The organism is Euryhalocaulis sp., assembly GCF_013911995.1.
Taxonomy (GTDB): Bacteria; Pseudomonadota; Alphaproteobacteria; order Caulobacterales; family Maricaulaceae; genus Euryhalocaulis; species Euryhalocaulis caribicus.
The window spans coordinates 1-44,636 of record NZ_JACESD010000023.1 but is presented as its reverse complement, the minus strand read 5'-3'; the positions used below and the strand labels follow the sequence as shown (position 1 = coordinate 44,636).

The window sequence follows — 44,636 nt, the reverse complement described above, 5'->3', positions numbered from 1 at the left end:
GGGTGTTCCTGCTTGGGGCGGGGGATTTCAAGCCGCGCTGGTTCTATTCGGTGATCGCGCCGTTGCCGCTGGTCCTGATGCTGTCCGCGCGGCTGGGCGGCGCGGCCTCGGCCAACCGGGACGCGGCGCTGGCCGTGCTCGCCGCGGTCTCGGTGGCCGGGATCATGATCTATCGCGTTGCGCTGGATATCGGCCAGCCGATGGCCTGCCAGCCGGAATGCCGCACCGAACAGCCCGTCGCCGCCTGGGCGCAGGATTTGAGGGAAGCCGGGTTCGCCGGCGGCACGATCCTGACCAATGATTATCACCTGGCCGGAAACCTGCGCGCCGCCATGCCGGAAGCGCGCCTGATCTCCAGCCAGTTCCCGCGCCGCGCCTACGCCCGGCCGGCGGGCGAGGGGCAGTGCCTGATCGTCTGGAACACGCTGAACCTGCACCTGAAGGACGCGATGTTCGATTATGCCGAGAGCCAGCTGGGCGCCGGCCCGGCCAGCCGCGAACCCGAAGGGACGTTCATTCACCCGATCGCCGGCAATGAGGCCTACCTGATGGCCCTCAACTACCGCTTCGCCGAACCGGCGGAGCAGTGCCGCTAGGCGTCAGCTGTTCCAGAGCACGTTATAGCCGTAACGCTCCCAGCTGCCCTCGCCATTCTTCCGCATGTAATAGACGCCGCCATAGGCGCACATGATGCCGCAACTGGATTCGGCGTAGACCATCGCGAATTCGCGCTTCCGATCGAGCCCAACCCGCGAAAAGCCGTAGGTTCGCGGCCGGTTTATGAGGTCGTCTTCCGACACGGCGTGTTCGCCCAGCTCCCGCTTGAAATAATCCAGCGTCAGCTCGCCCTTCCTCCGCCGCAACTCGCGGACATAGGGTGATATACCGGCAAGATGATCGCAGGCGAGGGGGCTGGAAGCCCCGAAACCGCTCTGAAGGGCGCTGAAGTCGATGACCGCTTCAGGCCCCGAAAAACTCCGGCTGGTTCGGTACATATAGCCGCGCTGCCGATAGCTCCGTCCTTCGACCTTCCTCGAAAAGGAATCCGGCGAGAGCGTTGCATCGACGAAGATATAGGCGTCCAGCTGTTCGGCTGGCGGTATGCCAGCCCGCTTTGCGGCGACGGCGTCCAGCAGGAAAGCCTCGATCACCGCGCATTCTGTGCGCTTGCGTTCGTTGAATTCGCCGGAAAGCGCGAACCCGTAAACAAGGCCCGCCGCCGCCAGCAGCGCGCCGAGTTTCAGCCAGTTATTCTTCCGGAACCATCCCATCAGGCGGATCAATATAGACAACGCCTTCGTCCAGATCGACGGTGGGGGCGTATTCCTTCGTGAAGGGCAGGAACCAGCTCGGCCCCGTCCCCTTGATCTCCAGCAGGTCGCCGCCGCCGAAATCGGCGACGCGCTTGATCACGCCCATCTCGCGCCCGTCGGCATGGCGCACGGTCAGGCCCTCAAGTTCGCTGAGATAGAACTCGTCCTCCTCCGTCTCGGGCATCGCGTCCCGCGGGACGTGGAGGAGCGTCCCCTTCATCGCCTCGGCCTCTTCGCGCGTGGCGACTTCCTCGGCCTTCGCCGCCCAGCCCTTCTTCATCGGCCGGTGGCTGGTGACCGTCAGAATCGTACGGCCCGCCTCATCCAGAAGCGGGCCGTAGGCGAAACAGTCCTCGGAGTCCCCGGTGAAGGACTCGATGCGGATTTCCCCGCGCACGCCGAAAGCGCCGCGGATCGCGGCGACGCAGACCATGCGCGTATCGTCGGGCGCGGACACGGGGAAAAGCCGCCCGCCCCCTTGCAGAGGGCGGGCATGGGGCCGTGACTAGCCGGCCTGCTTTTCTTCTTCGCCGGCCGCGCCCTCGACGGGGGCTTCACCGGTTTCAGAGGTTTCCTCGACGGGCTCGTCCGTCTTGCCGTCCGTATCGGCTTCGGCGTCGGCATCCACGTCTTTCGGCGCTTCGGCGTCTTCAGACGGGGCTTCAGCCTCTTCCGCCGGGGCGTTCTTGGCTTCTTCCTCGGCGGCCTTGCGGGCCTCTTCCTTGTCGGCGCGCTCCTGGGCGCGTTCCTGCGCCTTGGCGCCCGGCTTGCCCTTGTTCGGGTTGTCGCCGTGCTTCCACTCGATCACGCCGGCGGCGCCCAGGAAGCGGGCGACGCGGTCGGTCGGCTGCGCGCCCTTCTTCATCCACTCGCCGACCTTTTCCAGGTCCATGGTGACGCGGGTCTCGTCGTCCTTGGCGCGCAGCGGGTCATAGCGGCCCACCTGCTCGATGAAGCGGCCGTCGCGCGGCATGCGGCTGTCGGCGACAACGATCTTGTAATAGGGGCGTTTCTTGGCGCCCGCGCGGGCGAGCCTGATTTTCAGAGCCATTTTTGTTTTCCTTTCAGGGGTAAGTCTTGGTTTAGCTAACGGGCCGGCTCTCACAGGGAACCGGGGTCGGGTATTCGGGAAGGGTCTCTTTCGAGTCACCATTCATGTGGAAGGTGAATCGCGCGGTATTCCGAGGGAACGGGGTGTCTTCCGGCGCATAACGCCACTGGTTGACGGCCATGACGCCGGACTGGACGAACAGCTCGGCGATCTGGTCCGCGGCCGGGCCTTCGGCCGGCGCGGTCGTGGCGCATACGCCGCAGATATTCTCGGTTCCGCCGTCCTCGGTGACATCAAAAGTCATGGAGCACCGCGCGTTCACGCCGAAAAATTCGGCAGCCGCCGGGAAGACCGGCGAAACAGGATCAATCGCGTGCGGGTGGTTGTCATCGCCCGGGTGGGCGATGGCGGAGCCCGCCAGCAGGAGAAACGGGATAATTGCGGCGCTTCGCACGATCACGAGATTTCTCCCGCGTTGCAGACCGGCGGGGCGGGTTTTTCGAGTTTCGCGCTGACCGATCCATCCTCCTCGGCCAACTGATAGGTCAGGGTCGTCCGGACGCCCTTCGTCGGCGCGCCTCTCGTGTATTCCCAGCTCTTGATCGTTGAGACGGACTGATTGACGAAAATATTGGCGATGGCCTGGGCGATCTCCCCGCGCGCCGGCGCATCGGTATTGCAGACGCCGCAAATGTTCTCGGTCGCGCCCTCGCCGTTGACGTCAAACGTCATCGCGCAGCGCGCCGACACGCCGAACTGCGCCGCCATCGGCGGATAGCTGACGGCCTGACGCTTCACAGGCATCGCTTCCTTCGCTTGCGCGGCGGTGGGGACCAGAACGGCGAGTATGAGGAGGGCGCGGATCAAGCTTCGTCCCTCAATCGCAAACCGGCGCGTCCGGCGTCTCGAGAGAGGCCAACAGATCCGGATTCAGGTGTTCAAGATTGAAATCGAAGTTGCGGCTGTAACCGGTGAAACCGTTCTCGCTTGGCGCAAAACGCCACTCGCGAACCACGCCCAGAACTTCGCGGACATAGGTCTTCTCAAAGCGTTCGGCTTTCACGAAGTCATGCGGAGAGGCGACATTGCAGTCGCCGCACATATTGGTCGGCGACCCGTTCGGCCGGACGTCCATCGTCACGCTGCAACGCGCGACGATATCCTTATCGAAAGCCACGAGCGGAAACTGCATCGCGGTGCGCTCAAGCTCCGGCTCCTCCGCCGGCACAGCGTCCGCCGCCTGAAGGCCCAGCGCGGCGAGCATCGGGATGAGAATCAGCGCCATCATTTCTTGCCGTCCTTCGGCATGCCGATGGGCAGGCCGTCGGGGCCGAGCGGCATGCCGCCCAGGCCCGGCATCTGGCCGCCCTCGCCAGGCAGTCCGGGCAGGCCCTCGCCCTTGGCGGCCTTGCCGGCGCCCAGGGCTTTCAGCTTGTTCGGGTCCATGCCGCCGGGCATTCCGCCGCCCATGCCGCCCATGGCGTTCATCATGCCCTTCATGCCGCCCTTGCCGGCCTTCTTCATCATGTCGGCCATCTGGCGGTGCATCTTGATCAGCTTGTTGACCTCGGGCACGGCGACGCCGGAGCCCGCCGCGATGCGCTTCTTGCGGGAGGCCTTGATGATGATCGGTTTGGCGCGTTCTTCCCGCGTCATGGAGGAGATGATCGCCTCCTGACGCTTCAGGATGGAATCGTCCATTTCCATCCCGGCCATCTGTTTCTTCATTTTGCCCATGCCGGGCAGCAGACCCATGACGCCGCCAAGTCCGCCCATCTTCTGAAGCTGGCGCAGCTGATTGGCCAGATCGTCCATGTCGAACTGGCCTTTCTTCATCTTTTTGGCGAGTTTTTCGGCCTCTTCCTGATCGACCTGCTCGGAGGCTTTCTCGACCAGCTCGACCACGTCGCCCTGGCCCAGAATCCGGCCCGCGAGACGGCGCGCGTCGAAGGCCTGCAGCGCGTCCAGCTTCTCGCCCGCGCCCAGGAACTTGATCGGCAGGCCGGTGACGGAGCGCATGGAGAGCGCCGCGCCGCCGCGGCTGTCGCCGTCGATCCGGGTCAGGACCAGGCCGGTCAGCGGCAGGCTTTCATTGAAGCGCTTGGCGGTTTCCACCGCGTCCTGACCGGTCAGGGCGTCAGCGACCAGCAGCGTCTCGGCCGGGTTGGCGATGCGGGCGATCTCCGCCGCTTCGCCCATCAGGTCTTCATCGACCGTGGTGCGGCCCGCCGTGTCCAGGATCACCACGTCATGGCCGCCCAGCTTGCCGGCGTTCATGGCGCGCTTGGCGATTTCCGTCGCGGACTGGCCCTGCACGATGGGCAGGAAGGCGACGCCCGCGCGTTCGGCCAGCTGCTGCAGCTGCTCCATGGCGGCGGGGCGGCGGGTGTCCAGCGAGGCGAGAAGGACTTTCTTCTTGTCCTTCTCCTTCAGGCGCAGGGCGATCTTGCCCGCCGTCGTGGTTTTGCCCGAGCCCTGCAGGCCGGCCATCATGATGGCGACCGGCGGCGTGGCGCGCAGGTTCAGCTCCGGCGCGGGGTCATCGCCGGCCAGAACTTCGGTCAGCGCGTCATGGACAATCTTGACGACCTGCTGACCGGGCGAGACGGAGCGGATGACATCTTCGCCAACCGCTTTCTCCCGCACGCGGGCCACGAAGTCCTTGACCACGGGCAGCGCGACATCCGCCTCCAGCAGGGCGACGCGCACCTCGCGCAGGGCCGCGTCCACGTCCTTTTCAGACAGGGAGCCCTTGCCGGTGAGGGAGTCGAATACGCCCTGGAGCCGATCGCTTAATGCATCAAACATGCTTGCCCGTTACGCCGCTTCATTTCGCAACGATGGCCCAAACCGGTAGCGCCCCGCTGAGCGAACCTTCGCCGAGCGGGGGGCCTCGCCGGCGTCCAGCGCCGGTCAAGACGAAGGTTTGGAGCCTTCGTGATTACGGGCGCAAATAAGCGCCTGTGGAGAAAGAGTCAATCAGACGGCGCGGCTGCCCTAGATGAAGGCGCTTGCCCCGTGCCCGGCCACGAACAGGCCGACGCCGATGACCACGGCGGAGAAAATCCGCTTCAGCGTCTCCTTGCCCTGGCCCAGCCGCCGCGCCAGCAAGGCCCCGCCAAGGCCGCCAATCATGCCGCCCAGAACGAACAGCCCGGCGATGCGCCAGTCCACCAGCCCGTCCAGCGCATAATTCGCCGCCGTGGTGGAGCCGAACGCGGTGACCGAGACCAGCGACGAGCCGACCGCGTTGAGGATCGGCATGGCGGTGGAGGCGACCAGCCCCGGCACCACCAGGAATCCGCCGCCAATCCCGAAGAAACCCGACAGCGCCCCGACCAGAAGGCCCGAGGCGATCAGCCGGGGCAGCAGCCGTCCCGCCGTATCGCGGCACAGATACACGCCCGCATCCTCGCCGCCCTTGCGCTTGCGCAGCATGGCCAGCCCCACGGCGATCATGGCGACCCCGAACAGGGAAAGCAGCGCCTCCCCGTCCGTCATCTTGCCCAGAGTCGACCCGCCCATGGCCCCCGCCACGCCGGACGCGGCGAATGCCAGCGCGCACCCCCATTTCACCGTGCCCAGCCGCCAGTGATGGATCATGTTGGCGAAGGCGGTCGCGCCCACCGCCGCCGCGCTGGTGCCTATGGCGACGTGCGGATCGTCCACGCCGACGACATAGACCATCAGCGGCACGGCCAGGATCGACCCGCCCCCGCCGATCAGGCCAAGGACCAGACCGACCAGCGCGCCGGAGCCTAGGGAGAGAAGATCAGAAAATTCCACGCTTTGTCGTTCTCAGGCGAGATTTGCGCGCCGGTTCCACGGCATGACGGAAAGAATTTGCGCCATCATGCACGTTCCCGAAAGTCCCGCAAACATAAGCCCGGCCCCGACAAAGGCCGACAGCGCGTAAAAGCCCGGATGAACCGCAACGCCCAGCGCCGCGCCCAGCAGGACCAGTCCACCAGCAGTGATCTGTACCTGCCGCATGATCTCAATCGGCGCTTTCGCGTCTGTCTTCACGGGCAGCCCGGCCTTTTTCCAGGCCTCGATCCCGCCTTCCAGGATATAGGCCTCGCACTGGCTGGCGTTGCCGAGCGCCGCGGCGTTGGACTGGGTTCTCATGCCCGACCGGCAATGGAAGATGACGGCTTTGGCATCGCTGCGCGCCGGGCCGGCTGCCTCCAATTTGCTCAACGGGTGATGCGCAGCGTCGGGGATGAATTCGCGGGCGCGTTCATCAGTCTCGCGCACATCCACCAGAATCGCGCCGTCCTTGATCAGTTTCGCCGCGTCCTGCGGGGAAATCGTTTTCATGCTGATGCTCCTTTGCAGCCCGGTCCTATCAGGGGTCACGGACAATAGATGTCCTTGAGGACGCCGAGGACGCGCGCGGCCTTTTCGTCGGCGATGCGGTAGAAGATGGTCTGTGCTTCCCGCCGCACCGCGACCAGGCCGTCGCCACGCAGCTTCGCCAGATGCTGGCTCAGTGCCGACTGGGACAGGCCCACCCGCTCGCCCAGCTGCCCGGCCGAAAGTTCGCCTTCCCCGATCAGGTGGCAGAGCACCAAAAGCCGGCCTTCATGGGCCAGCAGCTTCATCAATTGCGCCGCCTCGCCCGCGCTCTCGCGCAGGGCCTTCATTTCCGGGGACAGGGCCGGTGCGTCCATGCGTCACTCCTTAAGGTGTTTCTAAATTAGAAGTCACTAATATATAAGTCAACACAATGAACACGAAGGAGGGTCCGATGATTGCTTCCAAACCCGATATCCGCGCCTTTTTCGACGAAGGCACGAACACCATCACCTATCTCGTCTCCGACCCGGCCACGAAAAAGGCCGCGGTGATCGATCCGGTGCTTGCGTTCGACCACCGCACAGGCAAAGCGTCATCGGCCCCGGCCCGGCGCGTGCTGGATGCTGCGGGCGAAGCAGGCCTGGACATAGAATGGGTGCTAGAGACCCACGCCCACGCCGATCACCTGACTGCCGCGCCTTTCATCAAAGCGGAAACCGGCGCGAAGGTCGGCATCGGCGAGCACATAACCGAAGTGCAGGCGATTTTCCGGCCTGTCTTCAACGCAGAGGACGTCTCATGCGACGGCGCGGAGTTCGATCATCTCTTCGCCGACGGCGAGGCGTTCCGCATCGGCGATCTGGAGGTCTCCGTCCTCCACGTTCCGGGCCATACGCCGGCCGACATCGCTTATCGCATCGGCGATGCGGTCTTTGTCGGCGATACTCTGTTCATGCCGGACTATGGCACGGCTCGCGCTGACTTCCCGGGCGGCGACGCGCGCCAGCTCTACCGTTCAATCCGCAAGCTGTTCAGTCTGCCGGACGTAACACGGCTTTTCATGTGCCATGATTACCTGCCGGAAGGCCGGGAGGATTATGTGTGGGAGACTACAGTGGGCGAGCAGAAACGCTCCAATGTCCACGTGCATGAGTGCGTCAGCGAGGACGACTTCGTAGCGATGCGCACAGAACGTGACAGCGGCCTGGCCGCGCCGCTCCTTCTGTTGCCCTCAATTCAGGCCAATATCCGCGCTGGGGCCTTTCCGCCGGCTGAGGATAACGGCGTCGCCTACCTGAAAATTCCCGTCAAGCTGGACGCCGCTTGAAGCTTGCGGCCAGCTCTGGCCAGCGCCAGGCAAACCATAACGCCGTAACCACGTTCCCAAGCAATAATATCGCCACGGCCAGCACGACGCCCGGCACATTCCGCTCGAACGCGATGACCAGCGCGCCGGACAGGATGAAGCCGATATAGAGGTCGGCCGTGGTCACGCGGCCCCACGGCGTGGCGGTAAGGAAATTGATCGCCGCGCCGCCGTCGCCGCCCGGCAAGGCGATGAGGATCAGCCCGGCAAGGCCGAGCGCAAGAATGGCGAAAGCGATGCGTAAGGCGGCGGACATGGACGGGGTCTCCCTCTGGCCGGACTGGGGCGGGACAGGATCTAGTTCGCGTTGCGCTTCCGGCCAGATTGCGGAAGTCTCTGATTCATGACGCAGAAGAATTCCAAAATCGCCATCGCAGGGGCCGGCGCCATCGGGCTTTATATCGGCGGGCGCCTGGCGGCCGCGGGACATGAGGTCAGTTTTCTGGCGCGCTCCCGCATTGTTCAGGCGCTCTGGAAAGACGGGCTGATGGTCAGCGATGCGGACGGTTTTGAACAACATGTCTCCCCGGACGACTTCGAGGCGACGTCTGATCTGGACGCCGCCTTCGCGGGGGCGGACCTGATCCTGGTGACGGTGAAGAGCAAGGACACCGCCGACATGGCCGCGCAAATCGCCCATCGCGCGCCCAATGCCCGCGCCGTGGTCAGTTTCCAGAATGGCGTGCGCAACGCCGCGCGGCTCCGTGAGGCGCTGCCCGGTCTCGATGTCCGCGCGGGCATGGTGCCCTATAATGTGGTGCTGGACGCGGATGCGCCGGTGACCGCCATCCGCACCACGCAGGGCCCGCTGATCATGCAGGCCGCGCCGGGCGATGCGCTGGCCGCGCGCCTGACCGCGCCGGGGCTTCCCGTCCAGACGCGGTCCGAAATGGACAAGATCCAGTTCTCCAAGCTGCTGATCAATCTGAACAACGCCATCAATGCCCTGTCCGGCCTGCCTCTGGCCGTGCAGATGGCCGACTGGCGCTGGCGCGCCCTGTCGGCGGCGTGCATGGCGGAGGCGATAGAGGTCGCCCGCGCATCCAAGCGCCCCTTCGGAAAGGTCGGCCCGCTCAATCCGCTTCTCATGCCGGTCCTGCTCAGCCAGCCGAACTGGATTTTCATTCCGCTGATACGCCGCATGAACCGGATCGACCCGAAAGCCACGTCCTCCATGCAGGACGATCTGCGCCGCGGACGGGAGACCGAGATCGAGGACCTTCAGGGCGAGATTGCCCGCATGGCGGAGGCCGCGGGCCGCCGCGCCCCGATCAACGCGGCCATCGCCGCTCTGGTGCATGAGGCGGAGGCCCTGAATATCGGCCCGCCGATGATGGCGCCGGAAATCGTCGCCCGCCGCTGCGGCATCCAGATCTAGCCGGTCGGCGGCGGTCTAGACGACCGTCACCTTCCGGAAGATTTCCTCGTCCATTTCGTCTTCGCTCTTGGCGACCGCTGTCGCCACGGCGGCGTCGCCGGTGACGTTGGTGAGCGTACGCATCATGTCCAGCGGCCGGTCAAAGGGCAGCAGGAAGCCGACCATCAGGGCGGTCTGTTCCGGCGTCGCCCCGATGGCGCCAAGCACGGTGGCCAGCAGGAAAAGCGAGGCGGACGGGATGCCCGCCGTGCCGATGGAGGTCAGCGTCGCGGTCAGGGCGATGATGAAATAATCCGCCATGGACAGGTCGATGCCGAAAGCCTGCGCCGCGAACAGCGCCAGCACGCCCAGATAGAGCGAGGTGCCGTCCATGTTCACCGTCGCGCCCAGCGGCAGGACGGAGCCGGCGACCGCCGGATCGATGCCCAGATTCTTGCGGGCGTTGGAAATGGTGACCGGCAGCGTGGCGGAGGAGGAGGACGTGGAATAGGCCACGGCCTGCGCGTCGAAGATGCCGCGGAAAAAGCGCACCGCCGGCAGGCCCAGCACGAAGCGCACCAGCCCGCCATAGACCAGCACGATGTGCAGGATGCAGCCCAGATAGACCGCCGCCGCCAGCAGCGCGACGGAGGTGAAGGTCGCCAGCCCCTTGTCGGCGGTGACCCAGGTGATCAGGGCGAACACGCCAATCGGCGCCAGTTCCATCACCCAGCCGGTGATCGCCATCATGATGTCGGCGCCGCCCTGGATGACGTCGCCCACGGCCTTGCCCTTGTCGCGCAACATCAGGATGGCGACGCCCACCAGGATGGCGAAGAAGATCACGGCCAATATGTCGCCGCTGGCCAGCGCGTTGAACGGGTTGGCCGGGACAATGGCGATCAGGCGTTCGACCATGGTCGGCGCGTCGGTCGCGATTTCATTGGGCGTGACGCCGGTGAAATCGACGCCCGCGCCGGGGCGGAAGATCGCGCCCATGAAAATGCCGATGGTCACCGCGAACAGCGTGGTGATCATGTAGAGTCCGATAGCCTTCGCGCCGATGGAGCCGAGCTTGGACGGATGGCCTATGGCCATGACGCCGGCGGCCAGCGTGGTGAAGATCAGCGGCACAATCAGCATCCGGATCAGCTGGATGAACAGATCGCCGAACGGCTTGATCCAGGTGGTGGCGAAGGCCGAGGCCGCATCCGGCCCGAAGGCGGCGCGCAGGATCAGGCCCGCCGCAACGCCCAGCACCAGGCCGATCAGGACGCGCTTCCACAGCGTCATCTGGAAATAGCCGCGGAGAAATCCGCCTTTCTTGTCAGCCGCTTCGCCGCCGTCTTGCTGGTCGCTCATGTCCCCGCGCTCCCCCGGATATGATTTGTCTTTTCGGGACGGAGACTTACCCGCAAGCGGCGCGGCGTCAATTGGCGCGGCGCGCGCAAAAAAATGGCGCGCTCTCCGGGGGGAAGAGCGCGCCGGGTTTAATGACGCCGCCGCAGCCGGCGTCCGTGCAGGTGCTGTGAGAGGGCTCTAGCGGCCTTCTTCGGCCTGCATGACCTTGGAGACGGCGTTGACCACGGAGGCGATGCGGACCGCGGCCTGGATCTGCTCGGTCGTGACGCCGGCCTTTTTCAGCTCCGCCTCGTGCGAGTCGACGCACATGCCGCAGCCATTGATGGCGCTGACGGCCAGCGACCACAGTTCGAAATCGGCCTTTTCGACGCCCGGCTTGCCGATGATGTTCATCCGCAGCTTGGCCGGCAGGTTCCGGTAATCCTTGTTCGAGGCCAGGTGCGTGAAGCGGTAATAGACATTGTTCATGCCCATGATCGCCGCTGCGGCCCGGGCGGCTTCGGCCGCTTCCTCGGACAGCTTGTCGGCCACTTCCGACTCGATCGCCTTGACGACCGCCGGGTTGGCGGCGCCGTGAGCGGAGGCGAGATACGCGCCCCATTTCTTCTGGTCGTCGAGGACCGTCTCATTGGCGAGAGATCCCAGGTTCAGTTTCAGGTCTTTCGCATAGGCGGGCAGTTCGCCACGCAAGTCTTCGAGGGACATCGCGGTCTCCTTGGGGAAATTTATTTTTTGAAATGAAAAGCTTGAAGGCGGGCCCCGTCCCGTTCCGTGGGGGGAAATCGGCGGGGGAGGGATGCCGCGGGACTGTAAGGACCCGCCTCCAATTCAGGTCAGCCTGTGAAGGCTTAAGCCGCCAGCGTGTCGCCGCCGACTTCACGGTTGCAGGGGCACAGCTCGTCCGTCTGCAGGGCGTCCAGAACACGCAGCGTGTCCTGCGGGTTCCGGCCGACGTTCAGGTTGTTCACATAGACGTGCTGAACGACGTTGTGCGGGTCGACGACATAGGTCGCGCGCAGCGGAACGCCTTCTTCGGAACGGATGCCCAGCGCATCGATCAGCGAACCCGTCGTATCGGCGAAGGACCAGGCCGGATGCTCGTTCAGATCCGAATGGTCGCGGCGCCAGGCCAGCTTGACGAATTCGTTGTCGGCCGAGCCGCCCATGACGACCGCGTCGCGGTCTTCGAATTCACCGGCCAGACGGCCAAATTCGGCGATCTCGGTCGGGCACACGAAGGTGAAATCCTTCGGATAGAAGAAGATGATCTTCCATTTGCCTTCGAAGCTCTTTTCGGTGATCGGCTCGAACGCCGACTCGCCGTTTTCCTCGTGCTTCATGAATTTCGGCTTCACGCCGACAACTTCAAATTCGGGGAGCTTCTCTCCAACACCCAACATAAATCGTTCCTCTCGGTCATAGATGAAAACTCGTGGCCGCAACGCTCTGCGCCGCGACGCACCACCTATATGGGTGCAACGCACAAAATTCCAAATCGATCTCCATAGTGACTGCGATAAATTTTTCTTATGGATTTCGGCAAAAAAAGAGGCCCGCTTTAACGGGCCTCTCTGAGCGTCGGGGAAGAGGCTCAGTTGATGTCGAAACGGTCGGCGTTCATCACCTTGTTCCAGGCTTTCACGAAGTCCGTCACGAACTTCTCTTTAGAGTCGTCCTGGGCATAGACCTCCGAAAGCGCGCGGAGCTGGGAGTTGGAGCCGAACACCAGATCGGCGCGGCTGGCGGTCCATTTCTTCTGCTCGCTCGCGCGGTCCGTGCCTATGAACAGATGCTCGTTGTCCGCGTCGGCTTTCCACGCCGTGCCCATGTCGATCAGATTGACGAAGAAGTCATTGGTCAGGGTTCCGGGGCGGTCCGTGAAGACGCCGTGCTTCTCGCCGTCCGCATTGGTTCCCAGAACGCGCATTCCGCCGACCAGTACCGTCATCTCCGGCGCGGTGAGGGTGAGGAGCTGCGCCCGGTCGAGAAGAATCTGCTCGGCCGGGACCGTGATGTCGCCATGGACATAGTTGCGGAAACCGTCCGCCTTGGGCTCCAGCGGCTCGAACGCCTCGATGTCGGTCTGCTCCTGCGAGGAGTCGGTGCGGCCCAGCGTGACCGGAACCTCGACATCATGGCCGCCATCCCTTGCGGCTTTCTCGACCGCCGCGGCGCCGCCAATGACGATCATGTCGGCCATGGAGACCTTCTTGCCGTCCGAGAGCGAACCGTTGAAGTCCGCGCGGACGGATTCGAGCTTGTCGAGGACTTTCGCGAGCTGATCGGGGCGGTTCACCTCCCAGTCCTTCTGCGGGGCGAGGCGAACGCGGGCGCCATTGGCGCCGCCGCGCTTGTCCGATCCGCGGAAGGTGGAGGCGGAGGCCCAGGCGGTGGAGACCAGTTCTGAAACCGACAGACCGGAGTCCAGAATCTTGCCTTTCAGCGCCTTGAGGTCCTGCGCGTCGATCAGTTCATAATCGCGGGCCGGGACGGGATCCTGCCAGAGCAGTTCCTCCTGCGGCACTTCCTCGCCCAGATAGCGGACGACCGGGCCCATGTCGCGATGGGTCAGCTTGTACCAGGCGCGCGCAAAGGCGTCGGCAAGCTGGTCCGGGTTCTCATAGAAGCGGCGCGAGATTTTCTCGTAGTCCGGGTCGATCTTCAGCGCCAGATCGGTGGTGAGCATCATGGTCGGGACAGTCTTGTCCGTCTCATGCGCGTTCGGGGCGTGGTCTTCCGGCTTCTCGCCCTTGGGCGCCCATTGATACGCGCCGGCCGGGCTCTTGGTCAGCTCGTAATCATAGTCGAACAGCAGGCGGAAAAAGTCGTTGTTCCAGCGCGTGGGCGTGTTGGTCCACGGGCCTTCAATGCCGCTGGTTATGGTGTGGCCGCCCTTGCCGCTCTCATGCTTGCTGGTCCAGCCCAGCCCCTGTTCGGCGATGTCGGCGCCTTCCGGCTCCGCGCCCACCAGCGAGGCGTCGCCCGCGCCGTGGCATTTGCCAAATTCGTGGCCGCCGGCGATCAGCGCGACGGTTTCCTCGTCATTCATGGCCATGCGCTTGAAGGTCTCGCGGATATCGTGCGCGGCCTTCTGCGGGTCCGGTTCGCCGTCCGGGCCTTCCGGATTGACGTAGATCAGGCCCATCTGCACCGCGGCCAGCGGGTTTTCCAGAACGCGCTCGCCGGAATAGCGGCTGCCCGGCTTGTCGGACGTGGCCAGCCATTCCTCTTCCGTGCCCCAGTAGATTTCCTGCTCGGGCTCCCACACGTCCTCGCGGCCGCCGCCGAAGCCGAACGTCTTGAAGCCCATCGACTCCAGCGCGCAATTGCCGGTCAGGATCATCAGGTCGGCCCAGGAAATCTTGTTGCCGTATTTCTTCTTAACCGGCCACAGCAGGCGGCGCGCCTTGTCCAGATTGGCGTTGTCCGGCCAGGAATTGAGCGGGGCGAAACGCTGCGAGCCGGAGGACGAGCCGCCGCGGCCGTCGCCGATGCGATAGGTGCCGGCGCTGTGCCAGGCCATGCGGATCATGAAGGGGCCATAATGGCCGTAATCGGCCGGCCACCATTCCTGGGAGTCGGTCAGCACGTTGAAGATGTCCTGCTTGACCGCTTGCAGGTCCAGCGACTTGAAGGCTTCCGCATAGTTGAAGGATTCGTCCATCGGATCGCCGAGCGGCGAATTCTGATGCAGGATGCTGAGATCCAGCTGGTCCGGCCACCAGTGGCGATTGGAAGGTCCACCGCCCGAATTGGTGTGCATTACCGGGCAGCGGGCGATTTTATCGTCGACCTTCGCGTCCATGTTTAAAGCTCCCTGATCCAGTTTTATTTTTTTGAACGCTCTCAAATTACCACGCGGCCGGGCATCCAGATAATTTATAATATTGATCCGCCGGGTAAGCTGGCCTTATGCGGCGGCGCAGCATCGGGTGAGCGATTGGATTGATAGAGGTCAGAATTTTGATAATCTGAGCTTATGTCTGTCATCCATCCGCCCACCCTGCGGCAGTTGAGTTTTTTCGTTGCGCTGGCCGAGACCGGCTCGTTCCGCGAGGCGGCGGAGCGTTCCGGCGTCACCCAGCCCGCGCTTTCGGCCGCGATCAAGGAGTTGGAGAACCTGACCGGCGCGGTGTTGTTCGAGCGCGGCCCCCGGGGCGCCACGCTGACCCCGGCGGGGGAGTCCGCCCTGGACCGCGCGCGCCGCATCCTGGCCGACGCCGAGGACCTGGTCCTGTCGGCGCGGGAGAGCGGGGAGCCGATGACCGGGCCGCTGCGTCTGGGCGTCATCCCGTCCATTGCGCCATACCTGCTGCCGCGCGCCCTGCCGGAACTGAAGACGCGCTTTCCGGAGCTGGAGCTGCGCCTGAAGGAAGACATCACCACGCGCCTTCTGGACGGCCTCGCCGACCGGCGGCTGGACCTGGCGATCATCGCGCTGCCCTTCGAGACGCCGGGCCTGAAGACGCTGGCCGCCTTCGATGACGAATTCCTGCTGGTCGCGCCGTGCGGCCACAAGCTGCTGGACCGCAAGACGCTGAAACCCTCCGACGTGCCCACTGGGGAGCTGCTGTTGCTGGAGGACGGGCACTGCCTGCGGGAGCACGCGCTGGCCGCCTGCAAGACCCCGGACGCGGCCAAGTCGCGGGAGTTCGGGGCGACCAGCCTGCAGACCCTCTTGGAGATGGTCGCCGCGGGATACGGCGTGACGCTGGCCCCCCGCCTGATGATGGATGCCGGCGCCATCGCCCATGACCGCGTCGCCTGCCGCGGCTTCGACGCCCCCCTGATGGGGCGGCAGGTGGGCGTGGTCTGGCGCGGCGGCTCCGTCTGGGACGCCGACGCCGAGGCGCTGGCGGCGACATTGCGGGACATCCTAAAGCCGGAGGCGGGGTAGTTCCTGTCTTCTCTCGCCCCCTGAAGGGGGAGAGGGTTTTCTCTTTCACTCTCCACCTCTCTCTCGTCATCCTCCGGCTTGACCGGAGGACCCAGGGGTCGTGGGGCGGGGAGATTTCAACTGGGTCATCCGATCTCCCCCCGGCTCAAGGCCGGGGTCCGTCGGAGGATGACGTTCTTTTATTGCCTTCTCTCTTTCAGCTCCCGGAAATGGCGCAGCCATTGTCCGGGATCCAGTTTGCAGCGGGGCCGCCGACTCTGGACCCCGGATAATCGCTTTGCGATTTCCGGGGACTCGTTGGGGGAAGCGCCACCGCCTCCACGGCATATCCGCCGCAGAGTTATCCGAGAAAACACGAGGGTGGCGCGGCGCGTCTTTCGGGACGCCGGTTACCGTGTGTTTGTATGTTTCGCGTCCTTGAGACGCGCCGCGCGGTTCTTTTGCGGAGGGCGGGAGTCGCCTCGACCGGCCTCTCCATCCGCTGCCGCCAGAGTCTTAATAGCCAGGGCATTTCAGCCTCAGACTGGCGCCTGGCGGTGCGCCGGGACGCGCACGGTCTGGTCAGACCCTGCCGTATCCCGGGAACCGCGTTCAACTCCGTCCCTCGGGCGACCGGATCCGAAGCCCCTCGCATGACGGCGAACGGGGACGAGCTTACGCCGTCCCGGGACCCGGTCTGATATTTTGGGGTTCGTCCCTGTTTTCAGAGCCCTTCGAGACGCCGCGCCTTTGGCGCGGCTCCTCAGGGGAAGGGTGATAGGAAAGGGTGGAGAAACAGAGGTTTCCAACCCTCAGCCCTTAGCCTGAGGAGCCCGGGAGGGCGTCTCGAAGGCGGGGTCCAGAAGGCGGGACTTTCCCGGGAAATTCGGCGGAGTTTCCACGGTGCAACCGGGTCCTCCGCTCGAGCCGGAGAATGACAGGGAAAAGAAAAAAGCCCCTCCCGTTTGGCGGGAGGGGCTTTTTCTTATTGGGCGGCTTGCGCTTCGGCTTCCGCAGGTTTCCAGCGGAGGACGGGCTGCCTTGCGGCTTGCGTTTCGTCAAGGCGGCGCAGCGGGGCGTGGACCGGGGCCTGTTTGAAGCGTTCGGTCTCGCCCGCCTTGGCGGCTTCGGCCAGGGCCAGAAGCGTGTCGGCGAAGCGGTCCAGCGAGGTTTTCGACTCCGACTCCGTCGGCTCGATCAGCAGGGCGCCGTGCACGACCAGCGGGAAATACATGGTCATGGGGTGGTAGCCCTCATCAATCATCGCCTTGGCGAAGTCGAGCGTTTCCACGCCGGTGTCTTTCAGGAAATTATCGTTGAACAACGCCTCGTGCATGCAATAGCCGTCGAAGGCGCGGGTCATCGGACCGTCCAGCAGGGCCAGCAGGTAGTTGGCGTTAAGGACCGCGTCCTCGCTGGCCTGTTTCAGGCCGTCGGCGCCGTGGCTCATCATGTAGGACAGCGCGCGGACGAACATGCCCATCTGGCCGTGGAAGGCGGACATGCGGCCGAAGGGCTGGCCTTCGGCGTCTTCGTTGCGTTCGACCAGTTTCCATTTCTCGCCGTCCTTCACGACGTAAGGCACAGGCGCGTAAGGCGCCAGCGCGTCGGAGAACACGGTCGGGCCGGCGCCGGGGCCGCCGCCGCCATGCGGGGTGGAGAAGGTCTTGTGCAGATTAATGTGCATGGCGTCGACGCCGAGATCGCCCGGACGGACCCGGCCGACAATGGCGTTGAAATTGGCGCCGTCGCAGTAGAAATAGCCCCCCGCCTCGTGAATCAGGTCGGCGATGGTGCGGATATCGCGTTCGAACAGGCCGCACGTATTGGGGTTGGTCAGCATGATGCCGGCGACGTCGTCGCCCAGCTTGCCCTTCAGCGCCTCCAGATCGACGCGCCCCGAGGAGTCGCTGGGGATCTCGTCGACGGTGAAGCCGCACTGCACGGCGGTGGCCGGGTTGGTGCCGTGGGCGGAGTCCGGGACCAGCACGCGGCGGCGCTGGGTCTGGCCGTCGGCGTCCAGCTTGGCGCGGATCGCCAGCATGCCGCAAAGCTCGCCATGGGCGCCGGCCTTGGGGCTGAGCGCAACGGCGGGCATGCCGGTAAGCGTGGTGAGCCAGTGGCTGAGCTGGTCCATCAGGGCCAGCGCGCCCTGAACGGTGGATTCCGGCTGCAGCGGGTGCAGATCGCCAAAGCCCGGCAGGCGCGCCATCTTCTCGTTCAGGCGCGGATTGTGCTTCATCGTGCAGGAGCCGAGCGGATAGACGCCCAGATCAATGGCGTAATTCTTCTGGCTGAGACGCACGTAATGGCGCATCGCCTCGGGTTCGGTCAGGCCGGGCAGGCCGATGGCGTCCTTGCGGGCGAGATCGCCCAGATCGTCGTCCATCTCCGGCGTGTCAGGCAGGTCCACGCCGGTGCGTTCATTGTCGCCGCGGTCGAACAGCAGAAGCTCTGTCTGCTGCAGCGCCTTGGAGCCGGAAAAGGTCTCGAACTGGCCTTCATTCTCGGCCTGCGCGACGGCGGGGCGGGACGGGCGTCCTTGCTTGTTGAGGCTCATCTTACAGCGCTCCCTTCAGGGCGTTTTCCAGCGCGTCGAAATCATCGTCCGTGACGGTCTCGGTGACCGCGACCAGCAGGATGTCGTCCAGGCCCGCGTTGGGGTCCAGGCGGCTGAACGGCACGCCGGCGAGGACGTTCTGGCCGGCCAGCGTTTCCACCACCCCGGCGGCGGGCTTGGGCAGCCGCAGCGCGAATTCATTGAAGAAGCGCGGCGTGACCACTTCGACACCGTCCAGCTTGCCGAGACGTTCGGCGAGCTGTCGGGCGCGGCGGTGGTTGAGCGTCGCCAGCTCCCTCAGCCCCTTCTCGCCCAGCAGGGTCATGTGGATGGTCCAGGCCAGCGCGCAGAGGCCGGCGTTCGTGCAGATATTGGAGGTGGCGCGGCCGCGGCGGATATGCTGCTCCCGCGTCGAAAGGGTCAGCACGAAGCCGCGATTGCCGTCGGCGTCCACCGTCTCGCCGGCCAGGCGCCCCGGCATCTGGCGGACGAATTTCTCGCGGCAAGCGAAGAGGCCCACATACGGGCCGCCGAAGGTGAGCGGATTGCCAATCGACTGGCCTTCCGCGGTGACAATGTCCGCGCCCATCTCGCCCGGCGATTTCACCGCGCCGAGGCTGACCACTTCGGTCACCACGGCGATGACCAGCGCGCCCTTTTCGTGCGCGGCTTTGGCGATAGGCTCAAGGTCCACCAGCGTGCCGAAAACGTTGGGCGTCTGCACGACCACGCAGGCGGTCTCGTCGTCGATCTGATCGATGACTTGCGCGTCGGCGTCGATGGCGGACGGGATCTCGGTGATGTCGATATCGGTGGTGCGGGCCAGCATCTGGGTGGCCTCGGCGTAATGGGGGTGCAGGCCCGGCGCGAAGACGCACTTGTTGCGGCGCGTGACGCGGGCGGCCATCAGCACGGCTTCGGCCGTGGAAGTGGAGCCGTCATACATGGAGGCGTTGGCGACCTCCATGCCGGTCAGGAGCGCGACCTGGGTCTGGAATTCGAACAGGGTCTGCAGCGTGCCCTGGCTAATTTCCGGCTGGTACGGCGTGTAGGCGGTGAGAAACTCCGACCGCTGGATGATGTGATCGACGCTGGCCGGGACATGATGGCGATAGGCGCCCGCGCCGCAGAAAAACGGCGCCTCGCCCGCGCTGAGCGACATGTTCGAGAGCTTCTTGAGGGCGCGCTCGACCTCCATCTCGGATTTCTGGCGCGGCAGATCAATCAGCCCGTCCAGGCGGGCCGATTCCGGAACATCGGAGAAGATTTCGTCGATCGAGGACACCCCGATCGTCTTCATCATCTCGCCGCGTTCAGCGTCGGATAGGGGGAGATATCTCATTCGTCTTCGTTCCGTTTATCGTCGGATTTGTCTTTGCCGCGGCGGCCAAAGCCGGCCCCGAAGGCCGCGCCGAGCGCCACGCCCAGAGCGGCGCCGAGCGCGATTTCATCCATGGCCGCGCCAATCGCCACGCCGATGGCAACGCCAATGGCGATGCCGGTTCCCGCGTTCATCGTGCGTTTTTCGGCCAAATCAGCCCTCGCTGGCGGCGAATTCCTTGTAGGCGCCCTCGTCCATCAGGCCGTCCAGCTCGCCCGCATCGGAGAGCTTGAGCTTGATGAACCAGCCGGCGCCGTCAGCGGCTTCGTTCACGGTTCCGGGATTGTCGGCGATGGCGGAGTTCACCTCGACGACCTCGCCGGAAACCGGGGCGTAGACCTCGCTGGCGGCCTTGACCGATTCCACGACCGCGGCCTCGTCGCCCTTTTTCAGATTGGCGCCGACATCGGGCAGCTCGACGAACACCACGTCGCCCAGCTGTTCGGCGGCATGCGGGGTGATGCCCACCGTGCCGACTTCGCCTTCAACGCGGATCCATTCATGGTCTTTGGTGTATTTGGTGGTCACGAGCGGGGTCTCCTCAACCGCGATAATAATTCTGGGGGACGAAGGGGGTCTTCACGACCTCGGCGGCGCGCGCCTTGCCGCGCACCAGGATGTCCAGTTCCGTTCTGGCCTTCGCGAAATCGGGCGTCACATAGGCCATGGCGATGGGCTCGCCCAGCGTCGGGGCGAGGCTGCCGGAGGTGACGACGCCAATGACGTTTCCGTCTTTGTCGGCCACGTCCGCGCCTTCGCGCGCCGGGGCGCGGTCGGCCAGTTTCAGGCCGACGCGCTTGCGCGCCGGACCGTCGGCGATCTCCTTCAGGATGCGTTCGGCGCCCGGAAAATCGCCGCGCTCGCGCCGCACTTTGGGTAGCGCCCAGAGCAGCGAGGCCTCGACAGGGGAGGTCGTGTTGTCGATGTCGTGGCCATAGAGGCAGAGACCGGCTTCCAGGCGCAGCGAGTCCCGCGCGCCAAGGCCGATGGGCTCGACATCGTCGAAGGACAGGAATTTCTCGGCCACTTCCACGGCCTTGTCGGCGGGCACGGAAATCTCGAACCCGTCCTCGCCGGTATAGCCGGAGCGTGAGACGATGGCGTTGACGTCGAAAATGTCGGCGCGGGCGGCCTGCATGAAGGTCAGTTCAGCCGCTTTCGGGGCGACGGCCTGCATCACGCGCATGGCGGCCGGGCCCTGAAGCGCCAGCAGCGCGCGGTTGTCGAGACGGTCCAGCTTGGCGCGGCCTTCCAGCGTCTTCGCGATATAGTCGAAATCGCCGTCCTTGGTGTCGGCGTTGACGACCAGGAACAGGCCGTTCTCGTCGGGCCGCGAGACCATCAGGTCGTCCATGATGCCGCCGTCCCCGTTCAGCAGCAGCGTATATTTCTGCTGGCCGTGTTCGAGGCTTTGCAGATCGCCGCTGGAAACGCTTTCCAGCGCGGCCGCGGCGTCATCGCCGGTCAGGCGGGCCTGACCCATATGGGAGACGTCGAACAGGCCCGCGCGTTCACGCACCTGCTGGTGTTCCTTCAGGATGCCCATGGGGTACTGGACCGGCATTTCATAGCCGGCAAACGGCACCATGCGCGCGCCAAGGGCGACGTGGAGGTCATATAGGGGGGTGCGCTTCAACGCTTGATCGCTCATTTTGCCTCGACAGCTTGACCGGGCCTCATCGCCCGGCAATCCGCCCCCGCTGTCGTGGCGCCTGAGAGATTCGCGGGAGAATATGCTCTCCGCTTGCTCCTTCGGCGGGCGTCGGCGGAAAAAATGCCGCGCCGCTTTCCAGCGTGTTGTCAGTCGCGGTCCCTTGCACCTGAGCGTTTCCGGGGCGGTTGCGCCTTCGGCGCCGGACGAATCCGGTCTCTCCCACGACTGGGCCAGAACCTAATCAGCGCCGCGCGGGAGTCAATCTTGGCGGGCGGTTCGGGTGGCCCGCTACATCCGGTCCGGGGCCTCGAGGCCGATGAGGCCGAGGACGAGATTGAGCTGGGTCAGGGTGAGCTGCGCCAGCGCCAGGCGGGAGGCGCGGGTTTCCGCGTCTTCGGCGGTGACGATGGGGCAGGCCGAGTAGAAGCCGGAGAAGGCCTGGGCCAGCGTGTAGGCGTGATCGCACAGGAAGTTCGGGGCGCGCTTTTCATAGGCGGTGGCCGAGGCGCGGTCGAAGGCGTCCAGCGCGTAGAGAAGATCGGCTTCCGCCTTTTCCTTGATGCGGATTTCGCCGGGCTCGACGCCAGCGTCTGCGGCCTTGCGCATCAGGGATTTCACCCGGACGGCGGCGTAGAGAAGATAGGGACCGGTCTTGCCCTCGAACGTCATGAAGCGGTCGAGGTCGAATATGTAGTCGGTCGCGCGGTCATGGCTGAGATCGGCGAACTTGATGGCGGCCAGCGCCACCTTGTCGGCCACGGCCTCGTATTCGGCCTTTTCCATGTTCGAGGCGATGCCCGCCTCCTCCATCCGCGCAACGGCGCGGCGGTGGGCGCGGTCCAGAAGATCGGCCAGCTTCAGCACGCCGCCCGCGCGGGTCTTGAAGGGCTTGCCGTCCGGACCGTTCATTGTGCCGTAGGCGAGGTGTTCAAACGAAATGCCCTCCGCAAAGCCCGATTTCTGGGCGGCGCGGAAGACCTGTTCGAAATGCAACGACTGGCGCTTGTCCACGACATAGAGGATGAGGTCGGGATCCAGCGTCTCCGACCGGTCGAGGATCGTGGCGAGGTCGGTGGTGGTGTAGAGGGCCGCGCCGTCCGATTTCAGCAGGATGAAGGGCGGCAGCTCCTTCTTGTCGTCCTCGCGCGCCACCGGGATGACGATCGCGCCCTTGTCCTCGGTCGCGATGTCGCGCTCCACGAGGTCCGCCACCATGGGGCGGATGCGGTCCTGAACGTCGGACTCGCCCTTCCAGAGGTCGAAATGCACGTCCAGCGCGGCGAAATCGCGCTTCAGGGCCGCCCTGGAGACTTCCAGAAAATGCCGCCAGAGGGCGATATAGCCGGGGCGGCCTTCCTGCAGCGCCTGGGTGGCCATGCGGGCCTCGTCCATGCGCGCTTCATTGGCCTTGCAGGCCTGCGAGGCGCGCGGATAGATGGTCTCCAGCTCCTCGATCGTGACGGGAGACTCGTCCGGGTACGGGCCCTCGAAGTCCTTGTCGAAATAGGGAAGGTCCGGCTTTTCGCGCGCCAGTTCTGTAATGATCTGGCCCATCTGCAGGCCCCAGTCGCCCAGATGCACGTCGCCGATCACCTTGTCGCCGCAGAAGCGGAACAGGCGCTGCAGCGAGTCGCCGATGATGGAGGAGCGCAAATGGCCGACATGCATCGGCTTGGCGACGTTGGGACCGCCGAAATCGATGACAACGGTGCGGGCCTCATCCACGATGCGCGCGCCGGCGCGGTCATCTTCGGCCAGCGCATTGGCGCGGTCCTCCAGCGCCTTGGCGCTGGGGGTCAGGTTGATGAAGCCGGGACCCGCGATCTCCACCGACTCGATCAGCGGGTCGCCGGATACGGCGTCGGCCACGGTCTGCGCGATCTCGCGCGGCGGCTTGCCGGCCTGTTTGGCGGCGGCCATGGCGCCGTTGCACTGATACGGGGCGAGGTCGGGCCGCGTGGAGCGGGCCGTCGCGCCCAGAGTCGCGGGAAGGCCCTGCGCCTCGAACGCCTTTCCCAGGCGCTCGCCGAGCGCGGTCTCTATCGGAATTTGCATGCCGGTGTCGCCTATTCGGACGGGGCCTGGATGATGCCTTCGCGGAATCGCTTGCCGAGACGGTTATATTCGAGCTGCTGCTCGTTCACCTCGAACCCGACAATGATCTCGAAATTGGTGCCGGACGTGGTCTCGCTGGCGCGCGGGATCACGATATTATCGATCGTTTCGGTCTTGTAGACGCGGTCGCGGCCATTGAAGTCCACGCGGATCGGGAAGACCTGCTTTTCGATCACGGCCAGATCCTTGCGGGTCACCGCGACGAAATAATTATAGACGTGCTCGTCCCCGCGGGCGTTGGGGCCGCGGCCGAAACCGAAATCGATCTCCAGCTCCGCGCGGATCGGCTGCTCGCCGTAATAGCGGCAGAAGCTGCGCACGCCGTTGATTTCGCCCGTGAAACCGACATTGGCCATGGTTTCCGCGCCATCGATCTTGACGATGCGCGCGGCGTCGAACAGCGCCTGCGCGTTCGGGCACGGCCCCGGATTGGGGTTCTTGGCGTCGCCGAAACGGAAGACTTCCTTGGTGGACTGACATCCGGCAAGGGCAAGGGCCGAAACGGCGAGAGCGAGGATCAGGCGGACATTATGCGTCATTGAGCTTATCAGAGATCTTTCTGCGCTGAGGCCGTCGCCCCGCGCCTATAGACTTGCTAGACCATGGGCCTCATATCGTTTCACTCGATGAACCGCAACGCGAAGCGTGCGTAAAACCATGCCCGACGCCGCACAACCTACCAAACAGCCCATCACGCTGCTGCTGGCCGCGCCGCGCGGATTCTGCGCCGGCGTCGACCGCGCCATCCAGATTGTCGAGCGGGCGCTCGATAAATGGGGGCCGCCCGTCTATGTGCGGCACGAGATCGTGCATAACCGCCATGTCGTGAACCGGCTGGAGGAAATGGGCGCGGTGTTCGTGGAGGAGCTGGACGAATGCCCGGAAGACCGCCCGGTGGTGTTTTCCGCCCACGGCGTGCCCAAGGCGGTGCCCGAGCGCGCCGAGCGCCGCAACATGATCTATGTCGACGCCACCTGCCCGCTTGTGTCCAAGGTGCATGTGGAGGCCGAGCGCCATCACCGCGCCGGGCTGGAGATCGTGCTGATCGGCCATGCCGGCCACCCGGAAGTGATCGGCACGATGGGCCAGTTGCCGGACGGCGCGATGCACCTGGTCGAGACGGTGGACGATGTCGAAAAGCTGAACCCGCGCGATGCGGACAAGCTGGCCTTCGTGACGCAGACCACGCTGTCGGTCGATGACACCGCCGATATTGTCGCCGCGCTGAAAGCCCGCTTCCCGGCGATCACCGGGCCGCACAAGGAAGATATCTGCTACGCCACAACCAACCGCCAGGCGGCGGTGAAGGCGATGGCGGCGCGCGCGGATCTGGTTCTTGTGATCGGGTCGGAAACCTCCTCCAACTCCCAGCGGCTGGTGGAGGTGGCGCTGAAGGCCGGGGCGCGGGATGCGCGGCTGGTGGAGAACGCCAGCCGGGTGGACTGGGAGGCGGTCGCCAGGGCCCGCACCGTGGGCCTGACCGCCGGGGCCTCCGCCCCGGAAGTGCTGACTGACGAATTGATCGCCGCGGTGCGCGAGCGCTTTGACCTGTCGGTCGAGGAATTGCGCGTGACCGACGAGAATGTCGTCTTCAAGCTGCCCAAGGCCGTGGCGTGAGTTCCGCTGAAAACAAGACCAGGCCGACCGGCGCGGACGTGAGCGCGTTTCTGGACGGCGTGGAGCCGGCGCGGCGGCGCGAGGATGCGTTCGCCGTGCTGGATATGATGCGGCGGATCACCGGCGAGGAGCCCCGGCTCTGGGGCCCGTCCATCATCGGGTTTGGCGAGTATCACTACAAATACGAGTCAGGCCGCGAGGGCGACTTCATGCGGGTGGGGTTTTCGCCCCGCAAGGCCAATCTGGTGCTCTACATCATGCCCGGCTTCGCGCGCCATGACGCGCTTCTGGACCGGCTCGGCAAGCACAAGACCGGGAAATCCTGCCTGTACATCAACAAGCTGGACGATGTGGACCGGGACGTTCTGGAAACGCTGATCGCGGAATCCTGGGCGGCCATGGCCAAAAAGTACGGCGCGTGAGCGAAGCCGCGTCCGATACGTCCCGCAAGCGCCTCAATATCGTCGCGCTGGCCCTGGCCCTGCCGTTCGCGGGATTTGCCACTTTCCTGCTGCATGAGGGCGGGCACTGGGCGGCGGGGGAGCTGCTGGGCCATGACATGGCGCTGGGCCTGAACCGGGCCGCGCCGGTGGACGCCGAACCCGGGCCGACACAGGCGGCGCTGCTGATCATGATCGCGGGCGGCGTCGGGGTGACGCTGGTTCAGGGGCTGATCGGCCTGCTGATCCTGCGCTGGTCGGCGGCGATTGGTTATGCGGTGGTGTTCTTCGCCTTCTTCATGCGGCTGATGGCGCTGGGGATCACCGTGGCGGTCAACCCGAACGACGAGGCGCAGATCGGCCTGATGCTGGGCGTCGGGCCTTATATTCCGCACATCGTGGTGGTTCTGGCCCTGCTGGGGGTGACGATCGTGGCGGCGCGGCGCGCGGGCGCGGGATGGGCGGCCAATGTGCTGGCCTATCTGGTCGGCTCGGCCACCATCACCGCGATCGTTTATCTGGATACGGTCATCGGACGGATTTTGTGAGCGGCAAGACAGTCATCATTCACACGGACGGCGCGTGCAGCGGCAATCCCGGCCCCGGCGGCTGGGGAGCGTTGCTGGAATGGAACGGGCACGAAAAGACGCTGAAGGGCGGCGAGGCGGAAACCACCAATAACCGCATGGAGCTGCGCGCCGCCATCGAGGCGCTGAATGCATTGAAGCGGTCCTCGCAGGTCGAACTGCATACCGATTCGACCTATGTCATGAAGGGCATCACGGAGTGGCTGCCCGGCTGGAAAAAGCGTGGCTGGAAGACCGCCGCGAAGAAGCCGGTGAAGAACGCCGATCTGTGGCAGGCGCTGGATGAAGCCGCCGCGCGCCACACAATCGACTGGCGCTGGGTGAAGGGCCATTCCGGGCACGAGAAGAATGACCGCGCGGACGAGCTGGCCCGCGCCGGGATAGACGAGGTTCGCTGAACGCTATGAGCCGCCGCTACCTGACCGTCGATGTGTTCACGGACCGCCGGTTCGGCGGCAATCCGCTGGGCGTGGTGTTCGACGCGGACGGTCTGGACACCGACCAGATGCAGGCCATCGCCCGCGAGTTCAATTATTCCGAGACGACCTTCCTGCTGCCGCCGCGCGATGGCGGCCACACCGCGACATTGCGCATTTTCACCCCGGCCCGCGAAGTGCCCTTTGCCGGCCATCCCAATATCGGCGCGGCGCTGGCCGTGGCCTGGGAGGGGGAATTGTTCGGCCGGGAAATCGGCGACGAGATCGTGTTCGACGAGAAAGCGGGGCTGGTGCGCATCGCCATCACGCGGGAAAACGGACAGGCCGTTTCCGCCGAGCTGACCGCGCCCGAGCCCTACCGGACGGGCGGGGAGATCGGCCGGGACTTCGTGGCGCGCTGCGCCGGGCTGTCGCCGGACGATATCGCTGTGGACCGGCACAAGCCGGTCGTCGCCTCGGTCGGCCTGCCCTTCACGTTCGCGGAGCTGAGAGACTCGTCGGCGCTGGAGCGCGCGAAGATCGGCCCCGTCGAGACGTTCAAGGCCCTGCCCGCCAACGCGCATGACCTGATGATCTATGTCCGCACGGGCGAGGGACATGTGCGCGCCCGCATGTTCGGGCCGCTGGACGCGGTGCCGGAAGACCCGGCGACGGGAAGCGCCTGCGCCGCCTTGATGGGCCTGACCGCGCATCTGGACCCGGCGGAGAATGGCGAGGTGACGCTTTCCATCCGCCAGGGCGTGGAGATGGGCCGCCCCAGCCGGATCGAGGCGCGGGCGGAGAAAAAGGACGGCGCGGTGACGGCGGTGCGCGTGGCCGGCGGCGCGGTGGCGGTGATGGAAGGCCGCCTGCTGGACTGAATAAGCCGGGACGCGCTTTGTCCCGTCACGCTTTGCCGGTAACCTTCCCTTGAAACGGCTTCAACGGGGAGAAAGTCATGATCCGCTTCATTGCCACGCTGGCCGCCGCGCTGATCGCGCTGCCGGCCTTTGCCGGGACGGTGTTCGACGTGGAGCACCGCAACGCCGCCGGGGCGGTCGACCATACCAGCCAGATCAAGGTGGATGGCGGAAAGCTGGCCATGGAGATGATGTCCGCCGGCGAAGAGGCCCCGGAAGGGCGTATGATCTTCCGCGGCGACCGGACGCCCCAGGAAATGATCGTCATGAACGATCAGGAGCGCAGCTACATGGTGTTCACCGCCGAGGGCATGGGATCCATGCAATCGCAGATGAACAGCGTGATGGAACAGGCGCTGGCGAACCTGCCGCCCGAACAGCGCGCCGCGGCCGAGGCCGCCATGTCCGGTCAGGGCATGGGCGCGATGATGGGACAGGCCCCGGCGAGCGATTGGCGGTTCCGCGCCACCGGCAAGAGCCGCGACGTCGATGGCCGCCAGACCACGGGCTATGAATTGCTGAAGGACGGCGTGCGCCAGATGGTGTTCTGGACGGTTCCGGCGAGCAGCTTCAATGGCGGCGGCGATCTGGGCCGCACCTTCGACAGCCTGAACGATTTCTTCGAGGCCCTGCCGATGATCGGCGACGCGGCCGGGCCGATGTACGACCTGGACGCGATGGATGGCCGCGTGCCGGTGCAGATCGAGGAGATCGGCGCGGACGGCGCCGTGGAGGCGACCACCACGATCAGCGAAGGGCGGAGCATGGATATCGCCGCCTCCGTGTTCGAGCCGGACCCCGGCTATACCCGTCAGGAAATGCCGGGCATGGCGCAGTAGCGCCTAGCCCGCGGCGCGCGGGATTACCCGCACCAGCGAGGATTCCACCGATGTGACGGTCAGGCTGGTCCCGGCCGCGACATCGGACGCGCCGTCCAGCTCCGCCGTCCATTCCACGTCGCCGATCTTCACCCGGCCGAGGCCGTCGCGGAAATCGTTCAGCGCGATGGCGCGGGCGCCGACCATCTGCTCCCGCGGGCGGTTGAGATTGGGGGCGCTGGACTTGAACAGGTTCGGCCGGACAAAGCGGTCGCCCAGCACGGTCAGGGCGATGGTCAGGCCGGCGAAGATCAGCCACTGGAACTGCCAGGGCAGGTCTATGCCGAACACGATCACGCCCGTGGCAAAGGCTGCGGCGGCGGGCCAGAGCAGGTAGGTGGTGCCCGTCAGCAGCTCGGCGATCAGGAGGACGGCGCCGAGGATGCCCCAGCGCCAGATCGTCATTCCCTCCAGAAATTCGACCACAGCATTCATGACCTAGCCCTCCTCTCTTGTTTCGGCGGACTTGGCGAATTTCGCCAGTTCGCCGATGCCCGAGACGGTGGAGGCGAGGCTGGAAAGCTCGGCCGGCAGGATCAGCGTTCTCTGCTGTTCGCTGGTGGCCAGCTTCTCGAACGCTGCGACGTATTTCTGCGCCACGAAATAGTTGAGCGCAGCGACGTCGCCCTTGGCGATGGCCTCCGAGACGGACTCGGTGGCCTTGGCTTCGGCCTCGGCGGAGCGTTCGCGCGCCTCGGCGTCGCGGAAGGCGGCCTCGCGGCGGCCCTCGGCCTCCAGGATCTGGGACTGTTTCTCGCCCTCGGCGCGCAGGATGGCGGACTGCTTGTCGCCTTCGGCCTCCAGAATTTCGGCGCGCTTGATGCGCTCGGCCTTCATCTGGCGGGCCATTGCCTCGGTTGTGTCGGGCGGCGGGGTGAGGTCGCGGATCTCGATCCTTGTGACCTTTACGCCCCAGGGATTGGTGGCGGCGTCGATCACGCCCAGCAGGCGGGCGTTTATGTCGTCCCGGCGGGAGAGCACCTCGTCCAGATCCATCGAGCCGACCACGGTGCGGATATTGGTCATCGAGAGATTGACCACCGCGAAATCCAGATTATCGACGGCGTAGGCCGCCTGCGCGGCGTCCATCACCTGCACGAACACCACCGCGTCGACCGAAACCATGGCGTTGTCGCGGGTGATGACTTCCTGATTGGGGACGTCAACGACGCGCTCGCGCATTGAGATCTTGAAGCCGACGGCGTCGATGAAGGGGGTTATGAAGTGCAAGCCGGGTGTGAGCGTGCGCGTATAGCGCCCGAAACGCTGCACCGTGTATTCCATGCTCTGCGGCACGACCTTGATCGTGCCGGTCACCAGGATCAGCGCCAGCACAACGGCGGCGATCACAAGTCCGGTAAAGGCGAAGTCCATTTGCGTCCCTCCAACAGGCAGAATCCTCTGCCGCTAGAATGGCCGATATGGACAGGGAAGTAAGGGGAAATCGCCCCGGGCGATTCCCCTCTTGTTGCTTCCTAGAGCTGTTCCAGCATGTGTTCGGCGCTGGAAACCTGGAAATCGCCGGGGGCTTCGACGTTCAGCTTTTTCACCACGCCGTCCTCGACCAGCATGGAGAAACGCTGGGCGCGGGTGCCCATGCCGAATTTGGAGCCGTCCATCTCAAGGCCCAGTTTCTGCGCGAAATCGGCATTGCCGTCGGCCAGCATCTGGACGTCGCCGCCCGCGTTCTGGTCCTTGCCCCAGGCGTCCATCACGAAAACATCGTTCACCGACATGCAGGCGATGGAATCAACGCCTTTCGCTTTCAGGTCGCCGGCTTTCTGGACGAAGCCCGGAAGGTGCTTGGCCGAGCAGGTGGGCGTGAAGGCGCCGGGAACGGAGAAGAACGCCACGGTCTTGCCGCCGAACACGTCCGCGGTGGAGAGCGGCTGCGGGCCTTCGGGGCCCATGGTCATAAAGGTGGCTTCGGGCAGCGTGTCGCCTTCTTTGATGGTCATGTTCGGTTCACTCCATTTATGGGTACGGTTATCGGGTTCGCCCTCTAGATAGGGCCGATGCGCCGCAGCGAAAAGCGTTTTGCCGGTTTTAAAAAGCGGCGCGTCCCCATTATGATTGCGGACATGGAAGAGACGCCGGAAGAAAAACAGACCGAGAAAAGCCCGCTGATCGGCCAGATGCTGATCGCCACGCCCGCCATCGGCGACGAGCGGTTCGAGCGCAGCGTGATCGTGGTGTGCGCGCACAGCGACGATCACGCCATGGGCATCGTGGTGAACAAGCCGATGGGGGAGATCAGGCTGGGCGACCTTCTGGACCAGCTGGGGATCGAATCCACCATCGAACTGCCCGACCGTCAGGTGCTGGCCGGCGGGCCGGTGGACAAGGAGCGCGGCTTTGTCCTGCATTCCGACGACTATCATTCCGACGATTCCACCGTTGGCATCCGCGACGGGCTGGGCCTGACCGCGACCAAGGAAGTGCTGGAGGCCATCGCCTCCGAAACCGCGCCGCAGCAATCCACGCTGGCGCTGGGGTACGCCGGGTGGTGGCCGGGGCAGCTGGAGGAAGAGTTGCGCGCCAGCGCGTGGCTGACCTGCGAGGCCAGCGAGGCGCTGGTGTTTGGCGAGGATCTGGAGACCAAGTGGGAATCCGCCCTGCGCTCCATCGGCGTCAATCCGGCGATGCTGTCCTCCATGACCGGCATGGCCTGAGCCGCGCGCGCCGATGAGCCCTGACTGGACTCCCGTAAACGCGGCGGCGGACCGCCTGTCGAAAACCACGCTCGCCGCCCTCGCCGATTCCGATGAGGGCCGGTTCGGGGCGTTCAGCCATGCGCTGGACGGGCTGCTGATCGATTTCTCACGCCAGAAGCTGGATGCGGTAGCGCTTGAGGCGCTGACCGGGTTCGCGAAGGCGCGCGGGTTCGAGGATTTCCGCACCCGCCTGTTCGCGGGCGAAGCGGTGAACGCGACCGAGGGCCGGCCCGCCCTGCACATGGCGTGGCGCGCCGATGGCGGAGCGGAATATCCGGCGGCGGGGCCAGACATCGCGAAATCGGTGACGGACGAGCGGGCGCGGATGCGGGCGCTGGCGGACGGCATCCGGTCCGGCGAGATCACGGGCGCGCGCGGCCGGCCGATCCGGCAGGTTCTTCATCTGGGGATTGGCGGGTCGGACCTCGGGCCGCGCCTGGTTTATGACGCGCTGAAGCACGAGCGCGACCCGCTGATGACGCTGCGCTTCGCGGCCAATATCGACCCCGCGGAGCTGAATGACGCGCTGGAGGGGCTGGACCCGGAAACCACGCTGGTGATCATCGTCTCAAAGTCCTTCACCACGCCCGAGACGCTGACAAACGCCCGCCACGCCCGGTTCTGGCTGGAACAGGGGCTGGGCGATGCGGAGGCGGCGAAGGCGCAACTGGCCGCGGTCAGCGCCAATCCGGAAAAGGCGCAGGAATTCGGCGTGCCCGCCGACCGTATCTTCGGCTTTCAGGACTGGGTGGGCGGACGCTATTCGCTGTGGTCCTCGGTCAGCCTGTCGCTGGAAATCGCGCTGGAGGCCGGGGCGATGGACGCGCTGCGCGCCGGCGCGGCGGCGATGGACGCGCATTTCCGCGACGCACCGCTGGACCAGAATATCCCGCTGCTGAAAGCGCTGACCGATCTGTGGAATGCGCGGGCGCTGGGTTATCCGACGCGCTGCGTGGCGCCCTATTCCACGCGGTTGCGCTTGCTGCCCGGCTTCCTTCAGCAGCTTGAGATGGAATCGAACGGCAAGGGCGTGGCGCTGGACGGATCGCCGGTGGCCGCCTCCTCGCCCGTTGTCTGGGGCGCGGAGGGGACGAACGCGCAGCACGCCTTCTTCCAGCAACTCCACCAGGGGCCGCAGGGCGCGCCGGTGGATTTCATGGCCGTCAAGGAATCCCGCGAGGCGCGGGACGACATGCAACGCGCCCTGCTGGCCAACTGCATCGCGCAGGGCGAGGCCCTTATGCGCGGGCGCAGCGCGGAAGCCGTGCGGGCGGAGATGCAGGCCGGCGGCGCGGATGAAGCGGAGATCGCCCGGCTGGCGCCGCACCGCGTCTGCCCCGGCGACCGCCCCTCCACCACGTTCATCCTCGACCGGCTGGACGCCAGGACGCTGGGCCTGCTCCTGGCGCTGTTCGAACACAAGACCGCCGCCGAGGGCGCGCTGATTGGTGTAAACAGTTTCGACCAGTACGGCGTGGAGCTGGGCAAGACGCTCGCCAGACGCGCCCTGCCCGCCATCGAGGGCGAAACGGATCAGGGCGTCGACGCAACCAGCGCTGCGCTGATCGCGCATTTGCGGCGCTGAGTAATATTTTAGTTGTTGTTGTCGCCGCTGTATTTCTCAGCTTCCGAAGATCTGACGACATAGCCGGATGGCGTGCGCACAAGGTCTTTCGCCAACGGGATTGCTCCGGATGGCATGATCGGAAGCGCCCTCGTATCGGGCCATGTTTTCTTGATCCTGGGCACAAGCGCTTCCCTGAAACGCGCTGACCTGTCCGGATCCTGACCGAGTGAGAATGATATCCAAATACGTCCGACATGGTCTTTGTAATCCATGGCCGACGCTATTAGCTCTTCATCATTCTCGCCTCTCCAGATGCCTGCCCGAAATGTAATCGGAATTTCCGCAAACACTTTTAGTTCGTCCGGAGTCGCGACATCGACATGAAAGCCGTGTGCTTGAGCTTCTTCCCTCAAAAGTTCGACAAAGCGGGACTTGTCTGTTTCGGTCGGCAAAGGAACTTCATATGACGCAACGGTTCTCGCCCATGGCGGTTGCTCTACAGAGCATCCAGCGAGAAAGAACGCCAAGCACAGAACAAACCGGAACATCTGGAAAGATTTGAATATAGCTTCCTGACGGTCAATGAGCTTTAGGTTTGAAGCTTTTCACCGTCGAGGTTACGCACGCCACCAAGCTTCAGCGGTTTCAGTCATTCGGCGCTGCGCTGATCGCGCATTTGCGGCGATGACCCCCTCGCCTTTCGCGGCGTGGCGCGCTAACTCCGCAGACCTATGGCCAAGAAAGACAAACCCTTCCGCCCCAAGGCGCGCCGCCCGCGCGGTTTCGAGGACCGCCCCGCTGATATCCTGAAGGCCGAGCGCGGCCTGGTCGCGCGCGCCGGCGAGGTTTACGAGGCGCATGGCTTCATGCCGCTGGCCACCGGCGCGTTCGAATATGCCGACGCGCTGGGCAAGTTCCTGCCGGACGAGGAGCGCCCGAACGAGGGCGTGTTCGCCCTTCAGGACGATGACGAACAGTGGATGGCGCTGCGCTATGACATGACCGCGCCGCTGGCCCGCTATGTCGCCGAGAATTTCGACGGCCTCGCCAAGCCTTATCGCCGCTGGCAGGCGGGCAGCGTGTGGCGCAACGAGAAACCCGGGCCGGGCCGGTTCCGCGAATTCACCCAGTGCGACGCCGACAGCGTCGGCGCGCCGGGCCCCGAGGCCGACGCCGAAATGGTGATGCTGGCCGCCAAGGTGATGGAGGCCGCGGGCCTTGGCGAAGGCGACTTCGTGGTGCGCGTGAACGACCGCCGCCTGCTGGACGGGGTTCTGGATCTGGCCGGGGTCGGCGACGCGGCGCAGAAGGGCCGCGTCCTGCGCAGCCTGGACAAGCTGGACAAGTTCGGCTGGGACGGCGTGGCGCAACTTCTGGGCGGCGGGCGCAAGGACGAGTCCGGCGACTTTACCGAGGGCGCCAGGCTGGACGATGCGCAGATCGAGGCGGTGAAGCGGTTTACCGAAGCCTCAAGCGCCTATGACTCCGGCGCGGCCGACCCGGCGGGCGAGACGATCCGCGCGCTTGGCGCGGCCCTGGACGGTTCCCAACAGGGCGAGGCGGGCGTCGCGGCGCTGGGCGTCATCAACGATATTTTGAAGGGCCTCGATTTCGGCCCGGCGCAATTCCGCATCGACACCTCCGTTGTCCGCGGCCTTGGCTATTACACCGGCACGGTGTTCGAGGCGGAGCTTCTGAAGACCGCGACCTATGAGGACGGCAAGCCGATCCAGTTCGGCTCGGTCGGCGGCGGCGGGCGGTATGACGATCTGGTCTCCCGCTTCAAGGGCCAGCCGGTGCCCGCGACCGGGTTCTCCTTCGGCGTGTCGCGGTTCGCCGCGGCGCTGCGGGCGCTGGAGAGCGGCGAGGCGTCGAAGTTCGGCGGTCCGGTCGTGGTGCTGGCGCTGGAGGACGGACAGGCGGCGGAATATTTCGGCATGGCCGCGGAGATCCGCGAAAAGCTGAATGTCCCGGCGGAAGTCTATGTCGGATCGGGCCGGAATTTCGGGAAACAGTTGAAATACGCCGACAAGCGCGGCGCGCCGGTGGCGGTGATCGTCGGCTCCGAAGAGCGCGAGAACGGCCAGGTGACCATCAAGGACCTGGCGCTGGGCGCGAAGCTGTCAGCGGAGGCCGAGACCCGCGAAGAGTGGCTGGCCAACGAGCAGCAGAAAACGGTGCCGCGCGGGGAGATGATCGAGACCATCTCCCGCGCGCTTTCCCGGATGAAGGATCAATAGAAGGGCGGCGGAGTCCGCTCTTTCTTCTTTTCCTTCTTGGCGGCTTTCTCGGCCCCATCGGCCGAGCTGGCCATGTCATTGCCCGCGGGTTGGGTGGCGCAGCCGGCGAGGCCGGCCGTGGCCACGGAAACCGCGATGAGCGCAGCGGTGATCGTTTTCGTCATGGGCGTAGTCCCTTCATTGCCTAGACGAGCAGCCCGCTTTTCCTAAATGCCTGCCAGCGCCTGTCGCGATGCTGGCGGGCGGGTGAGCGTTTGGTAATCGGTTCGACAGATTGGGCGCAGACGTTACAGGCCGACCGCTTCCTTCATCTCGCGCTTGAGGCTGCGCGGGGCGTCATCGATATCGTCGATGAAGTCTTCCGCGCCGTCAGCGTCCGAGCCATTGATGACGACATGGGCGGTATCGCCGCCCGGCCCGTCATCGCGGGCGTCAACGACAACCGATCTGTCGCCGCCCGGCGCGTTGACCACGACACGGGCGCTTCCCGAACCTTCCTCCTCATCAGCGTAGATGGAGATGCCGAAGAGCTTCATTTTCAGCTCGCCGGGATCGCTGTCCGCGATGTCGGCGGCGTCCAGCGCGTTGCGATAGGTCTCGTCCGCGTCCGCGCCCGTGGTCAGACGGGCGGAATCCTTGTCCTCGCCATCGCTCCACATGGCGGCGGAGAGGCCGTCCTCATTATTGCGGACATAATGGACCACGCCGTTCTGGTCGGAGGCGATAACCTCCAGATCGAATGGCTGGTCAGCCGCAATGGCCGGCGCGGCGGCAAACGCCGCAGCAATCGCGGCCAGAATAAAGCGTTTCATGATGTTCCTTCCGATGGGTCCCTGGTTCCATCGGCAGCCCGAACATATTGATAATCGATAAAATCACCTCGCGCAACGAAAAAAAATGCCGGCAGCAGCATTGACTCTGATAAATGACTTTGTTTATTAAAGTACTTGTCGCTAACCGATACCCAAGGAGACAGACATGAAAAAGACAATCGCTATCGCCGCCGCCCTCAGCGCCCTTGCCGCGCCGGCCTTCGCCGGGGACATCGCGCTGACGATCAATGGCGTTCAGCCGGAAGGCGGGAAGGTTCTGGTGTCCCTGCAGACCGAGGAGCAGTTCATGACGCGGGAATACGCCGCTTCGGACATGCTGGACGGCGCGCAGGCTGGAACGCTGACCACGACGCTGAAGGACGTGCCGGCGGGTGAGTACGCCCTTTCCATTCTCCATGACGCCAATGGCGACTGGAAGATGGATTTGAGCGAGCAATATCTGCCGCAGGAAGGCTGGGCGATGAGCGGCGAGGTGAAGATGAACCGCCCGCCGCAATTCTCCGACGCCCGCTTCACCGTCCAGGAAGGCGCGCAGGCGGTCTCGCTGGACATGAGCTATCCCGAATAGGGCGAGCGCTTTCCACAAAAGGCAAAGGGCGGCGGGTCTTCCGCCGCCCTTTTTCCTGTCAGTTTGCCCGCGGGGATTCCTCAGCCCGCCGCGGCGGCAGGGCGGAGAGGCGGGAGCGCAGCGAGCCGGAGGCGGAAACCGCCAGCGCCAGCCCGGTGAGCAGGAAGATCGCCGTCACCCAGAAGGCCGCCGGCGCGTCGAATGATCCGCCATGACGGACGGCGTGGACCAGCGCGGCGAGAATGACGAGACCGCCCGACCCGGCGCGGGCAATCCGCGAAACCGCGTCCGGACGGGCCGCGACCATGGCCGCGATGATGAAGACCATCAGGGAAAGCCAGAAAATGGCGGTCAGCGCGCCGCCCTCAAGCCCGGCGGCGGCATTGCCCAGATAGGCGAATCCCAGCGCGGCGGGCATGCCCCAGACAATGGCCGTCCAGGCGCAATCCAGACGAACCGCCGGACGGCCCTTCTCCGCGCGTTTGAGAAAATAGATGCGCATGCCGCTGGCAATGATGACGGCCAGCGCCAGTCCCAGCAGGACATATATCGCCTTCACCGGGATACCGCCGAAGGAGCCGAAATGGAGCTGATAGAGGGATGCGGAGACTTGCTGGCCGATGGCGCCGTCCGACATGCCGGTCGTGCTCTGGAACTCGCCCGCGGCGTTGTAATTGTAATATTCCCCGAAAATCACCCGGTCGGGATGTTCGGCGATGATCTGGATATGCTGGCCCGCCGTCTGCGGGTCGTGGACGATCACATAGGTCGGGATGGCGTTGTGGCCCTGCGCTTCGAAATGGCCGAGCGCGGCGGAAACATCGGCCAGTTGCGCCGGGCTTTCGTCGGGCGGCGGCTCGGACCCGAAGACCGGTTCGAACACCTTTCCCGTGTCGCCGTTGAAATTGGCCAGCGCAATGCCGAACGCCACGATGGAGGCGAGGCCGAGAATGGCCCCGGTCGCGGAGACGGCGATGTGGAACGGCGCTGTCCAGACGCTGAGCCGGTTATGCAGATCCGCCTGGGTCAGCCGTCCGCGCCCCAAGCGCATGGAGAAAGCGTCTTTCAGGATGCGCGGATGGGCCAGAAAGCCGGTCATCGCCATGGCGACCATCATCACGCCCAGAATACCCACAATGGTCAGGCCCAGCACGCCCGGAATGTGCAGGTAGTAGTGCATGTCCAGCACGAACTGGGTCCAGGGAAAATGCTCCCGCCCGGCGAGCGAGCCATCGCTATTGGCGAAGGCCGCGCCGTGATCGGTGGTGATGACGGAGCGGGGAAATTCCGCCGTGGGAAGGCCGACATAGAGGTGGGTGGTGGACTGGCCCTGACGGTCGATAATGGCCTGGGCGGCGCGTTCGGCCGCGTCCGGGGACAGGGCGGCGATCTCCGGCGCGCCCGGTTGCTCCCATCGCTCCAGTTCCTGATGGAAGACCAGCAGCGTGCCGCTGATCGTCAGGATATAGAGCAGCGCGGAGACGGCGACGCCGATCGCCATGTGCCCGGAAAGGGCTTTTGCGACGAAGCCCGGGGCCATTTTCGGCCAGATTGTCTTAGCCATCGGGATCAAGCCCCTCCCCCGGGCAGCAGGAATATGTGCGCGGCGCTGATCGCGGCGAAAGCGGCCACGAGCGCGCTCTTGCGCACAAGACTGTTATCCATCGCGACCCATGAGGCCAGCGCGGCCCATGCGGTGACCGCGAAGATGAAGGCCGCCGCCCCGGTATCGGCCGCGCCGACGCCGGCGCCGGTCAGGAAACGATAAAACGAGATGGTCAGCAGGATCGCCGCCGCGCCGGCCAGCGGGCCGGTCAGCAGCGTGACATAGGTGATGCGAAGCGGCGTGCGCCATGACATTCGGCCGGGGGAAATTTCCTCCGCCGCGGAGGGCTCTCGCGGTTTCCGGCGCTTTGCCGGCATGACGATACTGACCGTGACGGCGGCCAGCGCGATGACGCACGCCGCCAGGATGCCGAGAATGATTCCCCGGTCCGGCCCGCCCAAGGCAGACCAGGGAACCATCGCCCCCGCAAGGAGGGCCCATCCGCCAAGGATGGATGGACCGCGATTGCCTGCGCGCCGCCGCCACGCCCGCCGCAGCAGGTAGAGGCCCGCCGCGATCATGGCCGTTCCAGCCAGCGCCAGACCAGGGGAGGGAAGCGCGCCGGGCAGCATCGCCTAGAACCGCTTCGCCAGACGGGCGACAACGGTGCGCCCCTCGCCCGGGAAGCAGTCGCCGCGGGCAAGGCAAGTGGCGAAATATTCCTTGTCGGCGAGATTGCGGGCATTGACCGTGAAGTCCCAGCCTACGGCGCGGTAGCCGATCATGGCGTCCGCGACCGTGTAGGAGTCATTGACGATCTGCACGCGCTCTCCGGTGAACGGGTTGATGCCGTTGCTCTCGTTCTCGCCGGCATAGCGCAGGCCGAACCCGGCGCGGAAATTGGCCAGGGGGCCGGCTTCCGGCTGATACATCGCCCAGGCGGAGGCCTGCGTCTCCGGGATGCTGGAGAGCGGGACGCCGTTCGGATCCTCGGTATCCAGGGCGCTGAAATTGCCTTCCAGATACCAGTCGCCCAGCGTCGTCAGGGCTTCCAGTTCGAACCCGGTGATCTTGGCCACGCCCTCCTGTTGCGAGGGGGCGGTCGGCAGGGCGGCGGGGTTCGACAGGTTGGACTGTTCGATGTCGAAATACGCCGCGGTGATATAGGTGCGCGTGCCCGGCGGCTGGTATTTCAGGCCCGCCTCGTACTGGCGGCCTTCCTGCGGCTTCAGATTATCGCCGGTGACCGTATCGACGCCCAGAACCGGCTCGAAGGATTCGGCGTAGCTGAGATAGGGCGACAGGCCCATGTCGAACTTGTAGATCGCGCCGACCGAGAAGCTGGTGGCGTCGTCTTCCTGGGTGGCTGAGCCGTTGTCGCTTTCAACCGTGTCGAAGCGCACGCCGCCGTTCAGGAACAGATTCCCGATGGAGACCTGGTCGTTTATGTAAACGCCCAGGTCTTCCGTCGTGGAGGGCGGCGTGTCGACCGGTTTCAGGTTCTTCACCGCCTCTGAGAGCGGGCCATAAACGGGATTGAAGACGTTTATGACCTCGCCAAAATAATAGCCGACATCGCTGTCGGTCTGGACGTCCTGCGCGTTCACCCCGGCCAGAAGTTCATGCCGGATCATGCCGGTCTGGAACTGCGCCCGCAGCCGCACATCGGCGGAAAGCTGCTGGGACGAGGCGTCGCCCGCATACCAGGTGCTAAGGCCGTTTCCGGCGGCGTCGATGCGCGGAACGCCGGCCCCGGCGAAGCTGACCCAGCGCTGGCTGTAATCGGCCATGCCGTTCTTGTAGCGGGCCGTCCCCTCGACCGAGAAAATCTCGTTCAGCTCATGGCTGCCCATCAGGGTCAGGGAGACCGAGTCGGTGTCGTATTTGTTGAAATCGGGATGGCCGAGATAGGTGGAGGGCTCAATCTCCTCGCCGCTGGCGCTCTCGAGATAGGTGCCGGTCAGCGGCAGGAACTGGCCGGCCGTGTCGGATTCCGATTCCTGGAATTCGGCCAGCACGGTAAAGCGCGTGGACGGGGCGGGCTGCCAGGTCAGGGAGGGCGAGATGACCATGGAGTCATCGTTGACGTAATCGATCTGGGTGTCGGAGTCGCGATAGAGCGCCACGACGCGGCCCGAGAGGCCGCTATTATCGCCAAACAGCGGGCCGTTGATGTCCGCGCCGACCTGGAAACGGTCATAGGAGCCATATTCCACGACCAGCTCGCGGCGGGGTTCCGGATTGGCGATCTTGGACACCACATTCACAATGCCGCCCGGAGAACCGCGCCCGTAAAGAACCGAGGCCGGGCCTTTCAGGACCTCCACCTGCTCCAGCATGTAAATGTCGGAGCGGGTGTTGTTGTAGAAGCCGAACAGGACCTGGATGTTGTCGCGGTATTCCGGCACGTCGAGACCGCGCACCGTGGCGAAGTCGCCGCGCGTGGCGAACCCGTAGGTGTCGCCCGAGACGCCGGCCGTGTAGGTCAGCGCGTCATCCAGCGTCAGCGCGCCCTTGGCGCGGAACATTTCTTCGGTTTCGACCGAGACCGAACGGGCGGTCTCAAGGATCGGCGTGTTGGACTTGGTAACGCCGAACTGGGACAGCATGCCGGTGACGACGACTTCATCGACCGCCGTGGCGCTGTCTTCATTTTCGTTATCTACCGATTGCGCGAATGCGGCGTTGCCGGCCGCCAGGGCGAGCGCCAGCGCGCCCCATGAAACAGATGAAATCTTCACGAAAAACAAGTCCCCCGAACGTGATCAGCGCGAAACCGGGCGGCCGCGCTATTTGCGAATAATTCTCATTTGCCTCATATCGGGGGCAGTCTGTTATTGCAAGGCATTCTCAACAAGAAAATGCTGCTGATGCGAAGAAAATGACAGGCGCATAGGAAAAGGGCGGCCCCGATGGAGCCGCCCTTCCCTTTGAAGCGTAAGGCTTTGAAGGTGGCTGGACTTAGAAGCCCATGCCGCCCATTCCGCCCATGTCGCCCATGTCGGGCGCGCCGCCGCCGGATTTCTCCTTCTTCGGCGCTTCGCCAATAGCGGCCTCGGTCGTGATGAACAGGCCCGCGACCGACGCGGCGTCCTGCAGAGCATGACGGACGACTTTCGCCGGGTCGATAATGCCCGCGGCGATCAGGTCCTTGTACTCTTCAAGCTGGGCGTCAAAGCCGAACTTGTAGTCATCATTTTCCAGCAGCTTGCCGACAACGATGGAGCCTTCGACGCCGGAGTTGGCCGAGATCTGACGGATCGGGGCCTGCAGGGCGCGGCGGATGATCTGGATGCCCGCGTCCTGGTCCGGGTTTTCGCCGGTGAAGTCTTCCAGGATCTTGGAGGCCTTCAGCAGGGCGACGCCGCCGCCCGGCACGATGCCTTCCTCGACGGCTGCGCGCGTGGCGTTCAGCGCGTCGTCGACCCGGTCCTTCTTCTCTTTCACTTCCATCTCGGTCGCGCCGCCAACACGGATGACCGCAACGCCGCCGGCCAGCTTGGCCAGACGTTCCTGCAGCTTTTCCTTGTCGTAATCGGAGGACGTGTCCTCGATCTGCGCGCGGATCTGGTTGGTGCGCGCCTCGATCGCGTCCTTGTCGCCAGCGCCGTCAACGATCGTGGTGTCGTCCTTGGTGATGGTAACTTTCTTGGCCGTGCCGAGCATCTCGGTCGTGACGTTCTCCAGCTTGATGCCGAGATCTTCGCTGATGACTTCACCGCCGGTCAGGGTGGCGATGTCTTCCAGCATGGCCTTGCGGCGCTCGCCGAAGCCCGGAGCCTTGACGGCCGCGACCTTCAGGCCGCCGCGCAGCTTGTTGACCACCAGGGTGGCCAGGGCTTCGCCTTCAATGTCCTCGGCGATGATCAGCAGGGGACGGCCCGACTGAACGACCGATTCCAGGATCGGCAGCATCGGCTGCAGGGAAGAGAGCTTCTTCTCGTGCAGCAGGATCATCGGATCCTCGAGATTGGCCACCATTTTCTCGGAGTCGGTGACGAAATACGGGGACAGGTAGCCGCGGTCGAACTGCATGCCTTCGACGACTTCCAGCTCGGTCTCGAGAGACTTGGCTTCCTCAACCGTGATCACGCCTTCATTGCCGACCTTGCCCATGGCCTTGGCGATCATGTCGCCAATTTCGCGGTCGCCATTGGCGGAGATGGAGCCGACCTGGGCGATTTCCTCGGAGCCGGAGATCTTGTTGGCGTGGGACTTGATGTCCTCGACGACCTTCTTCACCGCAGCATCGATGCCGCGCTTGAGGTCCATCGGGTTCATGCCCGCGGCCACGGATTTCATGCCTTCGCGGACGATGGACTGGCCCAAGACCGTGGCGGTCGTGGTGCCGTCGCCGGCTTCGTCATTGGTGCGGGACGCAACTTCGCGCAGAAGCTGGGCGCCCATGTTCTCGAACTTGTCCTCAAGCTCGATTTCCTTCGCGACGGAGACGCCGTCCTTGGTGGAGCGCGGCGCGCCGAAGGATTTTTCGATGATGACGTTGCGGCCTTTCGGGCCCAGCGTGACTTTCACGGCATCGGCCAGAATATCGACGCCCTTGAGCATGCGATTGCGGGCGTCGGAGCCGAAATGAACTTCTTTGGCAGCCATTTCGTGAGTTCCTCTTGTTTTCTAATTCGTGCGTTTTGTTCGGGTATCAAAAAAACCGCTTGCGGCCGGATGGCCTTTTGCGAAGCGGTTTCTAGCCGGCGTTCATGACGCCGAGGATGTCGGATTCCTTCATGATCAACAGCTCGTCGCCGTCGATCGTGATTTCCGTGCCCGACCACTTGCCGAACAGGATGCGGTCCCCCGTCTTGACGTCCGGGGCGATCAGTTCGCCCTTGTCGTCACGCGCGCCTGCGCCGACGGCGACAACTTCGCCTTCCTGCGGCTTTTCCTTGGCGGTGTCGGGAATGATGATCCCGCCCTTGGTGGTTTGCTCTTCCTCCACGCGCTTCACCAGCACGCGGTCATGCAGCGGACGAAAATTCATCGGATTACCTCTGCTCCCGTAATATTGAGACTTAGCGTTTTTCGTGAGCCGGTGAGCGCCGTTAGCACTCTATGATCCCGGCTGCTAACAGAGGGCTAGGTAGGGGCGAAGCCGGGGATCGTCAAGAGATTCCGGCGGATGATTTTTTCGCTTTTGCGGCAAGGGTTTAGAATCGTTGCGGCGATTGGCGTGGTGATGCCATTGCCGCCCGCGCCGGATATGAAAAGGGCAGGGAAACCCTGCCCTTTTCTGTTTGAACCCTGGAAGCGCGTCAGGCCTGCATCGTCCAGCCTTCGACGCCCATGGCCGCCTGGCGCACGGCCTCCGACATGGTCGGGTGGGCGTGGCAGGTGCGGGCGATGTCCTCTGACGCCGCGCCGAACGACATGGCGAGCGCAGCCTCGGCCACCAGCTCCCCGGCGCCGACGCAGATCAGGTGGACGCCCAGAACCGTGTCGGTCTTCTTGTCGGCCAGGACCTTCACCATGCCTTCGGTCGTGTGGTTGGTGCGGGCGCGGGAATTGGCCTGCATCGGGAATTTGCCGACGGCGTAGTCCACGCCCTCTTCCTTCAACTGGTCTTCCGTCTTGCCGACCCAGGCGATCTCCGGGTTCGTATAGACGACGCCCGGGATCAGGTTGTGGTCGACATGGCCCGGCTGGCCGGCGATCAGCTCCGCCGCGGCGACGCCCTCTTCCTCGGCCTTGTGGGCCAGCATGGCGCCGGTGGTGCAGTCGCCGATCACCCAGATATTCTCGACGCTGGTCTTCAGGCCGTCATTGACGATGAAGCCGCGCTCGTCGGTCTTCACGCCGGCCTTGTCCAGGCCCAGACCCTCGGTGAAGGGACGGCGGCCGATGGCGACCAGAACCGTGTCGGCCTCGATGGTTTCCTTGTCGCCGCCCTTGGCGAGCTCGATATTCACGGAAAGGCGCTTGCCCTTCTCCACGCCGGTCACTTTCTGACCCAGCTTGAACTCGATGCCCTGTTTCTTGAACGTGCGCTGGGCGGTCTTGGCGAGCTCGGAATCGACGCCCGGCAGGATGCGGTCGAGATATTCAACGACCGTGACTTCCGCGCCCAGACGCCGCCAGACCGAGCCAAGCTCAAGCCCGATAATGCCGGCGCCGACGACGACCAGCTTGTCCGGCACATTGTCCAGCGCGATGGCCTGATCGGAGGTGACGATGCGCTCGCCGTCGATCTCAACGCCCGGCAGCGGGGTGACTTCGGAGCCGGTGGCGATGACGATATGCTTGGCTTCCAGCGTCTTCTCGCCGTCATCGCCTTTCACCGACACCTTGCCCTTGCCGGCCACCGCGCCCTTACCCTTGATCCAGTCGACCTTGTTCTTCTTGAACAGGAACTCGACGCCCTTGGTCAGGCCGTCCACGGCTTCGGATTTCTGTTTCATCATCTGGCCGAGATTGAGGGAGAGTCCCTCATACTCCACGCCCAGACCCTCGAATTCATTCTTCGCGCCTTCATAGATTTCGGAGGCGTGCAGCAGCGCCTTGGACGGGATGCAGCCGACATTCAGGCATGTGCCGCCGAGCGTCTTGCGGCTTTCAATGCAGGCGACCTTCAGGCCCAGCTGTCCGCAACGGATGGCGCAGTTATAACCGCCCGGTCCGCCGCCAATGATCACCACGTCGTATTTGTCGGCCATTCTTGTCTCGTCCTGAAAGTCGGTGGAAGGGATCGCGTGAGAGGCGAGGTATGACCGATTGCCGTGAAGGTCAACGCTTTGAGGCTTGCATATCCATCGTATCGGCCATGCGTTCGGCGGCCTCGATCAGGCGGGGACCGGCGCAGGGCCAGAGCCCCCCGGGAATTTCGGCGCGCGGAGCGGCCAGGATGCGCTGCATCGCCGGGTGGCGGGCGCGGCGGAATTGCTGGCTGGCGTAGCCTTCACGGAAGTAGGAGGCGACGACCATGTCCGGCGCGAGCGCGGTCAGGCGCTCCGGCTGGCCGATCGCC

The 44,636-nt window shown here is 64.8% G+C and carries 47 protein-coding genes, 2 pseudogenes and 1 riboswitch; of the genes and pseudogenes, 14 read left to right on the top strand and 35 right to left on the bottom strand.

The window, feature by feature from the left end:
• Positions 1 to 596, top strand: a pseudogene (locus H2040_RS08000) (hypothetical protein); the annotation flags it as partial.
• Between the two features lie 3 nt (positions 597 to 599).
• Here H2040_RS08000 and H2040_RS07995 read toward each other — a convergent pair.
• The 10 genes from H2040_RS07995 to H2040_RS07950 all read right to left on the bottom strand — a co-directional run bounded on the left by H2040_RS07995 (position 600) and on the right by H2040_RS07950 (position 7,037).
• Entirely contained in the window at positions 600 to 1,283 is a 684-nt protein-coding gene (locus H2040_RS07995) for a hypothetical protein (protein WP_287156628.1), read from the bottom strand.
• Positions 1,249 to 1,770: a ribosome maturation factor RimM gene (rimM, locus tag H2040_RS07990; protein ID WP_287156626.1), complete on the bottom strand. Its 522-nt coding sequence runs from the start codon at positions 1,768 to 1,770 to the stop codon at positions 1,249 to 1,251. Before rimM ends, H2040_RS07995 begins: the two co-directional genes overlap by 35 nt.
• A gap of 48 nt (positions 1,771 to 1,818) precedes the next feature.
• On the bottom strand, positions 1,819 to 2,364 hold the full coding sequence (gene rpsP / locus H2040_RS07985) for a 30S ribosomal protein S16 (RefSeq protein ID WP_287156625.1): 546 nt from the start codon (positions 2,362 to 2,364) through the stop codon (positions 1,819 to 1,821).
• A 31-nt stretch (positions 2,365 to 2,395) separates the two neighbouring features.
• Positions 2,396 to 2,824, bottom strand: a complete 429-nt coding sequence (locus H2040_RS07980) for a hypothetical protein (protein WP_287156624.1) — start codon at positions 2,822 to 2,824, stop codon at positions 2,396 to 2,398.
• Positions 2,821 to 3,231, bottom strand: coding sequence for a hypothetical protein (locus H2040_RS07975; protein WP_287156623.1), 411 nt, complete (start codon positions 3,229 to 3,231; stop codon positions 2,821 to 2,823). Before H2040_RS07975 ends, H2040_RS07980 begins: the two co-directional genes overlap by 4 nt.
• Before the next feature lie 10 nt (positions 3,232 to 3,241).
• On the bottom strand, positions 3,242 to 3,652 hold the full coding sequence (locus H2040_RS07970; protein ID WP_287156622.1) for an energy transducer TonB: 411 nt from the start codon (positions 3,650 to 3,652) through the stop codon (positions 3,242 to 3,244).
• Positions 3,649 to 5,172: a signal recognition particle protein gene (gene ffh, locus H2040_RS07965; RefSeq protein WP_287156621.1), complete on the bottom strand. Its 1,524-nt coding sequence runs from the start codon at positions 5,170 to 5,172 to the stop codon at positions 3,649 to 3,651. Before ffh ends, H2040_RS07970 begins: the two co-directional genes overlap by 4 nt.
• A gap of 189 nt (positions 5,173 to 5,361) precedes the next feature.
• A complete protein-coding gene (locus tag H2040_RS07960) occupies positions 5,362 to 6,150 on the bottom strand; it encodes a sulfite exporter TauE/SafE family protein (protein ID WP_287156619.1) in 789 nt (262 codons plus the stop codon).
• A gap of 12 nt (positions 6,151 to 6,162) precedes the next feature.
• A complete protein-coding gene (locus H2040_RS07955; protein WP_353844822.1) occupies positions 6,163 to 6,690 on the bottom strand; it encodes a rhodanese family protein in 528 nt (175 codons plus the stop codon).
• A 29-nt stretch (positions 6,691 to 6,719) separates the two neighbouring features.
• Positions 6,720 to 7,037, bottom strand: a complete 318-nt coding sequence (locus H2040_RS07950) for an ArsR/SmtB family transcription factor (RefSeq protein ID WP_287156617.1) — start codon at positions 7,035 to 7,037, stop codon at positions 6,720 to 6,722.
• A 77-nt stretch (positions 7,038 to 7,114) separates the two neighbouring features.
• On the opposite strand from H2040_RS07950, the gene H2040_RS07945 reads away from it, so the two are divergent.
• A complete protein-coding gene (locus H2040_RS07945) occupies positions 7,115 to 7,990 on the top strand; it encodes an MBL fold metallo-hydrolase (protein ID WP_287156615.1) in 876 nt (291 codons plus the stop codon).
• On the opposite strand, the gene H2040_RS07940 is transcribed toward H2040_RS07945, so the two are convergent.
• Positions 7,971 to 8,285 carry a hypothetical protein gene (locus H2040_RS07940; RefSeq protein ID WP_287156613.1) on the bottom strand — a complete coding sequence of 105 codons (315 nt, stop codon included), beginning with the start codon at positions 8,283 to 8,285 and terminating at the stop codon, positions 7,971 to 7,973. The genes H2040_RS07945 and H2040_RS07940 overlap by 20 nt on opposite strands.
• A gap of 87 nt (positions 8,286 to 8,372) precedes the next feature.
• Here H2040_RS07940 and H2040_RS07935 point away from each other — a divergent pair, with 87 nt between their 5' ends.
• Positions 8,373 to 9,407, top strand: coding sequence for a 2-dehydropantoate 2-reductase (locus H2040_RS07935; protein WP_287156612.1), 1,035 nt, complete (start codon positions 8,373 to 8,375; stop codon positions 9,405 to 9,407).
• Positions 9,408 to 9,422: 15 nt separating this feature from the next.
• On the opposite strand, the gene H2040_RS07930 is transcribed toward H2040_RS07935, so the two are convergent.
• The 4 genes from H2040_RS07930 to katG all read right to left on the bottom strand — a co-directional run bounded on the left by H2040_RS07930 (position 9,423) and on the right by katG (position 14,553).
• Complete coding sequence (locus H2040_RS07930) at positions 9,423 to 10,748, bottom strand: dicarboxylate/amino acid:cation symporter (RefSeq protein ID WP_287156611.1); 1,326 nt, start codon at positions 10,746 to 10,748, stop codon at positions 9,423 to 9,425.
• Positions 10,749 to 10,925: 177 nt separating this feature from the next.
• Positions 10,926 to 11,453 (bottom strand): alkylhydroperoxidase, AhpD family, encoded by a 528-nt coding sequence (ahpD, locus tag H2040_RS07925; RefSeq protein ID WP_287156608.1) that lies wholly within the window; start codon positions 11,451 to 11,453, stop codon positions 10,926 to 10,928.
• A 143-nt stretch (positions 11,454 to 11,596) separates the two neighbouring features.
• Entirely contained in the window at positions 11,597 to 12,148 is a 552-nt protein-coding gene (locus H2040_RS07920; RefSeq protein WP_022698640.1) for a peroxiredoxin, read from the bottom strand.
• A gap of 191 nt (positions 12,149 to 12,339) precedes the next feature.
• On the bottom strand, positions 12,340 to 14,553 hold the full coding sequence (gene katG / locus H2040_RS07915; protein WP_287156604.1) for a catalase/peroxidase HPI: 2,214 nt from the start codon (positions 14,551 to 14,553) through the stop codon (positions 12,340 to 12,342).
• 174 nt (positions 14,554 to 14,727) lie between these two features.
• Between katG and H2040_RS07910 the strand changes: the two genes are divergently transcribed.
• Positions 14,728 to 15,645 (top strand): hydrogen peroxide-inducible genes activator, encoded by a 918-nt coding sequence (locus H2040_RS07910; RefSeq protein ID WP_287156602.1) that lies wholly within the window; start codon positions 14,728 to 14,730, stop codon positions 15,643 to 15,645.
• A gap of 964 nt (positions 15,646 to 16,609) precedes the next feature.
• Here the strand turns inward: H2040_RS07910 and gcvPB are convergent.
• The 7 genes from gcvPB to H2040_RS07875 all read right to left on the bottom strand — a co-directional run bounded on the left by gcvPB (position 16,610) and on the right by H2040_RS07875 (position 23,873).
• On the bottom strand, positions 16,610 to 18,184 hold the full coding sequence (gene gcvPB, locus H2040_RS07905; RefSeq protein WP_287156601.1) for an aminomethyl-transferring glycine dehydrogenase subunit GcvPB: 1,575 nt from the start codon (positions 18,182 to 18,184) through the stop codon (positions 16,610 to 16,612).
• A 1-nt stretch (position 18,185) separates the two neighbouring features.
• On the bottom strand, positions 18,186 to 19,526 hold the full coding sequence (gene gcvPA / locus H2040_RS07900) for an aminomethyl-transferring glycine dehydrogenase subunit GcvPA (protein ID WP_287156599.1): 1,341 nt from the start codon (positions 19,524 to 19,526) through the stop codon (positions 18,186 to 18,188).
• The gene (locus H2040_RS07895) at positions 19,523 to 19,717 is read right to left on the bottom strand and encodes a glycine zipper domain-containing protein (RefSeq protein WP_287156597.1); all 195 of its coding nucleotides are present in this window, start codon (positions 19,715 to 19,717) and stop codon (positions 19,523 to 19,525) included. The genes gcvPA and H2040_RS07895 overlap by 4 nt, the downstream gene beginning before the upstream one ends.
• Position 19,718: 1 nt before the next feature.
• A complete protein-coding gene (gcvH, locus tag H2040_RS07890) occupies positions 19,719 to 20,093 on the bottom strand; it encodes a glycine cleavage system protein GcvH (RefSeq protein ID WP_287156595.1) in 375 nt (124 codons plus the stop codon).
• A 13-nt stretch (positions 20,094 to 20,106) separates the two neighbouring features.
• Positions 20,107 to 21,216 carry a glycine cleavage system aminomethyltransferase GcvT gene (gcvT, locus tag H2040_RS07885; protein WP_287156593.1) on the bottom strand — a complete coding sequence of 370 codons (1,110 nt, stop codon included), beginning with the start codon at positions 21,214 to 21,216 and terminating at the stop codon, positions 20,107 to 20,109.
• Between the two features lie 39 nt (positions 21,217 to 21,255).
• Positions 21,256 to 21,368, bottom strand: a riboswitch (glycine riboswitch).
• Positions 21,369 to 21,507: 139 nt separating this feature from the next.
• Positions 21,508 to 23,274 carry an arginine--tRNA ligase gene (argS, locus tag H2040_RS07880; protein WP_287156591.1) on the bottom strand — a complete coding sequence of 589 codons (1,767 nt, stop codon included), beginning with the start codon at positions 23,272 to 23,274 and terminating at the stop codon, positions 21,508 to 21,510.
• Between the two features lie 11 nt (positions 23,275 to 23,285).
• Positions 23,286 to 23,873 (bottom strand): hypothetical protein, encoded by a 588-nt coding sequence (locus H2040_RS07875; RefSeq protein WP_022698437.1) that lies wholly within the window; start codon positions 23,871 to 23,873, stop codon positions 23,286 to 23,288.
• Between the two features lie 118 nt (positions 23,874 to 23,991).
• Between H2040_RS07875 and ispH the strand changes: the two genes are divergently transcribed.
• The 6 genes from ispH (at position 23,992) to H2040_RS07845 (ending at position 28,153) form a co-directional block, all read left to right on the top strand.
• A complete protein-coding gene (gene ispH, locus H2040_RS07870; protein ID WP_022698436.1) occupies positions 23,992 to 24,951 on the top strand; it encodes a 4-hydroxy-3-methylbut-2-enyl diphosphate reductase in 960 nt (319 codons plus the stop codon).
• Positions 24,948 to 25,373: a DUF1801 domain-containing protein gene (locus H2040_RS07865; RefSeq protein ID WP_287156589.1), complete on the top strand. Its 426-nt coding sequence runs from the start codon at positions 24,948 to 24,950 to the stop codon at positions 25,371 to 25,373. Before ispH ends, H2040_RS07865 begins: the two co-directional genes overlap by 4 nt.
• On the top strand, positions 25,370 to 25,939 hold the full coding sequence (locus H2040_RS07860) for a hypothetical protein (RefSeq protein ID WP_022698434.1): 570 nt from the start codon (positions 25,370 to 25,372) through the stop codon (positions 25,937 to 25,939). Before H2040_RS07865 ends, H2040_RS07860 begins: the two co-directional genes overlap by 4 nt.
• On the top strand, positions 25,936 to 26,376 hold the full coding sequence (gene rnhA, locus H2040_RS07855; RefSeq protein ID WP_022698433.1) for a ribonuclease HI: 441 nt from the start codon (positions 25,936 to 25,938) through the stop codon (positions 26,374 to 26,376). The genes H2040_RS07860 and rnhA overlap by 4 nt, the downstream gene beginning before the upstream one ends.
• A 5-nt stretch (positions 26,377 to 26,381) precedes the next feature.
• Positions 26,382 to 27,275 (top strand): PhzF family phenazine biosynthesis protein, encoded by an 894-nt coding sequence (locus H2040_RS07850; RefSeq protein WP_287156588.1) that lies wholly within the window; start codon positions 26,382 to 26,384, stop codon positions 27,273 to 27,275.
• 77 nt (positions 27,276 to 27,352) lie between these two features.
• Positions 27,353 to 28,153, top strand: a complete 801-nt coding sequence (locus tag H2040_RS07845; RefSeq protein WP_287156586.1) for a hypothetical protein — start codon at positions 27,353 to 27,355, stop codon at positions 28,151 to 28,153.
• A gap of 3 nt (positions 28,154 to 28,156) precedes the next feature.
• Here H2040_RS07845 and H2040_RS07840 read toward each other — a convergent pair whose 3' ends face one another.
• The 3 genes from H2040_RS07840 to H2040_RS07830 form a co-directional block, all read right to left on the bottom strand.
• Complete coding sequence (locus tag H2040_RS07840) at positions 28,157 to 28,627, bottom strand: NfeD family protein (RefSeq protein ID WP_287156585.1); 471 nt, start codon at positions 28,625 to 28,627, stop codon at positions 28,157 to 28,159.
• Between the two features lie 3 nt (positions 28,628 to 28,630).
• A complete protein-coding gene (locus H2040_RS07835) occupies positions 28,631 to 29,566 on the bottom strand; it encodes an SPFH domain-containing protein (protein ID WP_287156584.1) in 936 nt (311 codons plus the stop codon).
• Positions 29,567 to 29,667: 101 nt separating this feature from the next.
• Positions 29,668 to 30,150 carry a peroxiredoxin gene (locus tag H2040_RS07830; RefSeq protein ID WP_022698428.1) on the bottom strand — a complete coding sequence of 161 codons (483 nt, stop codon included), beginning with the start codon at positions 30,148 to 30,150 and terminating at the stop codon, positions 29,668 to 29,670.
• Positions 30,151 to 30,261: 111 nt separating this feature from the next.
• Here H2040_RS07830 and H2040_RS07825 point away from each other — a divergent pair, with 111 nt between their 5' ends.
• Positions 30,262 to 30,864 carry a YqgE/AlgH family protein gene (locus tag H2040_RS07825; RefSeq protein WP_287156583.1) on the top strand — a complete coding sequence of 201 codons (603 nt, stop codon included), beginning with the start codon at positions 30,262 to 30,264 and terminating at the stop codon, positions 30,862 to 30,864.
• Between the two features lie 13 nt (positions 30,865 to 30,877).
• A complete protein-coding gene (pgi, locus tag H2040_RS07820) occupies positions 30,878 to 32,491 on the top strand; it encodes a glucose-6-phosphate isomerase (RefSeq protein ID WP_287156582.1) in 1,614 nt (537 codons plus the stop codon).
• 8 nt (positions 32,492 to 32,499) lie between these two features.
• On the opposite strand, the gene H2040_RS07815 is transcribed toward pgi, so the two are convergent.
• Positions 32,500 to 32,925, bottom strand: a complete 426-nt coding sequence (locus H2040_RS07815; RefSeq protein ID WP_287156580.1) for a beta/alpha barrel domain-containing protein — start codon at positions 32,923 to 32,925, stop codon at positions 32,500 to 32,502.
• Positions 32,926 to 33,204: 279 nt separating this feature from the next.
• Here H2040_RS07815 and hisS point away from each other — a divergent pair, with 279 nt between their 5' ends.
• Complete coding sequence (gene hisS, locus H2040_RS07810) at positions 33,205 to 34,713, top strand: histidine--tRNA ligase (RefSeq protein WP_287156578.1); 1,509 nt, start codon at positions 33,205 to 33,207, stop codon at positions 34,711 to 34,713.
• Here hisS and H2040_RS07805 read toward each other — a convergent pair.
• Both H2040_RS07805 and H2040_RS07800 read right to left on the bottom strand, forming a co-directional pair.
• Positions 34,707 to 34,877, bottom strand: a complete 171-nt coding sequence (locus tag H2040_RS07805) for a hypothetical protein (RefSeq protein ID WP_022698422.1) — start codon at positions 34,875 to 34,877, stop codon at positions 34,707 to 34,709. The genes hisS and H2040_RS07805 overlap by 7 nt on opposite strands.
• Positions 34,878 to 35,000: 123 nt before the next feature.
• Positions 35,001 to 35,525: a hypothetical protein gene (locus H2040_RS07800; RefSeq protein ID WP_287156574.1), complete on the bottom strand. Its 525-nt coding sequence runs from the start codon at positions 35,523 to 35,525 to the stop codon at positions 35,001 to 35,003.
• A 166-nt stretch (positions 35,526 to 35,691) separates the two neighbouring features.
• Here H2040_RS07800 and H2040_RS07795 point away from each other — a divergent pair, with 166 nt between their 5' ends.
• A complete protein-coding gene (locus H2040_RS07795) occupies positions 35,692 to 36,114 on the top strand; it encodes a DUF2141 domain-containing protein (protein ID WP_287156571.1) in 423 nt (140 codons plus the stop codon).
• Positions 36,115 to 36,172: 58 nt separating this feature from the next.
• Here the strand turns inward: H2040_RS07795 and H2040_RS07790 are convergent, their stop codons facing one another.
• The 7 genes and pseudogenes from H2040_RS07790 to H2040_RS07760 form a co-directional block, all read right to left on the bottom strand.
• On the bottom strand, positions 36,173 to 37,678 hold the full coding sequence (locus H2040_RS07790) for a PepSY-associated TM helix domain-containing protein (RefSeq protein ID WP_287156570.1): 1,506 nt from the start codon (positions 37,676 to 37,678) through the stop codon (positions 36,173 to 36,175).
• A 5-nt stretch (positions 37,679 to 37,683) separates the two neighbouring features.
• Positions 37,684 to 38,292, bottom strand: coding sequence for a hypothetical protein (locus H2040_RS07785; RefSeq protein ID WP_287156569.1), 609 nt, complete (start codon positions 38,290 to 38,292; stop codon positions 37,684 to 37,686).
• 3 nt (positions 38,293 to 38,295) lie between these two features.
• Positions 38,296 to 40,401, bottom strand: coding sequence for a TonB-dependent siderophore receptor (locus tag H2040_RS07780; RefSeq protein WP_287156568.1), 2,106 nt, complete (start codon positions 40,399 to 40,401; stop codon positions 38,296 to 38,298).
• Between the two features lie 220 nt (positions 40,402 to 40,621).
• Entirely contained in the window at positions 40,622 to 42,271 is a 1,650-nt protein-coding gene (groL, locus tag H2040_RS07775; RefSeq protein WP_287156567.1) for a chaperonin GroEL, read from the bottom strand.
• A 91-nt stretch (positions 42,272 to 42,362) separates the two neighbouring features.
• On the bottom strand, positions 42,363 to 42,656 hold the full coding sequence (gene groES / locus H2040_RS07770) for a co-chaperone GroES (RefSeq protein ID WP_022698415.1): 294 nt from the start codon (positions 42,654 to 42,656) through the stop codon (positions 42,363 to 42,365).
• 271 nt (positions 42,657 to 42,927) lie between these two features.
• Positions 42,928 to 44,325: a dihydrolipoyl dehydrogenase gene (lpdA, locus tag H2040_RS07765; protein ID WP_287156563.1), complete on the bottom strand. Its 1,398-nt coding sequence runs from the start codon at positions 44,323 to 44,325 to the stop codon at positions 42,928 to 42,930.
• A gap of 70 nt (positions 44,326 to 44,395) precedes the next feature.
• Positions 44,396 to 44,636, bottom strand: a pseudogene (locus H2040_RS07760) (hypothetical protein); the annotation flags it as partial.

Coding starts and splice junctions, on each gene's coding strand:
- H2040_RS07910 (WP_287156602.1), top strand. CDS start 14,728: ATGTCTGTCATCCATCCGCCCACCCTGCGGCAGTTGAGTTTTTTCGTT.
- H2040_RS07830 (WP_022698428.1), bottom strand. CDS start 30,150: ATGACCATCAAAGAAGGCGACACGCTGCCCGAAGCCACCTTTATGACC.
- rpsP (WP_287156625.1), bottom strand. CDS start 2,364: ATGGCTCTGAAAATCAGGCTCGCCCGCGCGGGCGCCAAGAAACGCCCC.
- H2040_RS07785 (WP_287156569.1), bottom strand. CDS start 38,292: ATGCTGCCCGGCGCGCTTCCCTCCCCTGGTCTGGCGCTGGCTGGAACG.
- H2040_RS07945 (WP_287156615.1), top strand. CDS start 7,115: ATGATTGCTTCCAAACCCGATATCCGCGCCTTTTTCGACGAAGGCACG.
- hisS (WP_287156578.1), top strand. CDS start 33,205: ATGGCCAAGAAAGACAAACCCTTCCGCCCCAAGGCGCGCCGCCCGCGC.
- ffh (WP_287156621.1), bottom strand. CDS start 5,172: ATGTTTGATGCATTAAGCGATCGGCTCCAGGGCGTATTCGACTCCCTC.
- groES (WP_022698415.1), bottom strand. CDS start 42,656: ATGAATTTTCGTCCGCTGCATGACCGCGTGCTGGTGAAGCGCGTGGAG.
- H2040_RS07845 (WP_287156586.1), top strand. CDS start 27,353: ATGATCCGCTTCATTGCCACGCTGGCCGCCGCGCTGATCGCGCTGCCG.
- ahpD (WP_287156608.1), bottom strand. CDS start 11,453: ATGTCCCTCGAAGACTTGCGTGGCGAACTGCCCGCCTATGCGAAAGAC.
- H2040_RS07940 (WP_287156613.1), bottom strand. CDS start 8,285: ATGTCCGCCGCCTTACGCATCGCTTTCGCCATTCTTGCGCTCGGCCTT.
- gcvT (WP_287156593.1), bottom strand. CDS start 21,216: ATGAGCGATCAAGCGTTGAAGCGCACCCCCCTATATGACCTCCACGTC.
- gcvPB (WP_287156601.1), bottom strand. CDS start 18,184: ATGAGCCTCAACAAGCAAGGACGCCCGTCCCGCCCCGCCGTCGCGCAG.
- H2040_RS07790 (WP_287156570.1), bottom strand. CDS start 37,678: ATGGCTAAGACAATCTGGCCGAAAATGGCCCCGGGCTTCGTCGCAAAA.
- H2040_RS07920 (WP_022698640.1), bottom strand. CDS start 12,148: ATGTTGGGTGTTGGAGAGAAGCTCCCCGAATTTGAAGTTGTCGGCGTG.
- argS (WP_287156591.1), bottom strand. CDS start 23,274: ATGCAAATTCCGATAGAGACCGCGCTCGGCGAGCGCCTGGGAAAGGCG.
- H2040_RS07935 (WP_287156612.1), top strand. CDS start 8,373: ATGACGCAGAAGAATTCCAAAATCGCCATCGCAGGGGCCGGCGCCATC.
- H2040_RS07835 (WP_287156584.1), bottom strand. CDS start 29,566: ATGGACTTCGCCTTTACCGGACTTGTGATCGCCGCCGTTGTGCTGGCG.
- H2040_RS07840 (WP_287156585.1), bottom strand. CDS start 28,627: ATGAATGCTGTGGTCGAATTTCTGGAGGGAATGACGATCTGGCGCTGG.
- gcvPA (WP_287156599.1), bottom strand. CDS start 19,526: ATGAGATATCTCCCCCTATCCGACGCTGAACGCGGCGAGATGATGAAG.
- H2040_RS07800 (WP_287156574.1), bottom strand. CDS start 35,525: ATGAAACGCTTTATTCTGGCCGCGATTGCTGCGGCGTTTGCCGCCGCG.
- H2040_RS07825 (WP_287156583.1), top strand. CDS start 30,262: ATGATTGCGGACATGGAAGAGACGCCGGAAGAAAAACAGACCGAGAAA.
- pgi (WP_287156582.1), top strand. CDS start 30,878: ATGAGCCCTGACTGGACTCCCGTAAACGCGGCGGCGGACCGCCTGTCG.
- H2040_RS07805 (WP_022698422.1), bottom strand. CDS start 34,877: ATGACGAAAACGATCACCGCTGCGCTCATCGCGGTTTCCGTGGCCACG.
- H2040_RS07875 (WP_022698437.1), bottom strand. CDS start 23,873: ATGACGCATAATGTCCGCCTGATCCTCGCTCTCGCCGTTTCGGCCCTT.
- H2040_RS07850 (WP_287156588.1), top strand. CDS start 26,382: ATGAGCCGCCGCTACCTGACCGTCGATGTGTTCACGGACCGCCGGTTC.
- H2040_RS07950 (WP_287156617.1), bottom strand. CDS start 7,037: ATGGACGCACCGGCCCTGTCCCCGGAAATGAAGGCCCTGCGCGAGAGC.
- lpdA (WP_287156563.1), bottom strand. CDS start 44,325: ATGGCCGACAAATACGACGTGGTGATCATTGGCGGCGGACCGGGCGGT.
- H2040_RS07795 (WP_287156571.1), top strand. CDS start 35,692: ATGAAAAAGACAATCGCTATCGCCGCCGCCCTCAGCGCCCTTGCCGCG.
- H2040_RS07970 (WP_287156622.1), bottom strand. CDS start 3,652: ATGATGGCGCTGATTCTCATCCCGATGCTCGCCGCGCTGGGCCTTCAG.
- ispH (WP_022698436.1), top strand. CDS start 23,992: ATGCCCGACGCCGCACAACCTACCAAACAGCCCATCACGCTGCTGCTG.
- katG (WP_287156604.1), bottom strand. CDS start 14,553: ATGGACGCGAAGGTCGACGATAAAATCGCCCGCTGCCCGGTAATGCAC.
- H2040_RS07930 (WP_287156611.1), bottom strand. CDS start 10,748: ATGAGCGACCAGCAAGACGGCGGCGAAGCGGCTGACAAGAAAGGCGGA.
- groL (WP_287156567.1), bottom strand. CDS start 42,271: ATGGCTGCCAAAGAAGTTCATTTCGGCTCCGACGCCCGCAATCGCATG.